Source organism: Acinetobacter sp. GQ146 (assembly GCF_059758585.1).
Genome location: NZ_JCAXDV010000003.1, coordinates 1 through 57671, shown reverse-complemented (window position 1 = coordinate 57671; position 57671 = coordinate 1). Strand labels below are relative to the sequence as shown.

Annotated in this window: 55 protein-coding genes (1 of these 55 running past the window's edge); 30 read left to right on the top strand and 25 right to left on the bottom strand. The window is 44.8% G+C overall.

The genetic code is table 11. From position 1 onward, the window contains the following. The 4 genes from AC6CHI_RS06340 to AC6CHI_RS06325 all read left to right on the top strand — a co-directional run. On the top strand, nt 1-419 hold the 3' portion of the coding sequence (locus AC6CHI_RS06340) for a CC0125/CC1285 family lipoprotein (RefSeq protein ID WP_458891908.1). Its footprint begins 160 nt before the window's first position; the window shows 419 of its 579 coding nt (coding positions 161-579); the start codon falls outside the window, past its left edge; the stop codon is at nt 417-419. Between the two features lie 9 nt (nt 420-428). Beyond that, nucleotides 429-1730 (top strand): DUF445 domain-containing protein, encoded by a 1302-nt coding sequence (locus AC6CHI_RS06335; RefSeq protein WP_498120134.1) that lies wholly within the window; start codon nt 429-431, stop codon nt 1728-1730. Between the two features lie 86 nt (nt 1731-1816). Further along, complete coding sequence (locus AC6CHI_RS06330) at nt 1817-2971, top strand: methionine aminotransferase (RefSeq protein WP_498120133.1); 1155 nt, start codon at nt 1817-1819, stop codon at nt 2969-2971. A gap of 118 nt (nt 2972-3089) precedes the next feature. Further along, nucleotides 3090-4463: an MATE family efflux transporter gene (locus AC6CHI_RS06325; RefSeq protein WP_458891911.1), complete on the top strand. Its 1374-nt coding sequence runs from the start codon at nt 3090-3092 to the stop codon at nt 4461-4463. A gap of 51 nt (nt 4464-4514) precedes the next feature. On the opposite strand, the gene AC6CHI_RS06320 is transcribed toward AC6CHI_RS06325, so the two are convergent. Beyond that, nucleotides 4515-5354, bottom strand: coding sequence for an SDR family NAD(P)-dependent oxidoreductase (locus tag AC6CHI_RS06320; RefSeq protein ID WP_458891912.1), 840 nt, complete (start codon nt 5352-5354; stop codon nt 4515-4517). Between the two features lie 209 nt (nt 5355-5563). Between AC6CHI_RS06320 and AC6CHI_RS06315 the strand changes: the two genes are divergently transcribed. From AC6CHI_RS06315 to phoR, 3 genes are all read left to right on the top strand, one after another. Further along, nucleotides 5564-6250 carry a TetR/AcrR family transcriptional regulator gene (locus AC6CHI_RS06315; protein ID WP_498120537.1) on the top strand — a complete coding sequence of 229 codons (687 nt, stop codon included), beginning with the start codon at nt 5564-5566 and terminating at the stop codon, nt 6248-6250. Nucleotides 6251-6470: 220 nt separating this feature from the next. Beyond that, nucleotides 6471-7181: a phosphate regulon transcriptional regulator PhoB gene (gene phoB, locus AC6CHI_RS06310; protein ID WP_016168882.1), complete on the top strand. Its 711-nt coding sequence runs from the start codon at nt 6471-6473 to the stop codon at nt 7179-7181. 10 nt (nt 7182-7191) lie between these two features. After that, a complete protein-coding gene (gene phoR, locus AC6CHI_RS06305) occupies nt 7192-8550 on the top strand; it encodes a phosphate regulon sensor histidine kinase PhoR (protein WP_498120131.1) in 1359 nt (452 codons plus the stop codon). A gap of 72 nt (nt 8551-8622) precedes the next feature. Here the strand turns inward: phoR and asd are convergent, their stop codons facing one another. The 3 genes from asd to pncB form a co-directional block, all read right to left on the bottom strand. Continuing rightward, complete coding sequence (asd, locus tag AC6CHI_RS06300) at nt 8623-9474, bottom strand: archaetidylserine decarboxylase (RefSeq protein ID WP_458891914.1); 852 nt, start codon at nt 9472-9474, stop codon at nt 8623-8625. Continuing rightward, nucleotides 9471-10319, bottom strand: a complete 849-nt coding sequence (locus AC6CHI_RS06295; protein WP_498120130.1) for a sulfurtransferase — start codon at nt 10317-10319, stop codon at nt 9471-9473. The genes asd and AC6CHI_RS06295 overlap by 4 nt, the downstream gene beginning before the upstream one ends. Nucleotides 10320-10432: 113 nt before the next feature. Then, the gene (gene pncB, locus AC6CHI_RS06290) at nt 10433-11638 is read right to left on the bottom strand and encodes a nicotinate phosphoribosyltransferase (RefSeq protein WP_498120129.1); all 1206 of its coding nucleotides are present in this window, start codon (nt 11636-11638) and stop codon (nt 10433-10435) included. A gap of 156 nt (nt 11639-11794) precedes the next feature. On the opposite strand from pncB, the gene dtd reads away from it, so the two are divergent. After that, nucleotides 11795-12235 carry a D-aminoacyl-tRNA deacylase gene (gene dtd, locus AC6CHI_RS06285; RefSeq protein WP_498120128.1) on the top strand — a complete coding sequence of 147 codons (441 nt, stop codon included), beginning with the start codon at nt 11795-11797 and terminating at the stop codon, nt 12233-12235. Nucleotides 12236-12304: 69 nt separating this feature from the next. Here the strand turns inward: dtd and AC6CHI_RS06280 are convergent, their stop codons facing one another. The 3 genes from AC6CHI_RS06280 to serB all read right to left on the bottom strand — a co-directional run bounded on the left by AC6CHI_RS06280 (nt 12305) and on the right by serB (nt 15050). Next, nucleotides 12305-12784 (bottom strand): SCP-2 sterol transfer family protein, encoded by a 480-nt coding sequence (locus tag AC6CHI_RS06280; protein ID WP_458891918.1) that lies wholly within the window; start codon nt 12782-12784, stop codon nt 12305-12307. A 296-nt stretch (nt 12785-13080) separates the two neighbouring features. Then, complete coding sequence (gene aciT / locus AC6CHI_RS06275) at nt 13081-13416, bottom strand: ciprofloxacin tolerance protein AciT (protein WP_458891919.1); 336 nt, start codon at nt 13414-13416, stop codon at nt 13081-13083. 413 nt (nt 13417-13829) lie between these two features. Continuing rightward, on the bottom strand, nt 13830-15050 hold the full coding sequence (gene serB / locus AC6CHI_RS06270; RefSeq protein WP_498120126.1) for a phosphoserine phosphatase SerB: 1221 nt from the start codon (nt 15048-15050) through the stop codon (nt 13830-13832). A 77-nt stretch (nt 15051-15127) separates the two neighbouring features. On the opposite strand from serB, the gene AC6CHI_RS06265 reads away from it, so the two are divergent. Further along, complete coding sequence (locus AC6CHI_RS06265; protein WP_498120125.1) at nt 15128-16381, top strand: hypothetical protein; 1254 nt, start codon at nt 15128-15130, stop codon at nt 16379-16381. Between the two features lie 49 nt (nt 16382-16430). Here the strand turns inward: AC6CHI_RS06265 and ppk1 are convergent, their stop codons facing one another. The 4 genes from ppk1 to mhpT all read right to left on the bottom strand — a co-directional run bounded on the left by ppk1 (nt 16431) and on the right by mhpT (nt 21684). After that, a complete protein-coding gene (ppk1, locus tag AC6CHI_RS06260) occupies nt 16431-18491 on the bottom strand; it encodes a polyphosphate kinase 1 (protein WP_458891922.1) in 2061 nt (686 codons plus the stop codon). Nucleotides 18492-18637: 146 nt separating this feature from the next. After that, the gene (locus tag AC6CHI_RS06255; RefSeq protein ID WP_498120123.1) at nt 18638-19609 is read right to left on the bottom strand and encodes a bile acid:sodium symporter family protein; all 972 of its coding nucleotides are present in this window, start codon (nt 19607-19609) and stop codon (nt 18638-18640) included. 55 nt (nt 19610-19664) lie between these two features. Next, nucleotides 19665-20294 (bottom strand): bifunctional nicotinamidase/pyrazinamidase, encoded by a 630-nt coding sequence (gene pncA, locus AC6CHI_RS06250; RefSeq protein WP_498120535.1) that lies wholly within the window; start codon nt 20292-20294, stop codon nt 19665-19667. 178 nt (nt 20295-20472) lie between these two features. After that, the gene (gene mhpT / locus AC6CHI_RS06245; RefSeq protein ID WP_498120122.1) at nt 20473-21684 is read right to left on the bottom strand and encodes a 3-(3-hydroxy-phenyl)propionate transporter MhpT; all 1212 of its coding nucleotides are present in this window, start codon (nt 21682-21684) and stop codon (nt 20473-20475) included. 639 nt (nt 21685-22323) lie between these two features. Between mhpT and dapA the strand changes: the two genes are divergently transcribed. From dapA to purC, 3 genes are read left to right on the top strand one after another with little or no spacing between them, the layout of a single operon-like run. Continuing rightward, entirely contained in the window at nt 22324-23223 is a 900-nt protein-coding gene (gene dapA / locus AC6CHI_RS06240) for a 4-hydroxy-tetrahydrodipicolinate synthase (protein ID WP_498120120.1), read from the top strand. 13 nt (nt 23224-23236) lie between these two features. After that, on the top strand, nt 23237-23845 hold the full coding sequence (locus AC6CHI_RS06235) for a lipoprotein-34 precursor (NlpB) (RefSeq protein ID WP_498120118.1): 609 nt from the start codon (nt 23237-23239) through the stop codon (nt 23843-23845). A 38-nt stretch (nt 23846-23883) separates the two neighbouring features. Beyond that, nucleotides 23884-24603 carry a phosphoribosylaminoimidazolesuccinocarboxamide synthase gene (purC, locus tag AC6CHI_RS06230; protein ID WP_458891927.1) on the top strand — a complete coding sequence of 240 codons (720 nt, stop codon included), beginning with the start codon at nt 23884-23886 and terminating at the stop codon, nt 24601-24603. A 126-nt stretch (nt 24604-24729) separates the two neighbouring features. Here purC and AC6CHI_RS06225 read toward each other — a convergent pair whose 3' ends face one another. Next, nucleotides 24730-25188 carry an Lrp/AsnC family transcriptional regulator gene (locus AC6CHI_RS06225; RefSeq protein WP_458891928.1) on the bottom strand — a complete coding sequence of 153 codons (459 nt, stop codon included), beginning with the start codon at nt 25186-25188 and terminating at the stop codon, nt 24730-24732. 94 nt (nt 25189-25282) lie between these two features. On the opposite strand from AC6CHI_RS06225, the gene AC6CHI_RS06220 reads away from it, so the two are divergent. The 5 genes from AC6CHI_RS06220 (at nt 25283) to AC6CHI_RS06200 (ending at nt 29307) form a co-directional block, all read left to right on the top strand. Then, nucleotides 25283-25897 (top strand): LysE family translocator, encoded by a 615-nt coding sequence (locus AC6CHI_RS06220; protein ID WP_498120116.1) that lies wholly within the window; start codon nt 25283-25285, stop codon nt 25895-25897. A gap of 348 nt (nt 25898-26245) precedes the next feature. After that, nucleotides 26246-27031, top strand: a complete 786-nt coding sequence (locus tag AC6CHI_RS06215; RefSeq protein WP_498120115.1) for an ABC transporter substrate-binding protein — start codon at nt 26246-26248, stop codon at nt 27029-27031. 88 nt (nt 27032-27119) lie between these two features. Continuing rightward, complete coding sequence (locus AC6CHI_RS06210; RefSeq protein WP_498120113.1) at nt 27120-27809, top strand: ABC transporter permease; 690 nt, start codon at nt 27120-27122, stop codon at nt 27807-27809. Further along, nucleotides 27806-28519 carry an ABC transporter permease gene (locus AC6CHI_RS06205; protein ID WP_458891932.1) on the top strand — a complete coding sequence of 238 codons (714 nt, stop codon included), beginning with the start codon at nt 27806-27808 and terminating at the stop codon, nt 28517-28519. The genes AC6CHI_RS06210 and AC6CHI_RS06205 overlap by 4 nt, the downstream gene beginning before the upstream one ends. Before the next feature lie 11 nt (nt 28520-28530). Next, nucleotides 28531-29307, top strand: a complete 777-nt coding sequence (locus tag AC6CHI_RS06200) for an ABC transporter ATP-binding protein (protein WP_458891933.1) — start codon at nt 28531-28533, stop codon at nt 29305-29307. A gap of 387 nt (nt 29308-29694) precedes the next feature. Here AC6CHI_RS06200 and AC6CHI_RS06195 read toward each other — a convergent pair whose 3' ends face one another. From AC6CHI_RS06195 to AC6CHI_RS06185, 3 genes are all read right to left on the bottom strand, one after another. Beyond that, complete coding sequence (locus tag AC6CHI_RS06195; RefSeq protein WP_498120111.1) at nt 29695-30969, bottom strand: replication-associated recombination protein A; 1275 nt, start codon at nt 30967-30969, stop codon at nt 29695-29697. A gap of 82 nt (nt 30970-31051) precedes the next feature. Beyond that, nucleotides 31052-31966, bottom strand: coding sequence for an alpha/beta hydrolase (locus AC6CHI_RS06190; RefSeq protein ID WP_498120109.1), 915 nt, complete (start codon nt 31964-31966; stop codon nt 31052-31054). 78 nt (nt 31967-32044) lie between these two features. Further along, nucleotides 32045-32497: a YcgN family cysteine cluster protein gene (locus AC6CHI_RS06185; protein WP_458891936.1), complete on the bottom strand. Its 453-nt coding sequence runs from the start codon at nt 32495-32497 to the stop codon at nt 32045-32047. Nucleotides 32498-32685: 188 nt separating this feature from the next. On the opposite strand from AC6CHI_RS06185, the gene AC6CHI_RS06180 reads away from it, so the two are divergent. The 8 genes from AC6CHI_RS06180 (at nt 32686) to ahr (ending at nt 37968) form a co-directional block, all read left to right on the top strand. Further along, nucleotides 32686-32844 carry a DUF1328 domain-containing protein gene (locus tag AC6CHI_RS06180; RefSeq protein WP_016168908.1) on the top strand — a complete coding sequence of 53 codons (159 nt, stop codon included), beginning with the start codon at nt 32686-32688 and terminating at the stop codon, nt 32842-32844. 293 nt (nt 32845-33137) lie between these two features. Then, entirely contained in the window at nt 33138-33878 is a 741-nt protein-coding gene (locus AC6CHI_RS06175) for a dienelactone hydrolase family protein (RefSeq protein WP_498120107.1), read from the top strand. A gap of 71 nt (nt 33879-33949) precedes the next feature. Further along, entirely contained in the window at nt 33950-34315 is a 366-nt protein-coding gene (locus AC6CHI_RS06170) for an HIT family protein (protein WP_498120105.1), read from the top strand. A 114-nt stretch (nt 34316-34429) separates the two neighbouring features. Continuing rightward, complete coding sequence (mutY, locus tag AC6CHI_RS06165) at nt 34430-35464, top strand: A/G-specific adenine glycosylase (protein WP_498120103.1); 1035 nt, start codon at nt 34430-34432, stop codon at nt 35462-35464. Between the two features lie 62 nt (nt 35465-35526). After that, the gene (locus tag AC6CHI_RS06160) at nt 35527-36063 is read left to right on the top strand and encodes a M23 family metallopeptidase (protein ID WP_498120533.1); all 537 of its coding nucleotides are present in this window, start codon (nt 35527-35529) and stop codon (nt 36061-36063) included. A 16-nt stretch (nt 36064-36079) separates the two neighbouring features. Beyond that, complete coding sequence (locus tag AC6CHI_RS06155) at nt 36080-36325, top strand: hypothetical protein (protein ID WP_458891940.1); 246 nt, start codon at nt 36080-36082, stop codon at nt 36323-36325. Between the two features lie 24 nt (nt 36326-36349). Continuing rightward, entirely contained in the window at nt 36350-36916 is a 567-nt protein-coding gene (locus tag AC6CHI_RS06150; protein WP_498120101.1) for a DNA-3-methyladenine glycosylase I, read from the top strand. Nucleotides 36917-36933: 17 nt separating this feature from the next. After that, complete coding sequence (gene ahr, locus AC6CHI_RS06145; protein WP_498120099.1) at nt 36934-37968, top strand: NADPH-dependent aldehyde reductase Ahr; 1035 nt, start codon at nt 36934-36936, stop codon at nt 37966-37968. On the opposite strand, the gene AC6CHI_RS06140 is transcribed toward ahr, so the two are convergent. Further along, nucleotides 37941-39386: an aminotransferase-like domain-containing protein gene (locus AC6CHI_RS06140; RefSeq protein ID WP_498120097.1), complete on the bottom strand. Its 1446-nt coding sequence runs from the start codon at nt 39384-39386 to the stop codon at nt 37941-37943. The genes ahr and AC6CHI_RS06140 overlap by 28 nt on opposite strands. 96 nt (nt 39387-39482) lie before the next feature. On the opposite strand from AC6CHI_RS06140, the gene AC6CHI_RS06135 reads away from it, so the two are divergent. After that, the gene (locus AC6CHI_RS06135; protein ID WP_498120096.1) at nt 39483-39884 is read left to right on the top strand and encodes a hypothetical protein; all 402 of its coding nucleotides are present in this window, start codon (nt 39483-39485) and stop codon (nt 39882-39884) included. On the opposite strand, the gene AC6CHI_RS06130 is transcribed toward AC6CHI_RS06135, so the two are convergent. Genes AC6CHI_RS06130 through dapB form a run of 3 tightly spaced genes read right to left on the bottom strand, consistent with a single transcriptional unit; the run spans nt 39844 to nt 42300 of the window. Then, nucleotides 39844-40734 (bottom strand): LysR substrate-binding domain-containing protein, encoded by an 891-nt coding sequence (locus AC6CHI_RS06130; RefSeq protein ID WP_498120094.1) that lies wholly within the window; start codon nt 40732-40734, stop codon nt 39844-39846. The genes AC6CHI_RS06135 and AC6CHI_RS06130 overlap by 41 nt on opposite strands. Before the next feature lie 40 nt (nt 40735-40774). Beyond that, a complete protein-coding gene (locus AC6CHI_RS06125; protein WP_498120093.1) occupies nt 40775-41419 on the bottom strand; it encodes an START domain-containing protein in 645 nt (214 codons plus the stop codon). A 59-nt stretch (nt 41420-41478) separates the two neighbouring features. Further along, nucleotides 41479-42300, bottom strand: coding sequence for a 4-hydroxy-tetrahydrodipicolinate reductase (gene dapB / locus AC6CHI_RS06120; RefSeq protein WP_498120091.1), 822 nt, complete (start codon nt 42298-42300; stop codon nt 41479-41481). Nucleotides 42301-42595: 295 nt separating this feature from the next. Here dapB and AC6CHI_RS06115 point away from each other — a divergent pair, with 295 nt between their 5' ends. Beyond that, complete coding sequence (locus AC6CHI_RS06115) at nt 42596-42850, top strand: hypothetical protein (RefSeq protein ID WP_498120090.1); 255 nt, start codon at nt 42596-42598, stop codon at nt 42848-42850. A 53-nt stretch (nt 42851-42903) separates the two neighbouring features. Here AC6CHI_RS06115 and dnaJ read toward each other — a convergent pair whose 3' ends face one another. From dnaJ to AC6CHI_RS06095, 4 genes are all read right to left on the bottom strand, one after another. Further along, complete coding sequence (dnaJ, locus tag AC6CHI_RS06110) at nt 42904-44019, bottom strand: molecular chaperone DnaJ (RefSeq protein ID WP_161932817.1); 1116 nt, start codon at nt 44017-44019, stop codon at nt 42904-42906. Between the two features lie 106 nt (nt 44020-44125). Next, complete coding sequence (locus tag AC6CHI_RS06105; protein WP_498120089.1) at nt 44126-44503, bottom strand: hypothetical protein; 378 nt, start codon at nt 44501-44503, stop codon at nt 44126-44128. A 141-nt stretch (nt 44504-44644) separates the two neighbouring features. Further along, nucleotides 44645-47767 carry an efflux RND transporter permease subunit gene (locus tag AC6CHI_RS06100; protein WP_498120088.1) on the bottom strand — a complete coding sequence of 1041 codons (3123 nt, stop codon included), beginning with the start codon at nt 47765-47767 and terminating at the stop codon, nt 44645-44647. Next, nucleotides 47767-48885, bottom strand: a complete 1119-nt coding sequence (locus AC6CHI_RS06095) for an efflux RND transporter periplasmic adaptor subunit (protein WP_498120086.1) — start codon at nt 48883-48885, stop codon at nt 47767-47769. Before AC6CHI_RS06095 ends, AC6CHI_RS06100 begins: the two co-directional genes overlap by 1 nt. 146 nt (nt 48886-49031) lie before the next feature. On the opposite strand from AC6CHI_RS06095, the gene AC6CHI_RS06090 reads away from it, so the two are divergent. From AC6CHI_RS06090 to AC6CHI_RS06080, 3 genes are all read left to right on the top strand, one after another. Next, complete coding sequence (locus AC6CHI_RS06090; protein WP_498120085.1) at nt 49032-49649, top strand: TetR/AcrR family transcriptional regulator; 618 nt, start codon at nt 49032-49034, stop codon at nt 49647-49649. A gap of 150 nt (nt 49650-49799) precedes the next feature. Further along, the gene (gene ppc, locus AC6CHI_RS06085; protein WP_498120083.1) at nt 49800-52490 is read left to right on the top strand and encodes a phosphoenolpyruvate carboxylase; all 2691 of its coding nucleotides are present in this window, start codon (nt 49800-49802) and stop codon (nt 52488-52490) included. Nucleotides 52491-52860: 370 nt separating this feature from the next. After that, nucleotides 52861-54165 (top strand): solute carrier family 23 protein, encoded by a 1305-nt coding sequence (locus AC6CHI_RS06080; protein ID WP_498120081.1) that lies wholly within the window; start codon nt 52861-52863, stop codon nt 54163-54165. A gap of 291 nt (nt 54166-54456) precedes the next feature. On the opposite strand, the gene AC6CHI_RS06075 is transcribed toward AC6CHI_RS06080, so the two are convergent. Further along, nucleotides 54457-55626, bottom strand: a complete 1170-nt coding sequence (locus AC6CHI_RS06075) for a PQQ-dependent sugar dehydrogenase (RefSeq protein ID WP_498120079.1) — start codon at nt 55624-55626, stop codon at nt 54457-54459. A gap of 362 nt (nt 55627-55988) precedes the next feature. Beyond that, on the bottom strand, nt 55989-57350 hold the full coding sequence (locus tag AC6CHI_RS06070; protein WP_458891956.1) for an MFS transporter: 1362 nt from the start codon (nt 57348-57350) through the stop codon (nt 55989-55991). Between the last annotated feature and the right edge of the window lie 321 nt (nt 57351-57671).

The following is a 57671-nucleotide window of genomic DNA, read 5'->3' as shown; positions in this document are numbered from 1 at the left end:
TGAACTACGGCATGGCCGAGGAAATTACACTGGTCAAAGCTGCACAAACCACCCTTAAAAATGGCTTCCGTTATTTTAAAGTGCTGGATGACCCAAGTAATGTGACTCAGAAACCACCGCGTCAGGCTGTGGTCTATCATTCCCCTTCATTTTACCCTTATGGGTATTATCCTCGTGGTTATTATCGCCGCTACCCAGGTTATTGGCCTGACCCGTTCTACGATACCCCGCAAGTGGTGAATCTTGACCCGGTGCAAGTGTCCTATACCATTGAATGTTATAAAGACAATCAGAAAGCCCCGAGTGATGCCTTTGATGCCAGCCTAATTTTACAATCACTCGGACAAAAATATGGCGTTAGTCCGAACGGAGACGTGATTCAACCGCAACCGACCCCACCTGCCTCTTCATCATCTTAGGAATCAACTATGCATGTTGCCACCAGTTCAGAGAGCCTAAAACGCAGTAAACGCTTCGCTAATATTGCGTTGTTGCTGGCAGTATTCACTTGGCTCATGCTCATGGTCTGCGCCAAACTCTGGCCTGAATATGTCTGGTTAATTCACATCTTCATGCTTTCTGCCGAAGCGGGTGTGGTTGGCGGTTTGGCAGATTGGTATGCGATTACCGTACTATTTCGTAATCCTTTTGGCAAAATTCCGATTCCGAGTTTTTTGCGGGATCACACCGAAATTATTCCACGCAATAAAGCCCGGATTGCCGAATCCATGGGCCGCTTCGTACAGGAAAATTTCCTGTCGCCACAGGTGGTGGAACGCAGCCTAAAAAATATCGACCTGAGTTTGGCCGTGGGGCAATGGTTAGCCAATCCACACAACAACACCCAAGTCACGCAAGTGATTCAGCAAACCGTACCGAAGATTTTTGACTTTGTCGGGCAAGAACAGATTGGCCGATTTATACAAAACAACAGTGTGCAATGGGTGCGCAATACCGACATCAATATGCTGGCCAGTGAAATGCTGCGTGCCGTGATTGAAAATGATTTCCATCAGGATGTGCTACAACGTGGACTGGATCTTATTCATGACTGGATGATGAACCACCCCGATGAAACCCGGGAACTGACACAAAAATTATTTAAAGAACTCGGGGTGTCTAAACTGGCCAAAGGCGCCAGTTGGATTGGGATTGATGTGCAACAGCGCACCATAGATTCACTGATTGAACGGGTGGAATCGATGCTGGCCAATCCCGAGCATCCTTGGCGGCAGCAAATCGAGACCACGGCACAAGAGCTGATGCAGCAGCTCACCGATCGCCACAGTCTTGCCAGTCAACGGCTCAATCAGGGAAAAAATGCCTTGTTGGACAGCCCGCAAGTACTGAATTTTATTCGTGGTGCAGTGGTGATTTTATGTGATGCGATTAAAGCCGATTTAATGCAATCCGATTCAGGAATTGCTGCCAACCTGCGCGTGGCGATTCAGCAGGTCGGTGAAAATATCATGACCAATCAAGCGGTACGCCAGTTATTGAATAATCGGATGAATGGTCTGGCGGTAAATTTAAGCGATCAATACAGCGAAAAAGTGATCCGCTTTATCAGCGAACGCATCCATGAATGGGACTCGCGTGAAATGATTGGCAAAATTGAAAATGAGGTCGGTGGCGATCTGCACATGATTCGTGTCAATGGCGTTGTGGTCGGGGCATTTATTGGACTGGCTCTGGGAATTATTCGCGCTGCGGTGGACTATCTACTCTAGTCGGTGATACTGGCTAGAAATGCTACTTGTACTGCGGTTGCAACATGTTAAATTAAAACTGTTTATTCTGCGACAGGTCTACGGTCATGCTCAAAATTCATTCTAAACTTCCGGCACAAGGGGTCACGATTTTTAGCCAAATGACCGCTATGGCGCAGCGTTTAAATGCCCTGAATCTTTCACAAGGCTTTCCCGACTTTGCCCCGCCACAAGCGTTAGTCGAAGCTTTAAGCCATGCCACTCTATATGGTTCCAACCAGTATGCACCTGGCGATGGCTTACTGGCCTTACGTGAGCAAGTGGCACAGCAATTTCTACAGCGCGATCAACTGCAACTCGATCCCATCACTGAAATTACCATTACCCCTGGCGCCACCATCGCAATATTTAGTGCAATTCAAGCTCTGGTTCATGCGGGCGATGAAGTGATCGTGTTCGATCCGAGCTATGACAGTTATGCGCCTAGCATTGCTTTAGTCGGTGCGAAAGCCGTGCATATTCCTCTGGTTGCTCCACACTTCCACGTCGACTGGAATCGGGTTGCAGCAGCAATCAACGACAAGACCCGTATGGTGATTGTGAATACCCCACACAATCCGACTGGCGCGATCTGGTCACAACAAGATTGGCAGCAGCTGATTCAACTGATTCAGACTCGTAATATCGTGGTGCTTTCCGATGAGGTCTATGAACACTTGGTGTATGACGGACAGCCACATTACTCGGCATTATCTTTTCCTGAACTTCGCGGACGTAGTCTAGTGGTGGGTTCCTTTGGAAAAACCTTTCATGTGACAGGCTGGAAAACCGGGTATTGTGTCGCAGCACCTGAATTGATGCGGGTTTTTCGTCAGGTCTATCAATTTGCCAGTTTCTGTGGCGTGACTCCAGTACAAACCGCCTTGGCCAACTATATGCGGCAACACCCTGAGCACATTCAGCAGCTCGCTGATTTTTATCAGAAAAAGCGCGATTTATTTATCTCAGGACTGGCAGGCTCGCGTTTTCAACTGATCCCTTCTCAGGGAACCTATTTCCAAAATCTGGATTACCGTGCTATTCGTCCCGATCTGAATGATATTGAAATGTGCCATTTTCTGGCAGAACAGCATGGCATTGTTGCCATTCCCATTTCGGTATTTTATCAGCAGACACCCACGGATTTACGTTTAATTCGCTTCTGCTTTGCCAAAACCGAGCAGACCTTAGAACAGGCCATCGAGATTCTGAACCATTGCTAGTCATTTTTCAGGCTTTCCCCACAGTGAAAATTCAACAGATCTGCTGCTTTTTTTCCTTGTGGCTTATGTTATGTTGCAAAGGACACAATAAAAAAATGATGGATGATCAATCACCAATATGGCTGCCGACCCTCATGCTCCATTAATCCATGCCAATACCTTTTGGAAAGCTTTTCTTTGGTTTCTGCTGCCCTTAATCGCGACCAATATTCTGCAAAATCTTTCAGGAACCATTAATACGGTATTTGTCGGACAAATGCTTGGGGTCGAAGCAATTGCTGCGGTTTCGGTCTATTTCCCCATTCTGTTTTGCTTACTGGCTTTTATCATTGGCTTATCGGCAGGTTCAACCGTACTGATTGGACAGGCTTGGGGAGCGCAAAATCTAGAAAAAGTCCGCAGTGTGGTCGGATCCACCCTGTTTATGACCTTGATTGGTGGCAGTGTCATTGCCTTGTTGGGTGTGATCTTTGCCAAGCAGATTTTATTATTATTGGGAATCGACCCTCAAATCATGCATCTCTCTTTGCCTTATGTGCAATGGATGATGGCAGGTAGCCCACTCCTGTTTGTCTATATTATTTATACCTCCATTTTACGTGGGGTCGGCGACAGTATTACCCCGCTGATCGCACTGGGCATGACCAGTCTGATTGGTCTGGTGATTACCCCTGTTTTAATTGCGGGTTATTGGGGTTTCCCCAAACTTGGCATCATCGGACCTGCAATTGCCACTATTATTGGCTATGCCGCAGTGCTGCTGTTTTTAGTGGTTTATCTCAATAAAAAACACCACCCACTTCGTCCTGACCGAGAATTACTGCGTCATATCAAATATCAACCTGAACTGACCCGCATTATTCTGCGCTTAGGCATTCCAACAGGCATTCAAATGGTCACGACCTCTGTCGCAGGCTTAGTGATTGTCGGAATGGTGAATCGCTATGGCTCTGAGGCGACTGCGGCCTATGGTGCGGTCAATCAGGTACTGAACTACATTCAGTTTCCAGCACTTTCCATTTCCATTGCTGCCTCGATTTTTGCGGCACAAGCGATTGGTGCGGGCAAAGCCGATTTACTCACCAAAGTTACCCGTACCGCCCTGCGTATGAATATCATCATTACCGGCATTTTGGTGATCTTGGCCTATCTATTCTCAAAATATCTAATGGCCTTGTTTATTATCGACCCTGAAGTCGTGGCATTGGGGCAACAACTGCTGTTTATTGTACTGTGGTCCATTTTATTTTTTGGTGCCAGTGCGATTTTTGCTTCGATTATGCGTGCCAGTGGCACGGTCAATGTTCCAATGCTGATTAACATTGCCGCTATCGTACTGATTGAAGTGCCGTGCGCCTATTTGTTTAGTCAATGGTTTGGCTTAAAAGGCATCTGGTATGGCTATGCTTTGGCATTTGTCAGCCTCTGCATCATGCAAGGCCTGTATTATCAGTTAATCTGGAAAAAGAAAACGGTAGAAACCTTAATTTAATCGCGCATCCGCAGAAAAACGTGCTGAATCCAGACTCAGCACGTAGCATGTTTATTTAAACCGTTTGCTGAGCGAAGTCGCCATGGCGGTCACCTTTTGATAGCCCGTAGGCAAAAGGCGTTGAATCAGATCTAGGGACTTGGCATCGTTCCCAATCAACACGCGGCGTTTGTCTTTCTGCACCGCGTTTAGAATTTGACGTGCGGCTTCTTCAGGTGGAATCCGCAATAGTTTGTTAAAGGCCCGTGCTGATTTCTCAGGGTTCATGCCCAGACTGCGCAAGCTGTCGTTCATGCGCGCATCATTGGCAATATTGGTTCGGATGCCACCGGGATGGACACAAAGTGCACTTACGCCACAGTTTTCAATATCCAGTTCTTGGCGTAAAGATTCGGTAAAACCACGTACCGCAAACTTAGTGGCATTGTAAGCCGATTGGGTTGGTTGTGCCGTTAAACCAAACAAGCTGGAAATATTAATAATATGCCCCTCACCTGTTTGCTTAATCAAAGGCAAGAACTCTTTGGTGCCGTACACCACCCCCCAAAAATTAATCCCGACAATCCATTCCAACTCATCATAACTCGCGCCTTCAACCGTCGAGCCCAATGCCACCCCAGCATTGTTGAAAATCATATTGACGGAACCATGATCTTGCACAGTTTCTGCAGCCCAAGCCCGCACAGCATCACGATCGGCCACATCCAGTTTTTTAGTGGTCACTCGTACCTGACTGTCTTTCAATAGTTCCACGGTTTTTGCCAAACCTTGCTCATTAATATCACTAAGCGAAAGATGACACCCCTGTTGCGCTAACAGCAGTGCCAGTTGTTGACCAATTCCTGAACCCGCACCCGTGACGGCTGCCACTTTATTGTTAAAATTTTTCATTTTGTTTCCTTATGGGTTGCATAGACGCTGACAATGCCATCACTGTTTTTTGATGGTCTATGCGTTTGACTGAATCAATATAAATTTGACAATAGCCATTGTCAATAATGATCAGATAAATGTGGTTTGTAATTTTCAGCCTGCTTAAATTTAGGTATTTGTGGCAATTGTTGTTAAACTATACACCGTCTTTGCTACGTTTTGCCTCTATGACTCACTCCAATACCAACGATGCAGAAAAAAACGAAAATCCACTGAAAAATAAAGAACGTCAGTTTAAAGGGCTGTCTCTGAGTGAGCGCAAACTTGCACGTCGTGAAAAATTAATTGAAGCTGGTATTGAGGTGTATGGCACCCATGGTTTTTTTGCCGTAACCGTGAAAGATATCTGTAATGAAGCCAAACTGACTGAACGTTATTTTTACGAATCGTTTAAGAAAAGCGATCAGTTATTCCAAACCATTTTTGTAAAACTGATTGATGAACTTCAGCACAACGTGATGCAGGCGATTATGCAAGCCTCTGGCAATCACGAAAAAATGGTAGATGCGGGACTCACGGCCTTGTTGAGTACGCTCAGAGATAATCCGCGCATGGCGCGTATTATTTATATTGATGCCATGCTGGTACAAGAGCTACATAATCAAGCCACCCTGCACGAAACCATGTTGCGCTTTGATCGCATGATTCATGCTTTTGTCATGTTGATGATGCCGAACCTGCCACACTCAGAACGTGAAATTTCATGGGTTTCAACCGGCTTAAATGGCTATGTCACACAAATTGCGATTCGCTGGGTCATCAGTGGCTTTAAACAGTCTTTAGAAGATGTACTGGCCTCTTGCCGCGTGGTGTTTATTGCACTGTTATCTTCATTTTCGACTAAAAAAAATTAAATTACAGCAATTTAATTTTTACGATAATTTAAATTTGATTTGTATCCAGCGAAGGAGATTGTCTAAAATTGTTCATGTTTTCGACTAAAAATTGTCACAAAACTTTGCGAAAATCGGCATTCTCCCCTATTCTGCAATGATACTGTCATAATTAATCTTTGTAATAAGCCTGTCATAAATAAAAAACGGCCTACCGTTATCATCAATAGGATATTGCGTTGTGAAAGATGACTACATACTAATCGTCGATGACGAACTTCCCATTCGAGAGATGATTCATACCTCTTTGGATATGGCAGGCTTTCAATGCTTACAGGCAGAAGATGCAAAACAGGCGCATCAAATGATTGTCGATCAACGCCCAGCGTTAATTCTGCTCGACTGGATGATGCCGGGTGGTGTCAGCGGTGTCGATCTCTGTCGTCGCCTGAAACGCGATGAAAATTTATCTGAAATTCCTGTGATTATGCTCACTGCGCGCGGAGAAGAAGACCATAAAGTCCAAGGTCTCGATGCAGGTGCAGATGACTACATGACCAAACCGTTTTCGACACGTGAATTGGTATCGCGCATTAAAGCCGTATTGCGTCGCGCCAATGCTCTGAGTGGCGAAAAAACCATTGATGCCAATGGTTTATTGCTTGACCCAGTCAGCCAACGCGTGAGTTTTGGCAATAACATTCTAGAAATGGGTCCAACGGAATATCGTTTGTTGGCCTTCTTCATGACCCATCCTGAACGTGCCTATACCCGTGCGCAATTGCTTGATCAAGTCTGGGGGGGCAATGTTTATATTGAAGACCGTACCATTGACGTGCATATTCGTCGCTTACGCAAAGTCTTAGAGCCCTATGGCGCAGACCGTTTTGTTCAAACCGTACGTGGTACCGGATACCGTTTCTCTACCCGTGCAGATGTAGCCTTAGGTTAATTTTAAATTTATGTATGAACCCTATCCTGTCCCCGAACTGGCTCGTGAACATCAAAAATTCCGTTATAGCAGTTTATGGATTTTTGCCAAGCAAGACTTACGCTTACTGGCATTCCTGCTGCTGATTGCGGGCTTTATAGGACTCGGTATAGGGTATTTCTGGATCTGCATTTTTGCTGCCTTCACCATTTTTTTTGCCTTTCAACTGCGTTCCTTGTATCTGGTCAATGAATGGATTTCCAATCGTCCCTATGATATTCCCCCCAATCTAAATGGAATTTGGGGCGCTTTGCTGTTTAATGTTTATCGTGCCCAACGCCAAGAGCGGATTGTACAAGCCGAAATGGTCGGTTTGATTGATCGCGCTCAGTCTTCACTGGTGGCTCTGGCTGAAGCCGTGGTGCTGATTGATGAACTGCATCAGATTGAATGGTGGAACCCTGCGGCTGAAAAGCTGCTCGGGATTCAGGCGATGGATCGGGGCCGTAATATCATGACCATTTTACGCCAGCCAAGTTTTATCGAATACTTCAAGCAAAGCGATCAAAACCCTGATGGCATAAAAATGAAGTCCTCGGTATTTGAAGATCATTATGTGCAAATCAAAATGACCCGTTTCGGCGGTGAAAGCCGCTTACTGGTCGCCTATGACGTGACGCGTATGCATAATCTGGAACAAATGCGTAAAGACTTTGTCGATAATATTTCACACGAATTACGCACGCCATTAACGGTACTCAGTGGCTATATTGAAACCTTTACCGATCAGGAAGATTTAAATCCGCGCTGGAAACGTGCTTTCGAGCAAATGCAGGCGCAAACCAAACGCATGAATGCTCTGGTCAATGATTTACTGCTGCTGTCGCGCTTAGAAAACAATAAACAAATTGCCAAAAATCAAATCATTGAAATGCCAAGTTTAATGAATCAATTATTTGATGATGCGCAGGCCTACAATGTTGATTATGGGCATACCTTAAATCTCGACATTGACAGCCATTGTGACTTGATTGGTTCAGATACCGAATTGGCCAGTGCCTTTAGCAATCTGATTACCAATGCCATCAAATACACCCCCAAAGGCGGCACCATTACCATGGGCTGGCATGATGATGGCGAACATGGTTATTTCACTGTGCAAGATACTGGTATTGGCATTGACCCGAAACATCTCCCGCGCTTAACCGAACGTTTCTATCGAGTCGATAGTGCACGTAGCCGTCAAACAGGTGGAACAGGGCTGGGACTGGCGATTGTGAAGCACGTGCTGATGCAACATAACGCGCATTTAGAAATTGAATCCAAAGAAAATCAAGGCTCAACTTTTAAAGTGGTGTTCTCGAAAGAACGCCTGTATCACATGAGCTAACTGATTATTTTTATAGTATTTTGAATCTGATGATTGAGATGGCTATACAGCATAGCCATCTCAAGCCGTCTATTACACGGTATGACCGAGCGCCTGCCCCATCACCACCGTTGAATTGGCTTTAAACTGCGCATCCCACTGCATTTTATTTTGTTCAAACAACACAATCGCGGTTGAACCCAAATAGAAACGGCCTAACTCCGCGCCTTTTTCGAGGAACAAATTGTGTTGGTTTAACTCTAAACGACCTGTCGGTTTTACCTTGCCAGTCGCAACCGTTTCAATCCCAGCCACAATCATCGCCCCGACTAACACCACAGCCATACGCCCCAATTCGGTGTCAAACAAGCACACCATACGTTCATTGCGCGCAAACAAACCGGGAATATTTTCAGCCGTGGTTTGATTTACAGAGAACAATTCACCAGGAACATACAGCGTTTCCGTCAGTGTGCCTGCAAATGGCATATGCACACGGTGATAGTCTCGTGGTGACAAATACACGGTGGCAAATTCACCTTCTTTAAACGGTTCAGCCAACTGCGGATCGGCAATCAGTTTTTCAACCGAAAAACTTTGCCCTTTGGCTTGGAACACTTCACCAGCTTCGATATGACCCAATTGGGAAATAGCACCATCAGCTGGAGAGACAATACTGCTGGCATCCATATCAATTTCACGGACACCTTCTTGTAAGGCACGCGTAAAAAATTCATTGAAGGACTTATATTTCAACGCATTTTTCTGCTCTGCAATTGACATATCAATGCCATATTGCGCTTTAAATGCAGAAATCACCGTATTTTTAATTAACGGATGTTCACTGGCAGCAAGCTTACCGACCACACGGGATAATTGATGTTGCGGCACAACACGTTGTGCTTGAATAAAGAATTGTTTTGTTAAACGTGAGGTGAGGCTCAAGACGGTAACTCTCCAGTAACAATTGGACTATCGAGGCGATTGCCCCATTCACTCCACGCACCATCATAAGCTCGAATCTTCCAACCCAATACACGACCCAGAATATAAGCCAAACCTGAACGATGATGTGACTGACAGTACACCACCACAGGTTCTTGTAAATTGAAACCTTGTTGTTCTAAGCGTTGTTGCGTGCGTTCTAAAGCATACAATTTTAAATGATTTTCACGGTCAAGGGCAGTACTCCATTCAAAATGGCGTGCATTTGGAATATGACCGCCACGTCGAGCTGCCAATCTTAAACCCGTATATTCATCTTCAGTACGACAATCCCAAAGCTGAATTGCCTGTTGCTGGACTAAGGTAAGCAATTCTGCATATTCAATTCGGACCTGATCTTGGGCAGCCAGATTCAGCTCAACCAAAGGCTGCTCAGGGACGAATTGCTCCTGCTCCGAAGTTGTTGGCAAGCCTGCTGCCAACCATGCATGAATGCCGCCATTTAATAATGAGGTTTGATAAAACCCCAAACAGTGTAAATTCCAGATCAGTCGCCCGGCCCAAGCGCCACCTTCATCATCATAGACCACCACATGATGTTCAGGACTAATATTCAGATAAGCAATTAATTGTTTTAAGCCTTCAGCATCAGGCAATAAACCTGTGGCATTTTCCTCTTGGCGTAGCAATTGCGCGGGCTTCAGTGGAATGGCGTGCGGAATATGCAGCTGGGCATAGACTGAGCTTCGACTTAAATCCACGATACGTAATTTTTCATTGTCTAAATGCGGAAGCAAATCTTCCACATCAATTAATAAACCCAAATTTAGTGTCGATTCCGTCATGATGTTTTACACGTTTTGTCCTAGCAACTGCTTGATGTTAGCATACGCTGATGTCTACTGAAGGCTGATTTTCTAATTCTTCTTTGCAGAAAATCAGCAATATAAATCAAAGCTTACACAGGCTCACTGATTTGAAAAACCTGTCTTAAATACGCCAAGAAAGTATCGTTATCGGTCATGGTCTTGCCCGGGCTATCCGAAATTTTTGCCACCGACTGACCATTACATTCCACCAGTTTCAGCACGATATTCAGCGGGGTTTGCCCCATATCATTGGTCAAGTTGGTTCCAATCCCGAAACTGACCTTAAAACGGTCTTTAAAATACTGATGTAAAGCCCATGCTTTGTGCAAATTCAAACCATCACTAAAGGTCAGCATTTTGGTGCGGCTGTCAATTTTTAAGGTCTGGTAATGGGCATAGGCTTTATCGCCCCAAACAAACGGGTCACCACTGTCATGGCGTAAACCATCAAACAGTTTTGCAAAATACAGATCAAAGTCGCGCAGGAAAGCATCCATCCCCACCACATCGGTTAAGGCAATGCCCAAATCACCGCGATATTCTTGCACCCACGTTTCCAGTGCGGCCTTTTGAAAATCACGTAAGCGCACATCCAGCGCCTGAAAGGCCTGCAGGAATTCATGTGCCATGGTACCAATTGGTGAAATGCCCAATTCTTTGGCCAGCAGCACATTGCTGGTTCCCCGAAACACATTCGGTACAGCTTGGTGAAAGGCCTGAATCACATGACGCTGCCAAGCCAAGCTGTAGCGACGACGGGTACCAAAATCAGAAACTAAAAATGGAGGATCCTCTGGACGCTGCTGTTGCTCACATTGCTGAATAAACTCAATTTTGGCTTGTAAGCGACGTTCACCTTCTGCCAAAACTTCAGGAGAACGCAGGCGTTGGAAATACAGTTCATTGACAATGGCCAAAACAAAAATTTCGAACATCATGGCTTGCACCATCGGGCCTTCTACCCAAATGTCCAAACGGCCTTCACGGTCTATGCCGGTATGAATAAAACGGCGTTTAAGCTGGAATAGTTCTAGATAATCCACGAAATCACTTTTAATGAAGCGCAGACCCCGTAAATATTGCAGTTCATCTTCCTGAAAACGCAGCTGACACAAATAATCTAACTGCTCATTCAAGTCTTCTAAAATGTCGACCAAAGGATAAACCGTTTCATCCAAATTACGGCAACGGAAATGATAGACACTATGCGTTTGCGGAAACTGGTGCAGCACCACTTGTAGCATGGTGAATTTATATAAGTCGGTATCGAGTAAAGAATGAATGATTGCAGACATAAAGGTTCAGTTTTTATCAACTTCTAGCATTAAAGCACACTTTCAGGGCGAAAAAAGCCATTGTTTGCATAAAACGACTCAAATCCGAAGCGGCCTAAATCAGTGATGAGCGGATGTTTGCTACAATGCCCAGTCCATCCATACTGAGGAATGCACGTGCGGGCCTTATTACAACGCGTACTCGAAGCCAAAGTCGTCGTCGACGGTCAAGTGACAGGTGAAATTCAACACGGACTGCTGGTCTTTTTAGGGCTAGGGAAAGAGGATCAACTCGACAAAGGCAAAAAGTTGATTGATAAAATCTTGAAGTACCGCATTTTTGATGATGAACAAGGCAAAATGGGCTGGAATTTAAGTCAGGCTCAGGGTGGTTTATTATTGGTCTCGCAATTCACCTTAATGGCACACACTCAAAAAGGCTTACGTCCAGATTTTGGTCCTGCCATGCCGCCAGAAGCCGCCAAAGCCCTCTACGATCAATTGGTGGATTACGCTAAATCACAATACCCGCAGGTGCAAACAGGTATCTTTGCCGCGGATATGAAAGTGCATTTGATTAATGATGGTCCAGTGACCTTTCAGCTTGAAGTTGAATAGCACATCACGACATAAAAAAAGCCTACAACATGCTGTAGGCTTTTTTATGGATGTTGCCATCTAATAGTCTTATCGACCCGTTTTTTCTTTTAAGAACTGACGTGCCAATTGAATTTTTTCTTTCACAGGCTTCGGCAATTTTGGTGGAATCAATTTTGCTGCTTTGTTAAACCAAACCAATAGGCTGAAATCCCCTTCCATTTTAATGCTGCCATTTTGCATGCCCGTCATGAACGCGCTTGGGTCACCTTTCAATAAAGTTTTTACCCCTTGCTCGCTATCTGCAAATTGTAAAATAAAATCGGCTTTCTCAGCGTCGCCTGAAACCGTATCAATTTGTCCATTATTGATAATAATTTGACGTGCAACGCCTTGGTCAGTCCCAATTTGAATACGGAATTGGCGATCATGAATCAACTCAATAAATTTAGGACTAGTGCGTGCCAGTTGTTTCATGCGTAAGACTAAGCTTGCCACCAACAGGTCAAGTGGGTCGGTACTCACATCAACCAAAGGAAGCTTTACAACTGGAATTGAAGACAGTTTCATGACGTTTGAAGCCTATTGTAATTGTAGAAAAATTGACTGCTCCATCCTACCATAACTGCATTCTGATGGAAGCTAGGCTTTGTATAACAATACAGATCATGACGCAAAAGTCATGCGAAAATTTTTATCTTCATCACCCAAACCGATGATTTTTGTCGAGTGAAGAAAATCATCATCCTACGTTCAGCATGCTCACGATCACCCTAGATAGTGTCGGTAAAAGAAAATGCCAGCGGCGATTCATCTTGAGCTGAAACTCGGCTCCTTCCGATCTTGCATCAGAAGGAGGAGGAACATTAACGGCTACTGCATTGCTGCTGATCATCTTCATACACAGGGGTATGTTCAATATAGCGGCGTTTTGAGATGGCACGTTCAGCACGGCGATCTTCACGAAATAACAATAAGCTGAACAGGGTCATCGCGATGCTGACTGCAGCGAGATAGCTATATGCCATAGGTAATTCAAATACGACTTGAATGCTCAGCCGCATCATTTCTAACAAGCCCCAGAACATCATGCCTGCAAACATAAAGCTCAGCCAGCGACGATAAGGCGAGAAGAAAACTGCAATTAATGCAACAGCCACACAACTCAAGCCAATTATGGTTGCCAAATTTGCTGTGACCATAAAAACCTCCGTCTTCAAGGGGACTGATGTCTGGACGCTCGTCCGATCAGCAATCCTCACGACCTATATTAATTTTGTGGAATTTGTCTATCTGTGTCTCTATGCAAGCATTATGAGCAGTTTTAAACAGAAAAAAAGGCATGCTTTTTTATTGAGCGACATACCTTGTCGCAATATTATTTTGTCATTACATTTTTTGTAATTTCCAGTTTAAGGGAAGCGAGAGAAGCCACGTCTTGGCGTGTCATTACAAAAAAACAACCGGTTTTTTTAGCGGAAAAAACTTTTTTTCTTGGCTCAGATCGATATGCATGAGCTGCAATGCTGCAAGATTTTTTTCATACAAATCTGCTAAAAAAGGACACAAAAAACGCAATCCGAAGATTGCGTTTTTTGTCATTAAACCGTAACGATTACGAACAGTTAAGATCTTTATCATGCACGCCTAGCAGATATAAAACCCCATCTAAACCGACGCTAGAAATCGCCTGATTGGCATTCTTACGTACCAATGGTTTTGCTCGGAAAGCGACACCTAAGCCAGCGATCGACAGCATTGGCAAGTCATTGGCTCCATCACCCACAGCAATGGTCTGTTCTGGAGAAATCCCCATATTGTCTGCCAGCTCACGCAATAAAAAGGCCTTACGCGCGCCATCGACAATGTGCCCTTTAACTTCACCAGTTACCAAGCCATTTTCTACATCTAGGACATTGGCATGGACTTCATCAATCCCGAGTTTGGCTTGTAAATATTCAGCAAAATACTGGAAACCACCAGATAAAATAGCCGTTCTATAACCCAGTGATTTTAAAGTGGTAATAAGACGCTCTGCCCCTTCGGTGATGGTCAGACGTTCAGCAATTTTAGGTAAAACTGAGGCATCTAAGCCTTTTAACAAAGCCACACGCGCACGGAAACTTTGCTGGAAATCCAGCTCACCTTGCATCGCGCGTTCGGTAATTTCGGCAACTTGTGCACCGACACCGGCTTCTAGCGCCAACTCATCAATCACTTCTTGCTCAATCAGGGTCGAGTCCATATCAAAACAGACTAAACGGCTGTTACGGCGGTACGCATTGTCTTCTTGTACCGCAACATCAATGCTGAGTTCAGCAGAGAGGCTGAGGCAGGCCGCACGCATGGCTGTGGCATCCAACATCTGCCCACTCAAACCAAACTGTACGCAAGAACGTTTTGGTCCTTCGGACGGGTTTTGCAACTGTGGACGGCCAGATAAACGGGTCACAGTTTCAATGTTGAAACCCTGATTGGACACAATATTAGTAACAGCTTGTAAATGCGCTGCAGTCAGTTCTGGTGCCAAAGCCGTGACAATATAGCGTGTCCGACCGCCTTCACTGACCCATTGATCATATTCTGTCGCAGAGATAGGTTTAAAGCGCACTGTTAAGCCGATATCATGTGCTAGAATCAGAATTTCCTTCATGGCTAATGCTGTTGCAGTCTGGTCATCTGACGAAACAACAATACCTAGAGTCAGTTGATTATGGATGACGGCTTGCCCAACATCTAGAATTTGTAAGGAATGAGTGGACAACACCTGCATTAATCGAGTGAATTGATTAGGCTGGTCGGGTCCCAAGAATGATATAAGAATGATTTCTCGCATGAATTGACTCGGATCTGAGCTACAACAATTGTGAGAATCATAATCGAATTTGAATAGAATTGCCTTGGAAGTTTACGTTGAATGCGCCTAGACAAGGGCTATTTGCTAGCCTACTGATAATAAGTTTTGCACTTCATACCTTTTTATTGGTGATTGCAACCACTCACCAACTGAATGAAAACCGTGCAAATCAAGGACAACTGATGACCAGCCAACTGGTCACCGACAGCTTGTCGGAACTTGAACCTGCCAATACCGTTTCACTGGCGCTATTGGTCAATCGTTATGCCACCAATCCAAGCGTGGCCTCTATTCGCATTCTAGATGGTGCAAATCAGGTCTTGGCAACTGGTGGTTTATCGAAAACCCGCGAAGGTGAAGTGTTTGTCCGTGATGCCCTTCAAAATGAGAAAAAAGTCGGCACCATTGAAATTACCCTGATTCAACCTAGCATTGGTGAAATTTTACGTACCCAATGGCTGGCGATTTTATTTTCCTTCTTTATTCATGGACTGTTATGGTTGGCCTATCGTGCCATTGCTCGCCCAAGCCGTTCTGAATACTTGGCCCGGATTAACAATGAATCCCGTTTAAAGCACGAAATTCAGGCCCTTACCCAAGCGCTCGAACAAGAAAAGCATAATGCCGCTTTAACCATTGCACAGGCGCAGCAACAGTTCCAAAACAAAGCCAAACTGAAAGAAATTAAACCTGTGATTGTGGATGATTGTTCAGTTGCCTTGAATATTCAATTTTATGATCCAAAACAACTGCTCGACTCGGTCGATCAGACCGTTTCCGTACCATACTTTAACTTGTGCCAGATTTTCCTGAATAAAAGCATTGAGCTTGCCATTCAGCACTACAAATTAAACCGTTCGGATATCACCACCGTACAACAGTTTAATGCACAAGGGGCAACCCTTACTTTGTCTGCAGAAACACCAGATGCGGTACCTTGCTTGGTGATGATTGGTAGCGTATTCCAACTGCTGTCCGAAGTGCTCTACAAGCGCTACCGCGAAGAAAAGCGTTTTGTATTACAAACCCGCAGTGCGGTGTCTTGTGCCGTCGAGACCATGCAACTTTCTGCGGTACAAGCCGCAGAGCGTTTGGTGCATCAGCTTTCTGCCAAAGAAAGTGCCGTTCATCTCAGCAATGAGTTGTTAAAGCAGATCAGTGAGCATTATGATTTGGTGGCTTTACCGAATCCAACCAACGTATTAACCCGTCATGCCTTTATGATTAATGGTATGGATAGTCATACAGCGGAACTTGCGCAAAGCCTCAGAACCGAGATTTTGAAAGGCAAACAATCCAAAGCCTCTTAAAATGCAAAAGCCTGACCATGTCAGGCTTTTTTCTGTTTAATCCATCTGCTTAAATTTTTTGCTGGCTCTTGCTCATAAGCAATTCCTGTGCGGAATGCGGGGCTTGTTCCAGACTAGGTTGGGCTTTTAACCATTCCCCCGAAGACTGTAATTCCCATGTGTTTTGTTGATCCGATAAATAGTTCAACAAACCATCTTGCAGAATGCGCTTTTTAATTTTGCCATCCAAAATTGGAAAACAGGTTTCTACCCGAGAAAATAAATTGCGCCCCATCCAGTCGGCACTGGCACAATACAGTTTCTTTTCACCGCCCTGTTCAAAATAATAGACTCGGGTATGTTCTAAAAAGCGTCCCACGATTGAACGCACCCGAATATTTTCGGAAAGCCCTGCCAATTGGGGTACCAGACAGCAAATCGAACGAATGATTAAATCAATTTTTACCCCAGCCTGTGACGCACGATACAGAGCAGCAATTAATTGCGGTTCGGTTAAGGCATTCACCTTGACAATAATCCGCGCACTTTTGCCCGCTCGGGCGCACTCTATTTCCTGCTCGATCAGTTTTAGCAATTCTGCATGTAAGGTAAAAGGGGCATGCAGCAAAGTTTTTAATTTTGCCATCTTGCCCATTCCTGTTAGCTCTTGGAACATCCGATGCACATCTTCACAGATATCAGGCTGTGTGGTCATCAAGCCATAATCGGTATACATCTTGGCATTACCCGCATGATAGTTGCCCGTCCCCAGATGCACATAACGCAGCAATTGCTGTTCTTCACGACGTACTATCAGAATCATTTTGGCATGGGTTTTATAACCGACAATGCCATACACCACCACCGCACCCGCCTCTTGCAGCAGATTGGCCACCGTGATGTTGGATTCTTCGTCAAAACGTGCCATCAGCTCAATTACTGCGGTCACTTCTTTGCCATTCCGTGCGGCTTCCGCCAATACTTGCACAATCTCTGAATCAGGCCCGCTGCGATACAGGGTTTGTTTAATGGCCAGCACATTGGGATCTTTGGCCGCTTCACGCAATAAACTGATGATGGGCTGGAACGAGTCAAAAGGATGGTGCAGCAACACATCTTCTTTTTTTAAAATCTCGAAGATGGATTGCTGTTTGCGAAAAGGCTTGGGAATAACTGGATTAAACACGGGATATTTTAAATCTGGACGCTTAAAACTGGTGCTTAAACGTGACAAATTAATCGGCCCATGAATTAAATATAAGTGCTGCTGATCCAAATCAAATTGATCTAGCAAATAGTCGACAATTTCACGTGGACAATCATCTTCGATTTCTAAACGGACTGCACGCCCAAAACGGCGCGAAGAGAGTTCATCCTTTAAGGCGACGGCTAAATCATCCACATCTTCCGACAAAATTAAATCGGCATTGCGGGTGACCCGAAACGCATAGCAACCGGTGGCTTTCATTCCCGGAAATAAATCACTGATATGTTGCTGAATAATCGCAGTCAGGAAAATTTGCTCTTCCTGACCATCGGTACTTTCAGGCAGACTGATCAAGCGCGGCAAGGAACGCGGTGCAGGTACAATCGCCATTGCAATTTCCCGCCCAAAAGCATCTTTGCCTTCCAAACTGACAATAAAATTCAGACTTTTATTGACCAGACGCGGAAATGGATGTGAAGGATCCAGACTGATGGGCGTTAAAACGGGCTGCACCTGTTTGGCAAAATAAGCTGCAATCCAGGCCTTATGTTTTTCTAAAATGTCCTGATATTGAATGAAATGAATGCCCAAACCCTGCAATTGCGGCAAGATGGAATGGTTTAAAATCTCATACTGCTCTTGTACTGCCTGATGGACACGCTGCGATAATTCCGCCAAGACCACATCTGTTGGAATGGCATCTGGCATGCGTGTCAGCGCATTTAAATCCTGCTGTTTCATCAGTCCCGCAACCCGAATTTCAAAAAATTCATCTAAGTTGCGAGAAAAAATAATCAGAAAATTTAAACGCTCTAAAATCGGTAACTCGGTATTCTGTGCTTGTGCCAAAACCCGACGATGAAATTCCAGTAAAGCCAGTTCACGATTAAAATAAGTTTCTGATGAATGTTGAAAATTTTGCATTTTCTCTCAATATGGTTGATTTATAATCAACACTTTACCCTCTGTGCTTGGCATCTTAGGTGGGGTTTATGACGGTTTTGTTACATCACCCAAAAACCCTAGGCTTTGCCCCTTTTTTTATACTTTATGTTCAAAATAGATGACTTTTAATCTCGTCCAGCTTCGTGTTGTGAAACCTCATGCTGTACGGGCATTTTTCTGGCCCAATAGGTTGCCAAAATAGGGCCTGAAATATTATGCCATAAACTGAAAATCGCACTCGGCAATGCGGTTAATGGCGCATGCGCAAAATGCACTGCTGCCAAAGCCACGCCTAAACCTGAGTTTTGCATCCCCACTTCAACTGCGACCGCTTTGCTGTCGGCATAACTCAACTGAAATAAACGGCTACAGTAAAAGCCCAAAAGATATCCCAAGCCATTATGCAAAGCCACCACCAGAAAAATCAGCAGTCCCGAATGCAAGATCTGCGCTTTACTGCCGCCAATAATGGCGGCCACAATCAGGACTATCCCCAACACGGAAATGAGCGGCATCAGGACCACATACTGCTGCACCTGCGACTTGAACAAGCTGCGCAGTACCCCCCCAAAAACTATCGGCAATAACACAATTTTTAAAATTGAACTTAACATCGACCAGAGATAGATCTCGATCCACTGGCTGGCCAGCAGGTAAAAAATTAAAGGCGTCAGAATAGGCGCCAATAAAGTCGACACAGCTGTACAGGCCACAGACAAAGCGGTATTGCCTTTGGCCATATAGGTAATCACATTGGATGCCGTTCCTCCTGGGCAGCAGCCAACCAAAATCACCCCAAGTGCAATTTCAGTAGGTAATTGGAACAGCACACACAAGCCATAAGCCAGTAGCGGCATCACCACAAATTGTGCCGCGACCCCAATGCCGACAGCCTTGGGGCTATGCAAAATCACCTTAAAATCTTGCAGTGTCATGGTCATGCCCATACCAAGCATAATCATTCCCAACACCCATGGAATATAGGCTTTAAGCCAAACAAACAGCTCAGGTTGGATTAAGGCAATGCCTGCAAACACCACCACCCACAGCGCAAAAGTTTTCTGAATAAAACGGCTGAATTGCAAAAATGCCGACATGCTGGGTACTCAAAATGGAGGAAAATTTGAAGGTTAAAGCATAACTTTACGACCCTCATGCTGCATTGACGATATCTTTCATATACATACGACGTACCCCAGCCGCCAACATATCTTGCCAGGCATGTTGTAAAGAACCATTTAAATCAATCGCCTTGGTGGCATCGGCAATCACATAGGTGGTAAATCCCAATCGACTGGCATCGATTGCAGTCCACGCCACACAGAAATCGGTCGCAATCCCGACAATATATACCGTATCAATCCCGCGTTCTTTTAAATAGCCCGCCAAACCAGTTGTGGTTTTTCGGTCTGCTTCCATAAATGCCGAATAACTATCGATATCGACATGGGTACCTTTTCGAATGATTAATTGTGCTTGAGGTAAATCTAATGCTGGATGGAAGTCCGCATCTGGACTGCCTTGCACACAATGGCTTGGCCATAACACCTGCGAACCATATGCCAATTTAATCTGCTCAAAAGGCTGTTTACCTTCATGATTTTCAGCAAATGAAATATGCTGCGCAGGGTGCCAATCTTGGGTCAGAATAATGTGCTCAAAATAGTCCCCCAATCGATTAATCTGAGGAATAATTTGGTCGGCATGTGCAACAGCCAGATTCCCGCCTGGGGTAAAACCATTTTGGACATCGACCACAATCAAAGCTTTGTTATTTTGCAGGTGTTTCACGTTGCAATGCTCGCTGTTATTTTTTATTGTCCGCTAGCATATAACAAAACAGAAAGGCTGTTGTGAGCTGAAGCGTCGAATCAGCACATTCGCCTAGATTTAGTTCCTATCAAAAGTCCCAATAAAAATAGCCCGTCTAAGACAGGCCATTTCATAACTGAAAACGCTTTTAAGCTGGGGTTCTTTGCAAACGCTGCACCAAAACCAGCATCAGCACGGCAGAAATCACGATACAAGGAATGGCCGCGGAGATCACCCCTGTTGCGGCAAAACCTGCGGCCAAAAGCTGACCGGCAATAGTTGGGCCCAGCATCGCACCGATACGTCCAACAGCCGATGCCATACCGACCCCAGTACCCCGCAGTTCGGTTGGGTAAACAATACTGCCAAAGGCATAGAGCACGCCCTGACAGCCAATCACAAATGCACCGACCAAAGCAGAAGCCATATACATTTGCGTTAAAGAACTTGCCGCATTGAGTGCAAATAAGCCCGCAAGAATGCCCCCGTACATCAACACAATCACGTACGCTTTTTTCCAGCGGTCCGTCAGTAGCCCTAAAATAACCGTTCCTACAGTGGCACTCAGCATAAAATAGAATTGTGCCGTACTGCCTTCCTTACGTGAGAATCCCAGTTCCATAAACAGTGAAGGCAACCAGCTCAGCATGATATAGACCACCATCAGCGTGAAGAAATAACTCACCCAAATCAGGCCTGTGCGCAGCATATTCTGACGACTAAACAAATCGCGGAACGAAGCCTGAACCGCGCTGTGCTGCTCTGTCCGGTTTTGTGCTTTTAAGAATTCACGCGATTCCGGTAAAAACTTAATCATAATCGGTAAAACAACGAGAGGCAGTAAGCCACCCAAATAAAAAATATTCTTCCAGTTTGCGCCAAAGTCCTGACTGGCAATATAGGATAAGATTGCTGCACCTACTGGCATACCGCAATACATTAGCCCTACAGCTTGACCGCGCTTTTCAGGGCGAACCGCTTCCGATGCCAAGGTAATTAAGAGCGGCATCGCAGCCCCCAAACCAGCCCCCGCCAAGAAGCGAACCAACAACAGGCTATAAAAGCTATTGACCCACACCGTACACAAAGTAAAGACCGCAAACACGGCAACCGACCAGATCAGCACCGTCTTACGCCCAATGCGGTCGGAAAATCGTCCACCGATCAAAGCGCCAGGCAACAAACCTAAAATTCCCGCACTAAAAAACACCCCTAACTGGGTACTGTCCAGTGCAAAATGCTCACGAATCCCTGCTGCTGCAATCCCTGCTGCCTGAATATCCAGCCCTTCAATTACGGCTATTAAAAAACAAATGGCAACGGTAATTACCGAATGCCGATTTTCTGATGTTACATTCATCGCAAAATCCTTGTTCAAGCATCGTCCAAAATGAAGCCCATCATCCTTGAAGCTGAAAATGAAATTAACTCACCTTAAGTTGAAGATTTTTTTTAGTTTTTTAATAAATTATGAGACAAGTCACATTTTTACCCCCACTACTAAATAGTCGTAAAAACAATTAATCGCCATAAATTTTGACTAATTTAGTCAACAATTAGATGTAACTTGAATGACTTAGCGGTTTTAAATGGGGAAATGGTTTGTTTCAGTTATCGCTTAAATCAATGACTGCGATATTTTTGACTGATGATACTCTTATATTTTTCAGGCTGTAAATAGAGCTAAAAGCTCTGTATTTATTCATATAAGCTCTTAATCTTGCTTGGATTTATCCTGAAATTTGATTTTTTTCTAGTGTGCTTGAGGGCTGGATCAAGCCAATTTTGTCATCCTTGTGCAATTTCTTTTTGCTTTTTTTAAAGTTTTGAGTTGCTTTGACTAAAGCATATTGTTCTTCATCGTTTGTTCAGTCATAATTTGCGTAAGCATTATTCAATTGGTCAAAATCTTCTTGAAATTGCTATAAATCAAAATACGCACCCATCCAACCTCATGTTTTTCACCTCACTGGATGGACAAATAGGATATTTTTTCAAAATGACTCAGCAAGCACAGATCATTCAAGGCTCAATAGTCGCAATCGTCACCCCAATGTTTGAAGATGGCAGCGTAGATTGGAAGGGTCTTGAGAAGCTCGTTGAGTGGCACATAGAACAGGGAACAAATAGTATTGTTGCAGTTGGAACAACTGGTGAAGCTTCTACATTAAGCATGGCTGAACATACACAAGTGATTAAAGAAGTCATTCGTGTAGCGAACAAACGTATTCCGATTATTGCTGGTACTGGTGCAAACTCAACACGCGAAGCGATCGAACTCACTAAAGAAGCCAAACAGCTCGGGGCTGATGCAGCCTTATTGGTCACACCGTATTATAATAAACCAACACAAGAAGGCTTATATCAGCATTATAAAGCTATTGCTGAAGCTGTTGATTTACCTCAAATTCTGTATAACGTCCCAGGTCGTACTGGCGTCGATTTAGCGAATGAAACTGTGATTCGCCTTGCCGATATTCCACAAATTATTGGCATTAAAGATGCAACAGGCGATGTACCGCGTGGTCAAGCCCTGATTGAAGGCTTACGTGGTAAAGACATGGTGGTGTACTCAGGTGATGATGCAACCGCATACCAGTTAATCGAACTTGGTGCTAAGGGCAACATTTCGGTTACGGCAAACGTTGCGCCAAAACAAATGAGTGAAGTGTGTGCCGTTGCAATTGCAGGTGATGCTGCGCGTGCAGAAGAACTCAATGCGCAAGTTGCAAATTTACACAATATTCTATTTTGTGAATCGAACCCAATTCCTGTGAAATGGGCACTACACGAAATGGGCTTAATTGGTACAGGCATTCGCTTACCATTAACACCTCTTGCAGAACAATACCGCGCACCGCTTCGTGAAGCGTTAGTTGCGGCAGGTATAATCAAATAAAGAGCACTATATTATGCAGTTACGTTTAGGTTTAACCCTTGCACTTTCAGTATTCAGTTTAGCGGGTTGTAGTTCACTGGCGGTTAGCAATAAGTCTTTGAACTATAAAGAAACAGTAACCCTAGAACCGCTACAATATCCTGAAGGGTCATTGGTTCGTCCAGCAACGCCACTGTATCCTGCACCAACGGTTGAACCACTGGCTATTCAACATGCACCCAAGCTTGAAAATAGCAAGGGCAACCGTTTCGCGCTCCCTCGCCCAGATGTTGCTGCGCCGAACAGCACAGCAACCACGGCAACAGAACAAAGCTCTGCTGTTGGTCGTCCGCAATTGCTTACCGATGGAAATCAAAATCCACTGCTCAAAATTGATGGAAATTCTGATACAATTTGGCAGTATACACTTGCCACGCTCAGCAGCCTGAACCATAACATTGTGGGTCAAAGTAAAAACCGTTACGAAGTAACGCTTAAAATCGATCAGCAGATCTACGTACTCCGACTAACATCTGTAGGTTCAAGTCATAACTTGGCAGTGTTTAATGCCGATAACAGCTTTGCAGACCAACAAAAAGCTGCAGAACTGTTAACCCAGATTTACCAAAACTGGCCGGCCTAGATCAATACTAGGCATTTTTTTTTGCAAAAGGTTCCCCCATGTTAAAACAAACCTTGCTCTATACTGGTAAAGCGAAATCTGTGTATGAAACAGATAGTCAAGACCATCTGATTTTAGTATTTCGTGATGATGCCTCTGCGTTCAATGGCGAAAAAATCGAACAACTAGATCGTAAAGGCAAGGTGAACAACCGTTTTAACGCCTTTATCATGGAGCAACTGGCTGCTGCTGGCATTGAAACTCACTTTGAAAAATTACTTTCTCCAACTGAAGTGTTGGTCAAGAAATTAGACATGATTCCTGTGGAATGTGTGATTCGTAACTATGCGGCAGGTTCTTTGTGCCGTCGCTTAGGTGTTGAAGAAGGCAAAGAACTCACGCCTCCAACATTCGAATTGTTCTTCAAAGATGATGCGCTTGGCGATCCAATGGTCAACGAATCTCAAGCGATTGCTTTAGGTTGGGCGACTGCTGCTCAATTGGAAAAAATGAAAGAACTCACTTACCAAGTGAATGACGTTCTTAAAGCCCTTTTCGACAAAGGCAACATGATTTTGGTCGACTTCAAACTTGAGTTTGGCGTATTCCATGACCGTATCGTGTTAGGTGATGAATTCTCTCCAGACGGTTGCCGTCTATGGGACAAAGACACCAAGAAAAAATTAGACAAAGACCGTTTCCGCCAAGGTTTAGGTGGTGTGGTTGAAGCTTATGAAGAAGTTGCTGCACGTATCGGCATCGATCTTTCAGACATCTAATCCTGTCTAAAGTTTCAAAATAAAAAAACCGAGTCTGCTGGCTCGGTTTTTTTATGCGCTGTATGACAGGCTTGATTGCCCATCCCCTAAATTGAATCTGATCTGGCTAATGAGTCGGTCTCGTCTTCACACTTGAACACGTAAATCTTTGGTGGTGTCCATCACCAATAAACTGGTAATTGAAGAAATAGACGGAATCGTGCCCAAAACATCGGTATGAAATTTTTTATAAGATTTAATATCGGTTACCTCGACCCTGAGTAAATATTCCACCGCCCCGGTAATGGTATGACATTCTGTCACTTCGGGTGCATTATCAATCACCTCTTCAAAATGCTTTAAACTCGCCTTGGAATGACTAGACAAGCCAATGGTCACATAGACGATCAATCCAATACCTAACAAAGCGCGATCTATAATGGCTTTATAGCCCTTAATCACCCCTCTTTTTTCTAATTCCTGTACCCGTCTTAAACAGGCCGAAGCAGACAACCCGACACGTTCTGCAAGTTTGGCATTGGTTAAATGAGCATCGACTTCAAGCTCACACAATATTCTTCGGTCTAAGCGGTCTAATTCAATCATTTATTGCAATTAATCTAAATTTTAAGCTCAATATACAATCAAATTGTGCCCGATGAACAATAAAATTTATTTTTATTTCTTCGTTAAAATCAGCATGAATAGCGCACTTTTTCTCTCTTATTTACTGTTTTGTTTGGTCATGACCAGTACGCCTGGTCCCAATAATGCCTTGGTCATGCTTTCAGGCGCACGTTTTGGACTCAAGAAAACCTTTCCTCTCATTTTAGGCATTGCCTGCGGGGTCGCATTACAACTGATTGCAATTGGCCTCGGACTCAACCAAATTTTTCAATGGTTTCCTATACTTCAATTGCTCTTCAGTCTGATCGGAACAGCCTATATTTTATGGTTGGCCTGGAAAATTGCGACTAGCGGTCCCCTTCAGATGCGTTTGGAAGAAAAACCATCACTGGGCTTTGTCCAAGGGGCAATGTTTCAATGGGTCAATCCTAAAGCATGGATCATGTCAATCAGCACCATTGCCACCTACTTTGCAGTCAACCATCAGTTCAGTGCCATTCTGTATGCTGCATTGATCTTACTCTTGATCTCGATTCCCTGTGTCGGCATTTGGGCGGTGGCAGGCAAACTTTTAAGACGCCTATTAATGCAGCCGAAATTTGCCTTGATCTTCAATGTCACCATGGCGCTGGCGTTACTGCTCGCAGTCTTACCTGCTTGCTTACAATTCATAAAACTGCAAGCTTAAATCGCTGATTAGATATACGTTTGATCAAGATTGTTAAGTAAAACTGCATAAAATATCAGCAGCCTTGTACGCCATAGCGCACAAAGCTTCAGGATTTTTCCCACTATGTGATGTGTTGGCTTTTAAATATGATGATGATCTGCAAATAGGATGTTGCAATACAAAATGAATTTAACCGTAGAAAATACCGAAATTTCCACTACTACAAATGTGGAACGCTGAATAAAGCACCAATAAAGGGAAATTTTGGTATATATGTTGCTTTTATTTCAAAGCAAAAGGTGAAGTAAGTTTTGTTTTCATCATATTTTTTTTGAAATTTGATTTTTTACGGATGCTATATTTACGATGAAAAGCTGGCAAAAGAAAGTCCTTCTTTCAACTACATTAATGCTCACAGCTCTTGGCAGCACGGTTCAAGCTAAAGAATGGAAAGTGATTCGATTTGGTACAGAATCAGCATATGCGCCTTTTGAATATAAAACACCAGATAACAAACTGGTTGGTTTTGATATCGATCTAGGTAATGCCATTTGTGCCAAATTAAAAGCTAAATGTGTTTGGGTTGAAAACTCATTCGATGGCATGATTCCAGCACTGAAAGCGAAAAAATTTGATGGTATTCTGTCCTCAATGACTGTCACAGAAGACCGTGCTAAACAAATTGCCTTCAGTAATAAAATTTACAACACCCCAACGCGCATGGTCGCGAAGAAAGGTTCTCCACTACAACCAACCGCTGCTTCATTAAAAGGCAAACGTGTAGGTGTACAACAAGGTACGATCCAAGAAGGTTATGCCAAAGCCCATTGGGCACCTAAAGGTGTAAGTGTCGTGCCTTATCCAAACCAAGATGTGCTGTATCAAGACATGGTGTCTGGTCGTCTAGATGCAACCTTACAAGATGCGATTATGGTCGATGGTGGCTTCCTCAAATCACCTAAAGGTAAAGGCTTTGGTTTTGTCGGTGGCAATGTCGTGGATGTGAAAACATTGGGCGCTGGTGCTGCAATTGGTTTGCGTAAAGAAGATGTTGAACTGAAAAAGGATATCGACAAGGCTTTGGCTCAAATTATTGCCGATGGAACATACAAAAAACTCGAGAAGAAATATTTCTCCTTCAGTATTTATTGATGAGAAAAGTGTCGGGCTAGCACCGACACTTTTATTTTCTACTTGATTCTCATCTAGAGCTGTTTTTGTTTTTACTCGGAGAAGATGTATGTTCTTGTCGGGATATGGTCCTGTACTTCTCAACGGTACTTGGTTGACCATACAGCTTGCATTGTTATCACTACTACTTTCCGTCATGATTGGATTGATTGGTGCAAGTTCCAAACTCTCAAACTTTAAAGTCGCAAGAAGTGTTGCGACTGTTTACACCACCCTCATTCGTAGTGTGCCTGATCTTGTGATCATGCTCCTCATTTACTATAGCCTTCAGCTCGGACTAAACTCAATCACAGAATCTCTAGGAATGGAGCAGATTGATATTAATCCATTTGTCGCTGGGGTGATTACCTTGGCATTTATTTATGGTGCCTATTTTACCGAAACTTTTCGTGGTGCATTCCAATCTGTCCCTAAGGGTCAAATTGAAGCGGCTTTTGCTTATGGTATGACACCGCTTCAGGTATTTCGCCGCGTTCTGTTTCCACAAATGATGCGTTTTGCCCTGCCTGGCATTGGCAATAACTGGCAAGTACTGATTAAAGCAACCGCCTTGGTTTCTATTATTGGACTAACCGATATCGTCAAAATTACGCAAGATGCTGGTCGTAGTACCATGGATGTGTTCTATTTCAGTGTCATTGCAGCAGTGATTTATCTTGCAATTACGACCGCATCAAATTTAATTTTGATGTGGCTTGAGCGTCGCTATTCTGCTGGTGTGAAAAAGGTGCAAATATGATTGAAATCCTTCAACAATACTGGCCTCAATACCTTTGGACTGATGGGTTCCAAATGACAGGTGTTGCTATGACAGCGTGGCTCTTGGTGCTTTCACTTGTCATTGGTTTTGTACTCGCAGTACCTTTAGCTGTTGCTCGAGTCGCTGAAAGTCCATTTATCCGTGGCCCAGTCTGGTTATTCACCTATATCTTTCGCGGCACACCACTTTATGTGCAGTTATTAATCATCTATACCGGTATTTATAGCCTCCAATATGTGCAGTCAACTCCAGCTTTAGATGAAATTTTTAGAGACGGATTAAACTGTACCATTTTGGCATTTGGGCTTAATACGGCTGCATATACTACAGAAATTTTTGCTGGTGCGATTCGTTCGATTCCCCATGGCGAAATTGAAGCAGCCAGAGCTTATGGTATGTCTCCTTGGAAACGCTATACCCGAATCATTATTCCATCCATGTTACGTCGTGCATTACCATTTTACGGTAATGAAGTGATCTTGATGTTACATTCCACGACCATTGCCTTTACTGCCACAGTTCCGGATATTCTTAAAGTCGCCCGTGATGTCAATGCGGCAACCTATGCAACTTTTGAGTCCTTCGGTATTGCAGCCATTTTATATGCATGTTTGGCGTTTATTTTGATTTGGTTATTCCGTAAATTTGAACAACGTTGGTTGGCATTTCAAAAGCCATCGAATCATTAGGAGAAACATAGATGGAAAACTCAGCAAAACTGGTGATTCGTGATCTACATAAAAAATTTGGTGACAATGAAGTCTTAAAAGGTGTATCACTTGATGCCAAAGCAGGCGATGTGATTAGTATTATTGGATCCTCTGGGTCTGGTAAAAGTACCTTTTTACGCTGTATTAACTTTCTGGAACAGCCGAGTCAGGGTTCAATTCAACTGAATGGCGAAAAATTAGATACGGTTTTTGATAAGTCTGGTAACTTAAAAGCGGCAAGACCAAAACAACTACAAAAAATGCGCACCCAGCTCATGATGGTGTTCCAGCATTTTAATTTATGGTCACATATGACTGTACTGGAAAACATTGTCGAAGGTCCAATTCATGTCTTAGGTTTAAAACGTGCCGAAGCCGAAGAACGTGCACGTAAATATTTAAGAAAAGTAGGTCTACCAGAAAGCGTAGAAAGTAAATACCCTTCATTTTTATCGGGTGGTCAACAACAACGTGTAGCGATTGCACGTGCTTTGGCCATGGAACCTGAAGTGATGTTGTTTGATGAGCCAACCAGTGCTCTAGACCCTGAACTGGTCGGTGAAGTTTTAAAAGTCATGCAGAGTTTGGCCGAAGAAGGTCGTACCATGATTGTGGTGACCCATGAAATGGGCTTTGCGCGCCATGTTTCGAATCAAGTGATTTTCTTGCATCAGGGCAAAATTGAAGAACAAGGCGATCCGAAAATTGTTCTCACCCAGCCTAAAAGCGAGCGCTTAAAGCAATTCCTCGAAGGTAACTTTAAATAAAGTTGAGACGGAATTGATTCTTCCGTTCATATTCAACGTACTCAAAAATCCAAGTCTTCGGGCTTGGATTTTTTATTACTGATGTTGGACAGCATCAATCGAATGAATCTAAACAGAAACGTTGTTCAAGCAATTCGCATTTAAAGTTAAATCGGTAGAATTTTATTTTGTACGCTTAGGCGCACACAAATTCAGGAAAATTGCCTCTAGGTTAGATGGCTGTTTTTGCTTAAGATGAAGTCATAGAGAACAGGAAGTTCCAAGCATAAAACAATAATCATAAGCCCCAACACAGGAAGTGAGGTACGACAGGAGTTATACCTAAGCAACCCATACGAAAAAGCCCGACAGGATGTCGGGCTTTTTTTATGCCAGTGTATTTTATCTTTACTGCTGCTGTTGTTCTTGCATCCAACGGCGCTGCTGTAAGCGCTCACCTTCCACTTCACGTTTATTGCGTGCCGATTCGTACAATTTGGTGCCTTTGAGTTCAGGCGGTAAGTACTCTTGCAACACAAAATGCTCAGGGTAATTATGCGGATAGAGATAGTCCACCCCATAACCCTGCTGTTTCATCAGTTTGGTCGGTGCATTACGTAAATGTAAAGGCACTGGTAAATTGGCTGTTTTTTCAGCCAGATCAAGGGCTTTATTGATCGCCAAATAAGTACTGTTGCTCTTGGCGCTGGTGGCCAAATAGACGGCACATTGCCCCAAAATAATTCGTGCTTCAGGCATACCCACGGCTTGAACCGAACGGAAGCATTCCCCTGCTAACAGCAAGGCATTTGGATTGGAATTACCAATATCTTCTGAAGCGGCAATCAGCATGCGACGCGCAATAAACACGGGATCTTCGCCGCCTTTCAGCATCCGCGCCATCCAGTACAGTGCGGCATCAGGATCACTCCCGCGAATGGATTTAATAAAGGCTGAGACCAAATCATAGTGTTGTTCGCCCGATTTGTCATAACGCGCAATATTTTGCTGGGCCACACGAACCACAATGGCATTGGTGAGAATATTTTCGATATCGACTTCAAAGGTACTGGCAATCAGATCCAATAAGTTGAGGGCCTTACGCGCATCCCCTGCGGCAAACTGAATCAGGGCATCAAATTCTTCAATCTGAATATGGCGTTGTTTTAAAAACGAGTCCTGCTGAATGGCCCGTAAAATCAGTTCTTGAATGGCCTCATTGCTGAGTGCGTTTAAGGTATAGACCTGACAACGGGATAATAAAGCACTGTTGACCTCAAACGACGGATTTTCAGTGGTTGCCCCAATTAAGGTAATTTTGCCTTTCTCGACCGCATTTAACAGCGCATCCTGCTGCGACTTATTAAAGCGATGAATCTCATCAATAAACACCACAGGGGTCAGCAAATCACCACTTTCCGCAATAATTTCACGCAGCTCTTTTACCCCCGTGTTTAATGCCGACAAGCTCACAAACGGACGATCCACCGCTTGCGCCAACAATAGCGCAATGGTGGTCTTGCCGACACCGGGCGGTCCCCAGAAAATAATGGAAGGTAAATGCCCTTGATCAATCATCTGACGTAAAGGTGCCTGCTCACCCAAGAGATGTTCTTGCCCAATAATTTCAGACAAATCACGAGGACGAAGACGTTCTGGAAGCGGAATTTGGGTGTCTGACATACGATTATTTCAGCCAATGATGATAGGTCTAGTCTACACTGGAATAATGATGAGACTAAACACCTGAATCACAAACCCTAACTTAGAATAATGAGCTATTCAGAATATCCAGCAGCGAAGTCGCAAACATTTGTCCATGACTCTGATCTGGATATAGCCATAATCGCGTCTCTACACCTTGCTGTGCAAAGCGATGCATCACCAGACGATTGTCGGCAATGCTGTCGGCATTAAAATTCGGACTCTGACGATCACGATGCTCTGCGTTCACATCACCTTCCATTAACCATAAGTGCAGGCCAGCAATTTGTTGCCCACTCTGCATCTGAATATTTTTAAGCATCCGTGCATCGGCCCAAGATAAAGAAGGGCTTGCCGCAAAATAATGGCTGAAATACTGAGCATGCAACAGGCTATCCAGCACAAATAGCCCGCCATAGGAATGTCCCCACAAGGCTTGGCGCTTCGGGTCTGATTGGACTTGCGATGCAACCCAAGGCTGAATTTGTTGCAACAGCACTGTACGGAACTGTGCACTACCACCACTTAAACGGGTTGTATGACGCGGATCTGGTGCAATTTTTCCAGTGTCATCCGCAGGCGTATAATCTAATGCACGTGCTGCGCTATCAAAAGGTAAAGCGGTGTCATAACCGATGGCCACCAATACGGGTGCTTGCTGCTTTGACAGCTTGTGTAATAGCTCATCGGTGAGATAAGACATAGCCGAATTACCATCCAGCATAAACAATGCCGGGGCTGGCTTGGCTTGAGACTGCACTGCGCGAGGCAGTCCGAGCCACACCTTATAACGACGCTTCTGGTCTGCGGAGCTGAAATAACGAATTTGAAACTGGTAATCCACTGAACCCGTATCTGCAATATTGGGGCCTAAAGCGGTTAAATTCGGTTTTGCCTGTAGGCTGGTTGGCAAAGCAAAAATGCTTAAACTAGCCCAGCATGCCAATAGGACAGCATGTAAACGAACCATCGACATTTTAATCTCTCAGTGATCATCAGTGACGATCACATTAATGAGATTAAGAATTATTATCAACTAAAACCATAGGATCAATTACCGCACCCAACGTACGATATATTCATCAATTTCATCTTCATTCACTTCAGTTTCTGAAATACAGCGTCCTGCTGCCGATTTTTTAGCTTTAATCACGCTCTGCCGAGAACCTGTATTTAAGTAGTGCCAAGACGGTAAATTCTTGCCTTCACTGAGACGTCGATAAGCGCAGCTGGCAGGCAGCCAATGAATTTGAGTTAATTTTTCTGGGGTCAATTGAATACAGTCGGGTACAAACTGTAGCCGCTCGGCATAGTTACTACAACGTGCCGTACTGCAGTCGAGGAGTTTACACGCGACCTTGGTATAGGCAACTTCATGCGTGTCTTCATCTTCAAGCTTGACCAAACAACACAAGCCACAACCATCACATAGCGCTTCCCACTCTTGCGGGTTGAGAGCATCCAGAGGATATTTTTTCCAAAACTGTGGGCGTAATTCACTAGACATGGTCGGCAGAAACTAAAAATAACAAGAACATTATATCAATAATCTTCTGCAACAATGCAGTAATCTGTTTTACTTAAAATCATAGACTTACTTTATGATGTGAACATTTTTTAGACAAAAGATCAACATTGGCTATGCCCCTGTGCTCCTATACTAAAACTACGACAACAAAAACTTGGAGAATTATTATGTTCCGTTGGGCGATTATTTTTGCAGTGATTGCATTAATTGCAAGCTTACTCGGCTTTGGTGGTGTCGCAGGACTTTCTAAAGACTTTGCCGTGATTCTATTGGTTGTTGCCGTGATTTTAGCCATCATCGGCTTTATTTCTCGAGGTAAAGCGTAATCCCCCTCATTGAGGCGATTGCTAAAAAAAGAAGGATTTTTCCTTCTTTTTTTATGCCATATGCTGTTTATTCTTCCGCTCAAGTCCACAAAAAAAGACCTTTTTTTGGCGGATATAAAGAATAAAAATACTCAAAATATTTTTGAATTTCATGAAATTAAATTTAAAAACTGGCAGTTGATGATGATTTCTTACACTTCTTTTCTGTTATGACGCATTTTTTTAAAAATCATTCATTATTTTTATGCTTTAATCGTAACACTCTCATGATCAACAAGACTAAGGACAGACGAATGAGCGTAGACATTCAAACCCGTGAAATTGAATATACTGCTGCAGATGGTACACGACTGGTCGGCTATTTTGCCGCACCCAATACCTCATCGCCTGTCGCAGGTGTATTGGTGGCACCAGAGTGGTGGGGACGGAATGAATACACAGAACAACGTGCGCGTGAATTAGCTGAACATGGCTATGCTGCTTTAGCCATTGATATGTATGGTGAGAAAAAAGTCACCACGTCAGCGGCACAAGCCAATGAATGGATGATGCAAACCTTCCAGACGCCAGACACAATTGTGACTCGCGCGTCAGCCGGTTTAGACGCTTTGGCTGCACAAAAAGAAGTAAATGCCGATAAACTGGCAGCAATTGGCTTTTGCTACGGTGGCAAAGTTATGCTGGATTTGGCGCGTTCAGGTGCAGCACTACAAGCTGTTGTGACCTTCCATGCAAACCTTTCCGCGCAAACCCCTGCTCAAGCAGGACAGGTTCAAGCCGAAATTTTAGTGTTGCATGGTGAACTAGACAGTATGGTCAGCTTGGATGATGTGGCTCAGTTCCGTGAGGAAATGCATGCAGCCCAAGTACCACATGAAGTGATTGTCTTTGAAGATGCTAAACATGGCTTTAGTAACCCGCAAGCCGATGAACGTGCCAAAGCGAATGGTGTAGACTTGGGCTACAATGCCGAAGCTGAGCGACAGGGCCTTGAAGCCATGTACGAACTGCTCCAGCGTCGTTTAGGTGAATAACTAATAAAAAATTTGTGCTGATACTGTAAGCCACAATTACTGTTTTTAAAAATTTTTAAGAGGATAAGACAATGACTGAGAACAACTGCCCATACTGCAATTTTGATGAATATGACATCATCGATAAAAATGAGTTTGGCGTGATTCTGCCAGAGCCCAATGCACTGTCTAAAGGACATTCTGTCATTATCCCTCTACGCCATGTCAGCTCTTTTTTTGATATTACCGACAAAGAACGTAAAAGTTTAATGTCCTTATTAGAACTGGCACGTAATGAGTTGAAACTACGTCACCAACCTACTGGTTTCCACGTGGGTTTTAATGACGGCAATGTATTTGGTGATAGCGCTGAGCATTTACATATTCATATTATTCCATGCTATGAAAAAATGCCGCTGAAACTTGATGCACGTTGGGGCATCTTGAGCGAAGCCTAAAACCCTACATGACAATCCAAAATGATGCTTCGGCATCATTTTTTTTGGGTTGAACATCTCCGTGTGCCGATCTGCTTGGTTATACTACAGCGCTACCCATCATCCTGAGTTCGCATGTCTCCGTTTTCCTTCTCCAACGCATTATTAGCATGGTATGACCTGCATGGTCGTCATGACCTTCCTTGGCAAGTGGCAGATAACCCTTATCAGGTCTGGGTGTCTGAAATTATGCTGCAACAAACTCAAGTGAAAACGGTACTGCAATATTTTGAACGTTTTATCCAGCGCTTCCCAACGGTTGAAGATTTAGGACGCGCATCGTGGGAGGACGTTGCCCCTTATTGGGCAGGTTTGGGCTATTACGCCCGCGCACGTAACTTACATAAAGCCGCTGCGATTGTCGCGCAGCAAGGACACTTCCCAACACAATTAGAAGAATGGATGGCATTACCCGGCATTGGCCGCTCTACAGCTGGAGCGTTGATGTCTTTAGGACTCCGCCAATATGGGGTAATTATGGATGGCAATGTAAAACGCGTTTTGGCGCGTTTTTTTGCCATCGAAGATGATCTCAGCAAGCCAATACATGAGCGTGCCATGTGGCAACTTGCAGAACAATTATGTCCTCAAGAACGCAATCATGATTACACCCAAGCCATTATGGATTTAGGCGCAACCATTTGCACACCTAAAAAACCGCTGTGTTTGTATTGCCCGATGCAACAGCATTGCAAAGCTCATCACCAAGGTCTAGTCACAGAACTGCCTTTTAAGAAACCCAAAAAAGCGGTGCCCGTAAAGTCTGCCCAAGTCTTGGTCTTACAGTGCCAAGATCAATGGCTATGGTTACAGCGCCCCGATACCGGTTTATGGGGAGGCTTATGGTGTTTACCAGTTTATGATGACAGCGCGAAACTGAATCAAACTACGCAAATGCTGGGTCTAAAAGCCAACAGCAAACGCGCTCAGATCTCGCATAGTTTTACTCATTTTACCTGGTTACTGGAGGCTGTGTGTTTCCACGTGGAACCTGAACAAAAAGAACATATTGCGATTGAACTCTCTGGCACTTGGGTCTCGCCACAAAAAGCTACACAAATGGGCATTCCAACCGCCATGAAAAAATTGATCTCGGCACTGGAGTTATGACATAGTCAAGCAGATAAATTTAAAGTTGCTGACCATCAAAATAACGACAAGGAAAAACTGTGCTGCGTCATTTTGCCATTATAGGTTTAACTGCCAGTGTGCTGCTACTCGGTGCCTGTACCTCCGCACCTAAACCAACAGGGTCTAGCCTCCCCGCCACTACGGTGCAAGATCTCCAGCGCATGCCGCTCAAATCTAAACTTCCAATACCTGTGCAGCACGTTAAAGCAAAACAACTCAATGATACTTGGGGAGCGTCCCGTAGTCAGGGACGCCGGCATGAAGGCATTGACATTATGGCTCCACGTGGAACAAAAGTGTATAGCACCACGAATGGCTTAATTGCCGACTTACGCGATAACAATTTGGGTGGTAAAGTCATCTGGGTACTAGGACCTAGTGGCTCTTGGCATTATTATGCACACTTAAATGCCCATAAGCGGGGTCTCGCCATTGGTGACTATGTCCAAAAAGGTGACCTACTGGGCTATGTTGGCAATACGGGTAATGCCCGTTATACCGCGCCACATTTACATTATGGAATCTATTTAGATGGAAAAGGTCGCGGTGCCGTGAATCCTTTTCCTTACTTACGTTAAATTTTAGGAAGTACACATGTCTGAAGTGTTGATGAATCGTCTGGTTGAATTTGCAGAATCAGGCAATCAACAGAAAATTGTGTTTGCAGGACAAAGCTATCAGGGCTGGGTCATGGAAATTACCGAAGATGCCCTCTTGATCAGTACCGGTTTTGCCGACAAAACGGGCAAAGACTTCTGGATCTCCTTTCAAGATTTACAACAGGCAAGCCTTGCCTATTGGGACAACAAAACCGATCAATGGGTCGACTTTACTTTATAAACTATAAATGAACAGAGAGGATTTATGAGAAAACAACGCTGTGGCTGGTGCACCGATGATCCTCTCTATATTGCCTATCATGATCATGAATGGGGTCAACCTGTGCATGACGAACAACAGCTGTTTGAAATGCTGTGTCTGGAAGGCCAACAAGCAGGGCTGTCTTGGATTACGGTATTAAAAAAACGGCACAGTTATCGTCAGCATTTTTTTCAGCATCCCATTCAGCATATTGCCGAACTGAGCGATGCCGAGCTTGAAGCAAAACTACAAGATGCAGGACTGATTCGACATTTAGGCAAACTGCATGCCATTCGGGATAATGCCCGTGCATGGCAAAATCTGAAACAAGAAATAGATGTAGTGAATTGGTTATGGGGTTTTGTCCAGCATGCACCGATTCGCAATGCTGTGCCCAACTATAAAACGGCTCCTGCCCAAACTGAAATCAGTGTACAGATGTCTAAAGCCTTAAAGAAAAAAGGCTTTAAATTTGTTGGACCAACCACCTGTTATGCCTTTATGCAAGCCGTGGGTATGGTCGATGACCATGAAGATCACTGCCCGGCCAAAACATCCCCAGCCATCTAAACTTTAAGGATAAAAATATGAATAATAATATGATTCAAAGTTATGCCGCCCTCCAAGCGGGTGCCGCACTCGAACCCTTTCAGTTCGATGCTGGTGAATTGCTGCCGCATCAAGTGGAAATTCAGGTCGAATATTGTGGGCTCTGTCATTCCGATCTCTCTGTAATTAATAATGAATGGCGCAATGCCGTCTATCCTGTTGTGGCTGGACATGAAGTGATTGGCACTATTTTACGCATGGGTGCAGAAGCCAAAGGACTCCAGATTGGTCAGCGCGTCGGTTTAGGCTGGATGGCGGAAAGCTGCCAATATTGCGATCAATGCGTCGCAGGACAACAAGTGTTGTGTACCGGTGGCAGCACCGCGACCATCGTGGGTCATGCTGGTGGCTTTGCAGATAAAGTCCGTGCCGCGTGGCAGTGGATCATTCCCCTGCCTGAAGATTTGGCGCCTGAAAGTGCCGGCCCTCTGCTCTGTGGCGGCATTACCGTGTTTGACCCTTTACTGAAACATCAAATACAAGCTACGCATCATGTCGGTGTGATTGGTATTGGTGGTTTGGGGCATATGGCAATTAAACTACTCAAGGCTTGGGGCTGTGAAATTACCGCCTTTACCTCAAACTTAGACAAGACCGATGAACTCAAAGCCATGGGGGCAGATCATGTCATCAATAGCCGTGATAGTGCTGCAATTAAAAAGCAACAAGCTAAATTTGATCTGTTGTTAAGTACCGTCAATGTCAGTTTAGACTGGCGTGCTTATCTTGCCACTTTGGCACCGCACGGTACCGCACATATGCTCGGTGTCACCCTTGAACCTATGCCAATATCGGTCAGCTCACTGATTTCTGGAGCAAAATCGGTGACGGGCTCACCCACGGGTTCCCCTGCGGCATTACGTCAACTGCTCAAGTTTGCCGCCCGCAAGCAGATTGCACCACAAGTTGAAATCTTCCCCATGTCCCAACTAAATCAAGCCATTGAACGGCTCAATTCTGGCCAAGCCCGTTATCGGATTGTGCTTCAAGCCGACTTTGCGTCTAACACCTGATTCGAACTGAATTGCTGACGCGTCCAATCCGCCAAACATAAAATCGCTTGGCGGATTTCTTCAGATAACTCATGTCCCGCATTTAATCGAATACAGTTTTTATAGCGTTGCTCTTCACCAAAAACGATGCCTGGCACAATGCTAATCCCTTGCTGCTGTGCATAGCGATACAGGGCTAGACTATGAATCTGTTCAGGTAATTGCAGCCAAAGTGCATATCCCCCTTTGGGCTGGCTCAAGCGAATCTCGACTCCATGAAAGGCCTGAATAATGAAGCATCGATATTGTTCCACTTGCTGCATTAAACTCGGTTTTAAATGGTTTAGATGCTCTCGGTAAGCACGACTATAAATTAAATCCGCCAAACCCAATTGTAAGGGCGTGTTTACTGCAACATGCCGCGTGAGCAGTTGTGCACGTAAATGGTGTAAACGTGCACTGATACAAAACCAGCCCACGCGATAAGCGGTCGATAAAGATTTGGACACTGAACCACAATAAATCACATACCCCTGCTGATCCCAGTAGCGAATCGGCAAAGGCCGCTTTAAATCGAAACTGCATTCCGCATAAATATCATCTTCAATGACATAACATTGATACTGTGCTGCCAACTGGGCAATTTTTTCCTTTTCCGCAGGGCTTAGGCAAAAACCCAAAGGATTCTGGAAATTGGCGGTGAGCAAACAGGCTTTCGCACCTGAGCTTTGCATGGCCTGTTCGAGACGCTGTAAATCAAAGCCATTGGCATGGGCAGGAATTTCAACAATTTTACGGTTTAGGCTCGCCAACAATTGCAACTGCCCATTAAAGTTGGGAGTCGGGACAATAATACTGTCACCCTCGGCCGTCAGGGTCTGTATCACCACCGATAAAGCGGGCATGCAGCCATTGCTGATATATATTTCTTCTGGAGGCAGATAAATGCCATCTTCAGCCCAATGCGCGGATAAGGCTTCACGTAAACGGCGATGACCCTGTTTATCGCTATACAAAAAATCTTCGGGCTTGCTGTGCTTTAAGGCACGTTGAATCGAGCGACGCAAGGCCTCCACAGGAACCAAATTGGGCGACAGTTGAATCGCGCCCAAATGAATCATTTGATCATGAATGGATGCTTCCTGAATTTCAATTTGCAGTTCCAAATTGGAAACGTCGCGTACCGTTGACGCAAAATCCAGATGCTGCGGTTCCGCCACCGCCAAGCTTTGTGCATGCACAAAATAGCCCGCTTGCGGCTTGGCGACAATCAATCCCTGCGCCTCCAGTAGTTCATAGCAACTTTTGGCTGTATTTAAACTGACCTGCTGCAACTGCGCAAATTGACGCAAGGAACTTAAGCGTTGCCCTGCAGTTAATTCCCCAGCATAAATTTTCTGCGCCAATTGATGTGCCAAATCGCGATATTGGATGCCCATAACTGTACTCATTTTTTAGTATATTTTGTATCTGTAACCAAGAGTACACCCTGAATATGCTTAAGGTATAGCTTATTTTGTATCAGGGGGATCATCATGCTGCGTTTAACGTTATTGTTACTGGCACTTGGCTTAACGGCTTGCCAACCCAACACCTCAGTATGGCAACAACAGCGCGATTTTATTTGCCAGTCATTAATTGACGGTTATTTAAAAGCTTCAGGACAGCAGAGTTTTGAGTTGTGGAATAAAGCCGATCTCCCGCAGAGTCCGATCACGCAACGTCTTTTTTCTTATCGGACTGGCTCTACCCGCACCACGTTAATGGGAGAAAGTCAGCGTCAGGAACTCCAGTTTGTCTGCTGGAATACGGCACAACACTTTGCCATTGCACCGTATGCGCCACATAGTGCACCTCGGCAGGCCTTACTCACCGTACAGATTCATCTGCCTAAAGCTACCGATAAATGGCAAGCTTCTGTGCCAAAAACTCAATAAACAGGCGCACCCGTTTCGGTAGGTGTTCTTGTTGATAATAGACCGCGTGGATGTTTTGAAAATGTTGTTCAATCTGATCTTCGAACAACGCCACCAAGCGACCCGCGGCTAAATCTTCTTGCACCAAGAAACGGGACAAACAGCTAATGCCTGTGCCATGCAATGCCAATTGTCTGATGGTTTCACCATTCGAGGCTTTAATTTTAGGGTGCACCTTAAGGCGTTTTCCATCGACAAATACTGGCCAAGTATTTAAATGTGTCGGTTGGGTAAAACCCAATAAGGTATGCTGTAACAACTGCTCAGGTTGCTGAGGTGCTCCCTGTGCCGCGAGATAATCTGGACTGGCGACAATATACAAACGGCTGCGACAGAGTAATTTGGCATGCAAACTGGAATCTTGTAACTCGCCAAACCGAATCGCCACATCGGTTTTATGTTCCAAAAGATCAATCACTTGATCATGATTATTCAGTTCAATTTCGATCTTTGGATATTGCTGCATAAACTCTTGGATGAGCGGCACAATCACATGCAGCACAAAGGGCGTGGCTGAATCAATCCGAATCAAACCTGAAATAGCATGATCGGATTGCAATAAGGCATCTTCCGCCTCGGTCAGATCATGCAAAATCTTGCGGGATTTTTCGAGAAACAGCTGCCCTTCTTGTGTGAGTTTCAGCTTGCGTGTGGTGCGTTCCAGCAAAGTGACATTGAGTTTACTTTCCAAGCGCTGTAAGGCTCGGCTAATGCCTGAAGTGGTCTGACCCAATTGCTCGGCTGCTCGGACAATCGAGCCACTTTCTACAATCTGCACAAAGGCATTTAATTCTTCAATGGTCGATTTCATCGCAATGCCATGATGAGTTTCTTCAGCCTATTTTACACAATTAGCGTAATAGCATAGGCAAAGCAGCATAACTTCGTGGCTTGGCCAATTCATCTTTCATTTTTAACAGCATCTGGTACGGTTGCTGCTCAACAAACAAATTGACTGCACTGAGTGGAATAGATCCCTCAGGATCGGCAAAGCCATAAGTCGAGACTTTGACTTTGTGTTTGCCTAACTTCTGAAATGTCCAATCCCCTTCATAACGGGTGAGCCGTACATAATTCGGATTTACAGGATAACCTTGATTCACCGCTTTATTTTGAATATGAATAATGCCTTGAGCATCCTTACTCATTTTGCCTTTGACCACCAAATCGCGGTCTTTGAGTGGGAAAGGAAAGTCCAACACCATATACAACAAAAATTCCCCTTTGCTGTCATCCCGGGATAAGACCTTGACACTGCCCATATATGGCACCCATTTCGGGGCTTGTTCCACATCTAAAATCAGCGCGGTGGCTTTTTCTATCGGCACATCAAAATGGGTTTCGGCCTGATACAAAAAGACGGGATTGGCACTGTCCTGATAGGTCCAGACTTTAATATTCTGTTTATTAATGCTGAGTTTGGCATTGTCGATCGGCTTGGCATGTGCCGTAGCGAATAACGCTACAGCACAGCCCACCATTAATTTTATTTTCATTCGGTAACGCTTCTTATTTTAATTTTATGCCACAGTTTAGGTAAATGCAGAGCTAGGTTTTAAAGCTGAATATCATTAAAGCCCAGTACATCTTTCATATCATATTTACGTGCATCACGACCCACGACCCATGCTGCGGCACGCACAGCACCAGCAGCAAAGTTCATACGGTTCGTAGCTTTATGGGTGATTTCAACGCGCTCGCCTTCACCAATAAACATCACCGTATGTTCACCGACAATGTCTCCGCCGCGAATGGTTTGGAAACCAATGCTTTGACGCTCACGCGGACCAGTATGCCCTTCACGGCAATATACTGCATCTTGCTTCAAGTCACGACCTAAAGCATCGGCAATCGCTTCACCCATCATCAGTGCCGTACCTGAAGGTGCATCCACTTTATGACGGTGATGCGCTTCAATCACTTCAATATCGACGCTATCGCCAAATACTTTCGATGCCAATTCCAATAGTTTGATTGAAACATTCACGCCCACAGAATAGTTGGCAGCATACACCACAGGAGTCTGTGTAGCAGTCTCATCCAACAAGGCTTTCTGTTCATCGTTCATGCCTGTGGTGCCGATGACCATCGCCACCCCTGCTTCACGGCAAAGCTTCAAATGCTGTTCGGTGGCCACTGGTGCAGTAAAGTCAATGACCACGTCACACTCAGGCAGAATTTGCTGCAAACTACCCACGATCTTCACGCCAATATGGCCAATGCCTGCAAGCTCACCCGCATCGGAACCCACCAAACTGCTTTCAGGACGTTCAACCGCAGCCGCCAATTGGTAACCTGCTTGTTGTACCGCTTGAATCAAAATGCGCCCCATACGACCGCCTGCACCCAATACCCCAATGCGTGGACTTGTAGACATAATCCGTTCCTGATTTCAAATATAAAAATTGCCTTTACTATAACAAAACTCTGCAATGAGACTAAGTTCTGATCGGGTTTTTTATAAAAAAACTTGCTTGGGCTGATCGGCGGACACCAACATCTCGATTCCGATCAAAAGAAGAGTGAATAAATAGATGGGAAAATGTTTTTATATTGGAAAAAATCTTTAAAAATGAAGTTGAAGCAGCCGTTTTTTCACACAACTTACATCTTGCATACGCAGACTAGCCGTCACGAATCATTCAGTGATAACAATTGTCAGGAGACTTGCTATGCATTCGAAAAAAATAACACTTGCGCTACTTTTAACTGCTGTTGCTGCGCATGTTTGTGCAGAACCTGCTGCCCAGTCAGGAGACAGTGTCGATAGCTTGGCTGGAGTCAAAATTATGACCACGGTGAATGGTCAACCTGGCAGCCTTGCCGAGCGTATGGCCGTAAATAAAACCCAAGCGTCTGTTGAGACCGTTCAAGCCAGCGAAGAAACGGTCAGTGTTGAAGCGATTGATGCACCGATCCCGCAATAACGGGTGATGAAAAAAAAGGGCATGTTGAACATGCCCTTTTTTATTCGCTTGAATTAATCAAACAAACGATCGAAGAATGATTTTTTCTTCGGAGAAGAATGGCTGTCTTCACCATCCATTGTCACTTGTAGCTCTTTCAACAATTCACGTTGACGTGCAGTCAAGTTGACCGGTGTTTCCACCACAATACGGCACAGCAAATCACCCTGCATGCTGGTACGTACAGGTTTTACCCCTTTACCACGTAAACGGAACATCTTGCCAGTTTGTGTGCCTTCAGGAATTTTCAAGCTGACACGACCTTCAAGCGTCGGAATTTCAATCTCTTTACCCAGTGCAGCATCAGCAATGCTCACAGGCACATCCATATACAGGTCTGCACCATCACGCTGGAAGATTTCGTGTTCACGTACCACGACTTCGACGTATAAGTCGCCAGATTGACCATCACGGATGGCTTCACCCTTACCACTTAAACGCACGCGATCGCCATTGTCCACGCCCGCAGGAATGGTCACTTCTAAAGTCTGTTGACGGTCGGAAACACCTGAACCATGACATTTCTGACATGGATTCTTAATGATCTTACCTTGACCACGACAAGTGCCACAGGTTTGCTGTACCGAGAAGAAACCTTGCTGCATGCGGACTTGACCCGCTCCATGACAGGTTTTACAGGTTTCTACATCGTTTGGATTTTTTGAACCTTTACCGTCGCAGCTGTCACATGGCGCAGGTGCGGTAAAAGTAATGGTTTTTTTCACACCTTTTACGGCTTCTTCAAGGGTCAGTTCCATCACATAACGTAAGTCGGAACCACGGCGCTGACGTTGCTGGCCACGGCCACCACCACCAAATGCACCCCCGAAGATGTCACCGAACTGGCTGAAAATATCTTCTGCACTGAAACCGCCGAAGCCACCTCCACCGCCACCGAAGCCACCTTCAAATGCACCATGACCCATGCGGTCATACATGCTGCGCTTTTCGCTGTCGGAAAGAATTTCATAAGCTTCAGAAGCTTCTTTAAATTTTTCTTCTGCTTCAGGATTGTCGGGGTTGCGGTCCGGATGATATTTCATCGCCAACTTACGGTAGGCTTTTTTAATTTCATCATCACTAGCGGTTTTAGCAACACCCAAAACCTCATAATAATCACGTTTAGCCATGTCTGGCGATGCTCCTCACGGAATTTCATTTCATACTGAACAATGCTCTGAAATTGGGGGTGAATCGTGATTTTACAAGGGCAAAAAATGAAAAAAATGAGAAACTTTAGAAAACTGCTTTATTTTTTATAAACTTAGAAAGGCCTTTAATCCAAGCATTGAGTAAATATAAAAAGGCAATCAAGGCAAATACCACACCCGCCACGGTAAATCCTGTGACCCACAATGCACTATTCCAGGTAAAGAAAAATAGGGGAATAAACCAAAGTGCGGCAAACAGACTCAGCACCATATAAATAATAATATTGCGCATCACCCAAAGTGCCTGAGCTTGCAACCAGACTTCTGTATTATCGACTTGGGTAATTTTACGCGCGAACCAATAGGCGAAAATACCGCTAATGACAGTAAACAGTGCCAAAAACATGAAGACATAAGAAATCGCAATAGAACGGCGATACTTGGTTAAACTGTCTTGCTTCATGTGCGATTAAACCTCATTACTACATCTGTGATTTTTTTAATATGTAGCAAAATTCCTAAACTGAAATTTAATAAAAATATAAGGTGCTACTATATTGAAATTTTCCAACTTTCGCACCTGATATTAAAAAAATATTTTGTACTAAGCGGTCTTTTTCACCTTAAACCACTGTGCATATAAAGCAGGTAAAAAGAATAATGTGAGCAAAGTCGCAACTATCAGTCCGCCCATAATCGCCACCGCCATCGGACCAAAGAAAATACTGCGCGATAATGGAATCATGGCCAACACGGCGGCCAGCGCGGTTAATAAAATTGGACGGAACCGGCGGACTGTCGCTTCAATAATCGCCTCCCATGTGGCTTGCCCTGCCGCGCGGTCTTGCTCAATCTGATCAATCAAAATCAGCGAGTTGCGCATAATCATGCCCGAAAGTGCAATGGTGCCCAACATCGCAACAAAGCCAAAGGGTTTATTAAACAGCAGTAAGAACAGCACCACGCCAATTAGACCCAGAGGTGCCGTCAGCAACACCATGGTGGCACGGGAGATACTTTTGAGCTGCAACATTAATAACGTCATGACCACGGCCAAGAAAAAGGGCATGCCTGCATTCACGGATTTTTGCCCTCGTGCAGATTCTTCTACGGTGCCACCCGCATCAAGTAGATAGCCTGCTGGCAATTGTGCGCGCAGCTGCTGCATTTGCTCAGACAATTCTGCAACTACAGTGGCAGGTTGCAAATCCGTTCGAATATCCGCACGTACGGTAATAGTTGGCAGACGATTACGATGCCAAATCAAGCCTTCTTCAAAGCGATATTCTATGTTGGCAATCTGTGCCAAAGGCACAAAGCCGCCCTGTGTAGTAGGCACAGCCAAACTGGCCAAGGACTCGACACTGAGGCGTTCCGCTTCTTCGCCACGCAATCGAATGTCAATCAATTCCCGCTTTTCACGATAAGGATGTAGAACAGCCCCTTGAATAGAGCTGTTCAGGAAGTTGGCTAAATCTTGACTGGACACCCCGAGCTGACGTGCGCGATCTTGATCAATCTGTAATTGAATCACTTTGCTGGGTTCACCCCAATCCAGATGCTCATTGCTGGTATTCGGATTATTCCCAATCACCTCGGCTACCTTATGTGCCCATTGACGCACGGCATTAAGGTCTTCACCAGATATACGGTATTGAATCGGATAACCGACGGGAGGGCCATTTTCCAATAACGACACGCGTGTCCGTACCGCAGGCAACAGCTGACGAATTTGTTGCTGTAAAGCTTGACGAATTTCATCACGCTCCTCCAAAGAGGAAGCTAATACCACAAACTGGGCAAAACTGGCTTGTGGCAACTGCTGGTCTAAAGGTAAATAAAAACGTGGTGAGCCTGTGCCCACATAGGCAACATAATTATCAATGCCCGGCTGCTGTGAGAGAAAATGCTCCACTTTTTTCACCGCAGCTTCGGTGGCCTTTAACGATGCACCTTCTTCCAGCTTTAAATCTACCAAAATTTCAGCACGATTAGATGGTGGGAAAAACTGCTGCGGTACCCATTTAAACATCAGCACCGACAGTACAAACAGGCCCAGCGTTGCGGCAATTACCGTTTTACGATAAGTCACACACCAATTAACCCACAACCGAAAGCGCTGATAGAAAGCGGTTTGATAAGGGTCATGCGCTGTGCCATGCAACAGCGTGACTTGAGGCGCAGGCTGTTTTCGTAGACGAGCCCAAAGACGTTGATACCATGGGGCTTGAGAGGGGTGCTGCTGCATATCGGGCAGCAATTTATCGCCTAAATAGGGCACAAACAGCACCGCAGCAAACCAAGACACAATTAAAGCAATGGTCACCACCTGAAAAATCGAGCGGGTATATTCCCCTGTACTGGAGGCTGCTGTGGCAATCGGCAGAAAACCTGCTGCGGTAATCAAGGTTCCGGTCAACATTGGAAATGCAGTGGTTTTCCATGCAAAGCCGGCCGCTTCTAATCGGCTATAGCCCTGCTCCATGCGAATCGCCATCATTTCGATGGCAATAATCGCATCATCGACCAGTAATCCCAGTGCCAGAATTAGTGCACCTAAGGAGATTTTATGCAGCCCAACATCAAATAAATGCATGCCGGCAAAGGTCATGGCCAACACCAACGGAATCGAAAAGGCCACCACCAGCCCAGTGCGAAAACCTAAAGAAAAAAAGCTCACCAGCAAGACAATAATCACCGCCTCTGCCAAGACTTTCATAAACTCATGCACACTGTGCTCAACCGCGACAGGTTGATCGGACACTTTCTGCAACTGCATGCCTAAAGGCAGCGTGTGTTGTAACTGGGCAAACTCGCTTTGCAAGTTTTTCCCGAGTGCCAGAATATCACCGCCCTTACGCATGGAAACCGCAATGCCAATGCCATTTTCCCCCATAAAACGCATTCGCGGCTGGGCAGGTTCACTAAAGCCACGGTACACTTCGGCCACATCACCCAACTGAATGGTTTGACCATTCACCAGTAACGGCATTTTTTTCAGCTCTTCGACACTGTGTAATTGTCCACTGACCCGAATTTGGATGCGATCCGTTGGGGTCTCAAAATAGCCCGCACTAGCCATGGCATTTTGTTGCTGTAAAGCCTGCTGAATGGCAGTCAGCGGAATTCCGAGTTGTGTCGCTTTGGTATTGGACAAGTCAATCCAAATCTTCTGATCTTGCAGACCGATCAGTTCGACCTTGCCGACATCTTTGACCCGTTGCAATTGCAGTTGTAAGCGGTCGGCATATTCTTTCAGTACGGCATAATCGAAGTCCTTGCCTGTCAGGACATAAATATTGCCAAAGGTATCGCCAAATTCGTCATTAAAGAAGGGACCTTGCACATCGCTCGGCAGTTCATGCCGAATATCATTGACCTTCTTGCGTACGTCATACCAGACATCAGGAATCTGTGCCGAACGCAGCGAGTCTTTGGCCACAAAGGTCACCAGCGATTCCCCTGGGCGGGAATACGCCATGATGCGCTCATAATTGCCGGTACTCATCAGCTCCTTTTCAATCCGATCGGTCACCTGTAAGGACACTTGCTCAGCAGTAGCCCCCGGCCAGTAGGTTTGTACCACCATGACTTTGAAGGTAAACGGTGGATCTTCACTTTGGGACAGTTTGGAATATGACACCATCCCCACAATCCCGAGCAGAATCATGAAATACAGGATCAAGCCTTTATTTTTTAAAGCCCATTCTGACAGATTAAAATTCATTATTTTGCCCCTGTCGTGGCCGCATTGGTTGCGAGCTGGACGGCACGATTGTTGCGATCAATCGGACGGATTTTTTGGTTCTCACGCAATAAATGCACGCCCCCAACCACCACATAATCATCGGCGTTTAGACCTGAAAGCACTGGCACAGTGTCACGCCCATAAGCCCCCAAAGTCACGGGCACTTTATGAATATGGGCATCTGGTCCCACCACCCAGACAAAAGCCTGCTGTTCGGTGGCCGACACACTCGATAAGGGCACGCTGATGACATTGCTTTGTAGCATGGTGAAAAAGACACGGGCGCTTTGCCCCAATTGAATGTCTTGGCTGGCGGCCTTGAGTGCCACTTTGACGCTAAAGGTTCGGGATGAGTCCGCGGCTGGGGAAATTTCACGGACCGTGGCAGCAAAGCGTTCTTCCGGCTTGGACCATAAAGTGACCCAAGCCGCTTGCCCTAAGCGAATTGTGTCAATCGCCTGTTCAGGTATGCCGATGACCACCTCGCGCTCACCCGCAATCGCCAATTGATAGGCCGCCTGCCCTGCGCTAACCACCTGACCAACTTCGATATGCCGTGCAGTAATGACCCCACTTTTATCCGCGATCAACTGGTTATAGCGGGTCTGGTTCTGACTGACCTGATAATTGGACTGTGCCTGTTTTAAGCTGGCCAATGCCGCCTGATACTGATTCTGCATGGCATCATATTGGGAGCGGCTCACCGCATTCATCGGCAATAATTGTTGGAAGCGCCTAAGTTCTTGTTCTGCGACCTTGGCAGTAGATTGCGCACTTTCCAGTTGTGCCCGTGCCGCATTTAATTGTAACTGTGCATCCTTGACGTCTAGAGTTGCCAACACCTGCCCCACACGTACGCGATCCCCGACATCGACATAGCGCTGCAACACCTGTCCAGAGACACGGAAAGCCAAATCGGTTTGTTGACGGGCTTGTACCTCACCGGCATAGCTTTTTTGCTCACTCAATGACGATGTGGGTTGGGTAACCATCACCAGGGGGACATGTTCAGCGACAGCTGGTTCTCGGCTACAGCCCCACAAGGTCAGACTGGATAAAATCAAGAGGCTGGCAATCAGGGTCTTAGCAGGGTTCATGCGGTTGTGCTCTTATCTAAATGTCATTTTTAGGGCAAAATACAAAGCTGTGCTTTGAACAATTTTTAATTAATATACCATGCGGTACACTAATTAAAAGTACTGTTGAAAGTAAATGACTTAAATCACTTGAAGTGGAAGATTTTGTGCAAACGAATGTCGGTCGGCCCAAAGATTTAGAAAAGCACAAGCAGATTCTGCTTGCGGCAAAAAATATGTTCCTCAAATATGGCTATCATGGTTCCAGCATGAACCAAATTGCCCAAGAAGCGGGGGTCACCAAGCTTACGATTTATAATCATTTTCAGGACAAAGCCAGTTTATTTACCTGCGCCATTGAACAGACCTGTGAACATTTAATGGCAACACGTCCCTTTGAATTAAATGTCGACAGCGATTTTTTAACAACCTTTGCCCAAGCCTGCCAAATTGCACTGAATATTATTTATCTGCCAGAAGCCATCAAACTGGAACATTTACTGATTGAACTGGCGGCAGAACAAAACCCTTTGGCATTACAGTTTTATAATGCCTCGCATCAAAAAATGTGTGATGGCTGGGAAGACTTTTTCCAGCAAGCCGCGGCACTGGGTTTTATCCAAGCTGCGGATGTAGAACAGCAACGCCTGTTGCTGCTCTCCCTTTTATTGGGACTCAGACATTTGGAAGTACTGCTTGGCGTGCGCCCAATTCCCAACGCAACACAGCAAAGTGAGATTATTCAACAGAGTATTGAACTGTTTATGCTGAAATATACCGCTTAAGCCAGCCGTAGCGACAGGCTGAATTGATCCCCAAGCGCGGCATTCAACTGCTAGTTTTATCGCCAAAAGCGTGCGACTTTTGTCTTTCTGCTACTTGGCATTATGGCAAATCGGGGTATAGTCAAAAGAATAAGAACTGGAGAATGGAAAATGATTCAACAAATTGATGCTCCACTACGCGAAGACGTACGGTTACTGGGAAATCTCTTGGGTGAAACCCTAAAAGAACACGCCGGGCAAGATTTGTTTAATCAGATAGAACAGATACGCGCACTCGCCAAAGGCGCGCGTGACGGACAAGTCGAAGCTGAAAAACAACTGGAACAACTTTTTCTGAGCCTCGAAGATGAGGAAATTCTGCCATTAACACGTGCTTTTACCCATTTTCTTAATTTTGCCAATATTGCTGAGCAATATCATGTGGTTCGTAGTCGCCGCCAAAGCGAATTCGATCCTGAAGCGCCATCACCCAATCCGCTCGATCATCTGTTTCAAAAATTCAAAGCCCATGAGGTTTCTGCGGAACAGCTCTATCAACAATTATGCGAACTGAAAATTGAGCTGGTGCTCACCGCACATCCAACCGAAGTCAGCCGTCGTACCCTGATTCAGAAATATGATGGGATCAACAACTGTTTATTTAAGTTTGATCAGCAAAAACTGACCCCACGGGAACGCCAAACGGTATTAGAAGATTTAAAACAGCTGATCTGCTCTGCATGGCAGACCGATGAAATTCGTCAACATCGCCCTACCCCTATCGATGAAGCCAAGTGGGGCTTCACCACCATTGAACAGACCTTGTGGAATGCGGTGCCAAAGTTCATACGTGAACTGGATGGCATGGTGGAAGAACATTGTGGTCAACGTCTGCCGCTGCATGTCGCGCCAGTGCGTTTTGCCTCATGGATGGGTGGCGACCGAGATGGTAATCCGAATGTCACGCATAATGTCACCCAAGAAGTGCTGTGGTTATCGCGCTGGAAAGCGGCTGATTTATATCTTCGGGATATTGAGGATTTACGTTGGGAGCTATCGATTCAAAGCTGTAGCAATGAATTAATGCAAGCGCTAGGCACCCCCCATCCAGAACCTTATCGTGAATATTTACGCGACACGCGTGAGCGCTTAAAAATCACGCGCCAGTGGTTGGCGCAGAAATTACAAGGGCAAGACAGTATTTTAGAGGATAGCCGGGTCATCAAAAGCAAAAATGAACTGCTAGAACCGCTGTTGCTGTGCTATCGCTCCTTGATGTCCTGCAATCTGACCGAAATTGCCAATGGCAAACTGCTGGACTTCATTCATCGCGTCAACTGCTTTGGTATTGAATTATTAAAACTGGATATCCGTCAGGAATCGGGTCGACATCGCCAAGCGATTTCTGCGATTACCGAATATTTGGGACTGGGTAATTTTGAAACGTGGACTGAACAGGCGCGTCAGAACTTCTTATTGCAGGAATTGCAAAGCAAACGTCCATTGTTGCCGAAACACTTGCATGAACCTGAGCAAAGTCTGATTCTGCATCCCGATGTACAAGAAGTCTTTGCCACCATGCGTACACTGGCTGAACAACCTGCCGAAAGCTTGGGGGCCTATATCATCTCCATGGCGGAATATCCGAGTGATGTGTTGGCGGTGTTGCTGTTACAAAAAGAAGCTGGCATTCAGCAACCATTACGCGTTGTCCCGCTGTTTGAAACCCTGAAAGACTTGGATGGCGCAGCACAGACCATGCAGACGCTATTCAATATGCACTGGTACAAGCAGCACATTCAGGGCAAACATGAAGTCATGATTGGCTATTCCGACTCGGCTAAAGATGCGGGCTTCATGTCTGCCAACTGGGCCCAGTACCGTGCCCAAGAAGAACTGACTGCGATTGCCAAACAGCATGGTATTCAACTCACCCTGTTCCATGGTCGTGGTGGTTCTATCAGCCGTGGCGGTGCACCTACCCAACAGGCTTTGTTCTCACAACCACCGGGTTCCATTTCCGGTGCCATTCGTGTGACTGAACAAGGTGAAATGATCCGCTTTAAGTTTGGTCTGGAAGGTATTGCCCTACAAAATTTAGAAATTTATACCGCAGCAACACTCGAAGCGACCTTACTGCCGCCACCCGTCCCCAAAGCGGAATGGCGTGACCTGATGCATCGCATGACCGATTTATCGGTACAGGTCTATCGTCAGACTGTGCGGGAAAATCCACACTTTGTGAAGTATTTAAGAACCGTCACGCCTGAACTGGAACTGCAAATGCTACCTTTAGGTTCGCGCCCTGCAAAACGTAAAGTGAGTGGCGGCATTGAATCTTTACGGGCTATTCCATGGGTCTTTGCATGGACACAAATCCGCTTAATGCTACCGGCATGGTTAGGGACTGGGGCAGCCATTAATCAAGTCGTGCAACAAGGTCATAAAGCCACCTTGGAAGAAATGTTGCAACAATGGCCGTATTTCCAGACCCTAATTGATATGTTGGAAATGGTTTTGTCTAAGTCAGATAGCCATGTGGCACTGTACTATGAAGCACATTTAACTCAGGACGAAGATTTAAAAGCCTTAGGGGCAGAATTGCGTCAACGCCTGCAAGAAGCGGTCATGACGCTACTCACCCTCAAAGATGAATCTAAATTGCTGAGTAGTAATGAAGTGTTGGATCAGTCCATGCGTGTACGTAAACCGTATTTGTTGCCGCTGCATTTACTCCAAGCCGAATTAATGAAACGTCGCCGCCTGTATCTGGCAGAACGTCAGGCAGAACATACGCCGGTCGATCATGCGCTGATGGTCAGTATCGCGGGTATTGCTGCGGGCTTACGTAATACTGGGTGATCTGACAGAATGATGTTGCTGGCTCAGCATAAGGCTGAGCCAGCAATACCGAGTCTGCTGGTATCGCGATTGGCAAAATCTTTCGCTACCGCCGCAATTTTGCAGTGGCTCAAGCCATTGCAAAATTTTTTTTGAAAGATTGATAAAAAAAAATTATCGCTCCACAAACTGAATAAATCTCTGCTGTGCACGCGAACATCTTGAATAATCTCTTGATTTCTTTTTAGTTTAATTTACGCATTATTTTACCACTTGGTATAAAAACATTATAAATCATACCTCTACTTCATCAAAATCTAAAAATCAATGATTAAATCACTCGAAAAGAAAGAGTATGATGTGCACAATTTGTTTTTAAAGCGGTCAATTTATGTCCAATTGGTTTCCCCAATGGCGTCCTTATACAGGCAATGTCGAAACGCGTCCTGTCGGCACCAGTGAATATCTTCCCCCTACTCAAAGTGTTGTGCTCGGTATTCAACATGCATTTGCCATGTTTGGTGCAACGGTACTGGCACCGTTTTTAATGGGATTTGACCCCAACCTTGCCATCTTAATGTCCGGGATTTGTACCATTCTGTTCTTTTTCATGACGGGTGGTCGAGTACCGAGTTACCTCGGTTCAAGTTTTGCCTTTATTGGGGTGGTGATTGCCGCGACAGGCTATGCGGCTTCAGGAACAGGCGCACCGAATGCCAATTTAGCCTTAGCCGCTGGCGGGATCATGGCATGTGGTGTGTTATACGCCCTGTTTGGTCTCATGGTCATGGCCACTGGAACCAAATGGATTGAAAAGCTGATGCCACCAGTCGTTACAGGCGCTGTGGTGATGATCATTGGTCTGAACTTAGCACCTGTCACGGTGAAAGGCGTTGCTGGCAATACCTTTAACATGTGGATGGCCTTGGTGACTGTGCTGTGTATGGGTACGATTGCGGTATTTACCAAAGGCTTATTACAGCGTTTACTGCTATTAATCGGCTTATTACTGGCGTATTTGATTTACTTTATTGTGTCAAACGTCATGGGTTATGGCACACCAATTAATTTTAACCCCATTCAGCAAGCGGCATGGTTTGGTCTCCCAACCTTCCATTCACCCCAGTTTGATATCAATGCGATGCTGATTATTGCTCCAGTCGCGTTAATTTTAGTGGCGGAAAATTTGGGCCATATTAAAGCTGTCAGTGCCATGACAGGTGAAAACCTAGATCCGCAAATTGGTAAAGCCTTTTTGGCAGATGGTGTTGCCACCACGCTTTCTGGTGGTGTGGGTGCACCAGGCATGACCACGTATGGTGAAAACATTGGTGTCATGGCTGTCACTCGCGTCTACTCAACCATTGTGTTTGTAATTGCAGGTATCTTCGCGATTTTCTTGGGCTTATCACCGAAGTTTGGCGCCATCATTCACACGATCCCAAGTGCAATTTTAACAGGCGCATCAATTGTGGTCTTTGGTTTAATTACCATTGCCGGTGCGAAGATCTGGATTGAAAACAAGGTCGATTTTTCTAAAAATAAAAACCTGATGGTTGCTGCCGTTACCATTATTTTAGGTACAGGGGACTTTGCCCTCCAATTCGGAAATTTCAATCTGGGCGGTATTGGTACTGCAACGTTTGCAGCCTTAATTTTGAACTGGTTCTTTAGCCTTAATGATAAAAACGAATAACGACTGATATCTTGAATAGCAGCCTTCGGGCTGCTTTTTTTTATTTCGTTGTTGAAAGTACTCCCTATTAATAGAGGGTGTCCTCAAGATCAGGAAGAGCTCTGAAACATGAACTTGCAGTGATGTGCCGCACTTTTGCGGGACGCTGTATTGCACAATTTCTGGCAATCGGCATCTTCATCATAAGCACCCTCATAACTGATGTGCCTATGGTGTGATTTCTCTGCACACAAGGTTCTGCCTCCTTATATGGAGATTAAGTCAGAACAGGTCAGCAACTGCATATTCAACTTAGTGGACTGCGGTCAGTTGAAAAAGTTGGGCATCCTTACCATCTTCAATGCCCCAGATCGTTCCATCTTGAGCTTCAACTAGACCACGAATACGCTGTTTCATGTTTAAGCGCTGTATTTCCTGTACAGGACGTGTTTCTGTATCTACCACAATAATAGCCTGGGAAGACAAGCCACCAATGAGGGCTTTATGACTCCATTTCGGAAACAGCGTCCCGCGATAAAACATCAAGCTGGATGGCGAAATGACGGGTGTCCAACTCAGTTCAGGAGCTTGAAATTCGGGGCGTGTGGCATGATCTGGAATATCACGTCCACTATAATGATCGCCATTGGATACTATCGGATAACCATAATTTGCAGCCTTACGAATCAGATTCAGCTCATCCCCGCCTTTGGGGCCCATTTCGGCCACCCACAGCTGCCCATGACGATCAAAAGCCATGCCTAAAGGGTTACGATGCCCCAAACTCCAAACTTGTGCGGCAATCGAACCCTGTGTCCTAAATGGATTGTCTTGTACTGCTGAGCCATCCTCATTCAGTCGAATAATTTTGCCTAAATTACTTTGTAGATCTTGCGCTGGTTGAAACTTCTGACGCTCTCCCGAACTGATCCACAATTTTCCGGCAGCATCAAATAACAGCCGATGTGCATAATGTCCCTGTCCAGATACTTTGGGTATTTGCTGCCAAATCGGCTTGAACTGGCTCAGTCGGGGCGAAGCTAAAGCAAGATCAGCCAGTTTCGCCTGAATCACCACTGCCCCATATCCCCCTTGACCCGCTTCGGCATAACTCAAATAAAGTAGATGATTGTTCTGAAAATCAGGATGCAACACCACATCGCCCAAACCACCTTGACCGCCATAAGCCACTTTGGGCACCCCGGCTACCGCGATTTTTTGTTGCGTTTGCGGATTAAAAATGAGCAGTGCGCCAGCCTTTTCACTAATCAATAAGCGTTGATCGGGTAACAAGATGATTGACCAAGGCTCATCCAATTCACTCATCTTGTTGACTTTATAAGGTTGTAAAACAGCCACCGATGTTTTTTCAGCTTTTAGGCTTTGTTCACCTGTGCTGCTATTTTCTGCATGACATGCTGCCATCAAAACAGAACTCAATACCCCCAACCAGAATCCAAAACGATTTTTAACATTATTCATGGCACCCTCAATGAAGGTCGGATTTGCTTATAATCTAACCAAAATCAATAGTGAGCAAAAGATAGAATATGTAGCCCAGATGCATGCCCCTTCACTGAATTGATGTCAGCCAAAACGTACAAGGAATGCAGCAAACACGCCTAGACCTTAGTCGTATTTCGGATTAAATTGAACTCATACAGAAACAGGATGTTTCTTAGAATAACAATAAAGAGTAACAACAGGACGTTGAGGTATTACAGGAGTTTTACCTTTCATGAAATACCAAAAAGCCCCGATAGGATGTCGGGGCTTTTTCTATGCCATCTTTAAATTGGCAATAAAAAAAGAGCCTCTAAATGAGGCTCTGATCTTGAATCGGTTTAAGTATAAGAACGCTGTTTACTGCTTTGCACAGCAGCAGGCGCTTCAGCCACTTCTTCCGCTTTATTCACTTTAATCAAAGAGACTGCAAACGCGGCAATAATCGCTGGAATAGCAACCGCAATGAAATTCATTTTGTGCGGTAACTCCATCCCCAATAACATTCCAATCACGATTGGACCAACAATGGCACCTACACGTCCAATGCCTGATGCCCAACCTAAACCGGTCGAACGTACCGCCAATGGATAATATTGTGCCACATAGCTATAGAGCAGAATACTACAACCAATGGATGCCGCACCTGCCAATGCAACCAATAAATAGATAACCGGTTGTGGAGAATTAAAGCCTAATCCTACCAATGCACATGCCCCTACAATCAACATACTGATAATCACGGGTTTTAAATGGAAGCGGTCTGCAAGAATACCACCGCCAGCTGTACCAATCACGGCACCAATATTTAAGGACAATAAGAACATCAAGCTGCTGCCCAATGAATAGCCTGCAGCCATCATCAGTTTTGGTAACCAGCTGCCTAAGGCATAAACCATCAATAAACACATGAAAAAGCATGCCCAGAATAAAACGGTTCCCATACCACGACCGTTCTTGAACAATGCTGCTACAGAAGCATCTGGCACTTTCGCTTCATTTAATACTAAAACAGTATTTTCAGTAATTTTTTCATCTGGAACAAGTCGTTGAATAATATTACGCGCTTTTTCAGTTTGTTGGTCTTTCACCAAGAAAGTCACGGATTCAGGCAGAAACTTCCATAGAATCGGAATAAATAACAGTGGAATGCCTGCAATAAAGAACATGATTTTCCAACCGAACGTTGGGGTAAAAGCAGCCCCTAATAATGCCGCCATAATCCCACCCATGGCATAACCACTAAACATTGCCGTGACTAAGGTACTCCGCACTTTCTGAGGTGCATATTCCGAGGTCAACGCTACCAAGTTAGGTAATACGCCACCGATCCCTAAACCTGCGATAAAGCGCAAAATACCAAATTCAGTCGGGTTTGAAGCAAAACCACCTAAAAATGTGAAGCCACTAAATAGCGTCACACAAATAATAATCACTTTTTTACGCCCAATTTTATCGGCCAGCATACCAAATAGCATGGCACCGAACATCATGCCTGCCAATGCGGTACTGGCGAGCATACCCGCTTGTACTGCTGTCATTCCCCACTCTTTCATCAACAGGGGAAGTGCTACACCATTGATGGCTAAATCATAGCCATCAAACAGAACGACGAATAAACACCACAAAACTACCGTTAAATGAAAGGGTCTAAATTTAGCCTGATCGATTACAGCATTTACATTCATTGTTGTCGCTGTCATTTTTACTCACCTCCAATTGTGAGACTTTATTTTCAACATACAATGAATAGCCATTCATTTTTTGTCTAAAACCTCAAGGGTATAAAGATATACCTAAAAGGTATTCGACCCATCAAATGGTAGAATTTGTCAGCGATTTAAGTCGAAAAAAGATCAGGAAATGTAGGAAAAACGTTACTTATATCGTAACTTAAAAAAATTAAATATTAAAAATCAATGTACTAAATTTAAAACCTCATACAATCAGACCAAAGTTAACTTGCTTTAGAGATTGTTAATTATTATCTGGATAAAATATTACTATTTTCCTTATTTCCCGCA

Bases quoted from the DNA above. Each gene is read 5' to 3' on its own strand.
- AC6CHI_RS06335 (WP_498120134.1), top strand. From the start codon at position 429: ATGCATGTTGCCACCAGTTCAGAGAGCCTAAAACGCAGTAAACGCTTC.
- AC6CHI_RS06330 (WP_498120133.1), top strand. From the start codon at position 1,817: ATGCTCAAAATTCATTCTAAACTTCCGGCACAAGGGGTCACGATTTTT.
- AC6CHI_RS06325 (WP_458891911.1), top strand. From the start codon at position 3,090: ATGGCTGCCGACCCTCATGCTCCATTAATCCATGCCAATACCTTTTGG.
- AC6CHI_RS06320 (WP_458891912.1), bottom strand. From the start codon at position 5,354: ATGAAAAATTTTAACAATAAAGTGGCAGCCGTCACGGGTGCGGGTTCA.
- AC6CHI_RS06315 (WP_498120537.1), top strand. From the start codon at position 5,564: ATGACTCACTCCAATACCAACGATGCAGAAAAAAACGAAAATCCACTG.
- phoR (WP_498120131.1), top strand. From the start codon at position 7,192: ATGTATGAACCCTATCCTGTCCCCGAACTGGCTCGTGAACATCAAAAA.
- AC6CHI_RS06295 (WP_498120130.1), bottom strand. From the start codon at position 10,319: ATGACGGAATCGACACTAAATTTGGGTTTATTAATTGATGTGGAAGAT.
- pncB (WP_498120129.1), bottom strand. From the start codon at position 11,638: ATGTCTGCAATCATTCATTCTTTACTCGATACCGACTTATATAAATTC.
- AC6CHI_RS06280 (WP_458891918.1), bottom strand. From the start codon at position 12,784: ATGAAACTGTCTTCAATTCCAGTTGTAAAGCTTCCTTTGGTTGATGTG.
- aciT (WP_458891919.1), bottom strand. From the start codon at position 13,416: ATGGTCACAGCAAATTTGGCAACCATAATTGGCTTGAGTTGTGTGGCT.
- serB (WP_498120126.1), bottom strand. From the start codon at position 15,050: ATGCGAGAAATCATTCTTATATCATTCTTGGGACCCGACCAGCCTAAT.
- ppk1 (WP_458891922.1), bottom strand. From the start codon at position 18,491: ATGCAAAATTTTCAACATTCATCAGAAACTTATTTTAATCGTGAACTG.
- AC6CHI_RS06255 (WP_498120123.1), bottom strand. From the start codon at position 19,609: ATGTCGGCATTTTTGCAATTCAGCCGTTTTATTCAGAAAACTTTTGCG.
- mhpT (WP_498120122.1), bottom strand. From the start codon at position 21,684: ATGAATGTAACATCAGAAAATCGGCATTCGGTAATTACCGTTGCCATT.
- dapA (WP_498120120.1), top strand. From the start codon at position 22,324: ATGACTCAGCAAGCACAGATCATTCAAGGCTCAATAGTCGCAATCGTC.
- AC6CHI_RS06235 (WP_498120118.1), top strand. From the start codon at position 23,237: ATGCAGTTACGTTTAGGTTTAACCCTTGCACTTTCAGTATTCAGTTTA.
- purC (WP_458891927.1), top strand. From the start codon at position 23,884: ATGTTAAAACAAACCTTGCTCTATACTGGTAAAGCGAAATCTGTGTAT.
- AC6CHI_RS06225 (WP_458891928.1), bottom strand. From the start codon at position 25,188: ATGATTGAATTAGACCGCTTAGACCGAAGAATATTGTGTGAGCTTGAA.
- AC6CHI_RS06220 (WP_498120116.1), top strand. From the start codon at position 25,283: ATGAATAGCGCACTTTTTCTCTCTTATTTACTGTTTTGTTTGGTCATG.
- AC6CHI_RS06215 (WP_498120115.1), top strand. From the start codon at position 26,246: ATGAAAAGCTGGCAAAAGAAAGTCCTTCTTTCAACTACATTAATGCTC.
- AC6CHI_RS06210 (WP_498120113.1), top strand. From the start codon at position 27,120: ATGTTCTTGTCGGGATATGGTCCTGTACTTCTCAACGGTACTTGGTTG.
- AC6CHI_RS06205 (WP_458891932.1), top strand. From the start codon at position 27,806: ATGATTGAAATCCTTCAACAATACTGGCCTCAATACCTTTGGACTGAT.
- AC6CHI_RS06200 (WP_458891933.1), top strand. From the start codon at position 28,531: ATGGAAAACTCAGCAAAACTGGTGATTCGTGATCTACATAAAAAATTT.
- AC6CHI_RS06195 (WP_498120111.1), bottom strand. From the start codon at position 30,969: ATGTCAGACACCCAAATTCCGCTTCCAGAACGTCTTCGTCCTCGTGAT.
- AC6CHI_RS06190 (WP_498120109.1), bottom strand. From the start codon at position 31,966: ATGTCGATGGTTCGTTTACATGCTGTCCTATTGGCATGCTGGGCTAGT.
- AC6CHI_RS06185 (WP_458891936.1), bottom strand. From the start codon at position 32,497: ATGTCTAGTGAATTACGCCCACAGTTTTGGAAAAAATATCCTCTGGAT.
- AC6CHI_RS06180 (WP_016168908.1), top strand. From the start codon at position 32,686: ATGTTCCGTTGGGCGATTATTTTTGCAGTGATTGCATTAATTGCAAGC.
- AC6CHI_RS06175 (WP_498120107.1), top strand. From the start codon at position 33,138: ATGAGCGTAGACATTCAAACCCGTGAAATTGAATATACTGCTGCAGAT.
- AC6CHI_RS06170 (WP_498120105.1), top strand. From the start codon at position 33,950: ATGACTGAGAACAACTGCCCATACTGCAATTTTGATGAATATGACATC.
- mutY (WP_498120103.1), top strand. From the start codon at position 34,430: ATGTCTCCGTTTTCCTTCTCCAACGCATTATTAGCATGGTATGACCTG.
- AC6CHI_RS06155 (WP_458891940.1), top strand. From the start codon at position 36,080: ATGTCTGAAGTGTTGATGAATCGTCTGGTTGAATTTGCAGAATCAGGC.
- AC6CHI_RS06150 (WP_498120101.1), top strand. From the start codon at position 36,350: ATGAGAAAACAACGCTGTGGCTGGTGCACCGATGATCCTCTCTATATT.
- ahr (WP_498120099.1), top strand. From the start codon at position 36,934: ATGAATAATAATATGATTCAAAGTTATGCCGCCCTCCAAGCGGGTGCC.
- AC6CHI_RS06140 (WP_498120097.1), bottom strand. From the start codon at position 39,386: ATGGGCATCCAATATCGCGATTTGGCACATCAATTGGCGCAGAAAATT.
- AC6CHI_RS06135 (WP_498120096.1), top strand. From the start codon at position 39,483: ATGCTGCGTTTAACGTTATTGTTACTGGCACTTGGCTTAACGGCTTGC.
- AC6CHI_RS06130 (WP_498120094.1), bottom strand. From the start codon at position 40,734: ATGAAATCGACCATTGAAGAATTAAATGCCTTTGTGCAGATTGTAGAA.
- AC6CHI_RS06125 (WP_498120093.1), bottom strand. From the start codon at position 41,419: ATGAAAATAAAATTAATGGTGGGCTGTGCTGTAGCGTTATTCGCTACG.
- dapB (WP_498120091.1), bottom strand. From the start codon at position 42,300: ATGTCTACAAGTCCACGCATTGGGGTATTGGGTGCAGGCGGTCGTATG.
- AC6CHI_RS06115 (WP_498120090.1), top strand. From the start codon at position 42,596: ATGCATTCGAAAAAAATAACACTTGCGCTACTTTTAACTGCTGTTGCT.
- dnaJ (WP_161932817.1), bottom strand. From the start codon at position 44,019: ATGGCTAAACGTGATTATTATGAGGTTTTGGGTGTTGCTAAAACCGCT.
- AC6CHI_RS06105 (WP_498120089.1), bottom strand. From the start codon at position 44,503: ATGAAGCAAGACAGTTTAACCAAGTATCGCCGTTCTATTGCGATTTCT.
- AC6CHI_RS06100 (WP_498120088.1), bottom strand. From the start codon at position 47,767: ATGAATTTTAATCTGTCAGAATGGGCTTTAAAAAATAAAGGCTTGATC.
- AC6CHI_RS06095 (WP_498120086.1), bottom strand. From the start codon at position 48,885: ATGAACCCTGCTAAGACCCTGATTGCCAGCCTCTTGATTTTATCCAGT.
- ppc (WP_498120083.1), top strand. From the start codon at position 49,800: ATGATTCAACAAATTGATGCTCCACTACGCGAAGACGTACGGTTACTG.
- AC6CHI_RS06080 (WP_498120081.1), top strand. From the start codon at position 52,861: ATGTCCAATTGGTTTCCCCAATGGCGTCCTTATACAGGCAATGTCGAA.
- AC6CHI_RS06075 (WP_498120079.1), bottom strand. From the start codon at position 55,626: ATGAATAATGTTAAAAATCGTTTTGGATTCTGGTTGGGGGTATTGAGT.
- AC6CHI_RS06070 (WP_458891956.1), bottom strand. From the start codon at position 57,350: ATGACAGCGACAACAATGAATGTAAATGCTGTAATCGATCAGGCTAAA.